This window comes from Cytobacillus solani (assembly GCF_001420595.1).
Lineage (GTDB): Bacteria > Bacillota > Bacilli > Bacillales > Cytobacillaceae > Cytobacillus > Cytobacillus solani.
The window spans coordinates 419,704-477,374 of record NZ_LJIX01000006.1 but is presented as its reverse complement, the minus strand read 5'-3'; the positions used below and the strand labels follow the sequence as shown (position 1 = coordinate 477,374).

Sequence of the window (57,671 nt, the reverse complement as noted above, 5' to 3'; positions counted from 1 at the left end):
CGGCAAAGCATGCAAGAGCTTCTTTGTATATGGATGCTTTGGGTTTTCAAATATCTCTTCCGTAGTACTGGTTTCAACAATTTCTCCTCTCTTCATGACTGCTACCCGATCACACATGCCAGCTACGACACCGAGGTCATGCGTAATTAAGATGATAGAGGTGCCAAAGCGCTCCTGCATATCCTTCATCAAATTCAATATTTGTGCTTGAATGGTCACGTCAAGCGCTGTCGTCGGTTCATCCGCAATAAGGAGTGTAGGACGGCAGGCAAGTGCAATCGCAATCATCACCCGCTGCCTCATGCCACCGGAAAATTCATGCGGATATTGATTATAGCGCACCTCGCTATTACGTATTCCCACAAGCTTCAGAATGTCTATGGCTTGCTTTTTCGCTTCTTTCTTAGACAGCTTTTGATGCTTCATCAAGCTCTCAGCAATTTGCTTACCAATTCGGATTGTCGGATTAAGAGAGGTCATTGGATCCTGAAAAATCATTCCGATATCACGGCCGCGAATCCCCTCCATCTCTTTCTCCGTTTTATCTGCAAGATTGTCACCAAGAAAAGTAATTTCCCCTTCTTTTAAATAGGAAGGAGGAGATGGAAGAAGGCGCATAATTGAACGTGCGGTTACACTTTTCCCGCTGCCCGATTCCCCGACAATTCCTAAAGTCTCTCCCTTTTTCACTTCAAAGCTCACTCCTCGAACAGCCTCAAACTCATGATCTCGAGAAAGAAAGGATACACGTAAATCTTTCACCTGTAAAATAGTTTCCACAACTCACACCTGCCAATTATTTAAATTAATACAAATAAACGAATTTCATCATGCATATATTTTCTAAAAAACGCTTGGTTAAATATATTATGAAAAATTTTCAATTAAAACTACTTATTGACTTTTATATCATCCTAGAAATAAAATATACTATACAGGTCGGAATAATGCAATTTAAAATGAAAGGAGGAAATTAGTAGCTTATGGATGCAGTGAATACAAGCCATTCACAAAAGAGGTTCAATCTATCAGCAATCATTTGCCAGTCATATAGTAAAATACAGCAGCATCCATCCTATAAATATTTGATTTTACTATTGGGATTACCAGTTCTTCTGATTGTCTTGTTAGTCTATCTTTCTAAGAAAAAGAATGATTCTTACACTTCTTTACTTATGGAAATGAAGAAAGCCTTGCTAATATCTGGATATAAAGAAGAATTGATGCTGGAATATAAAGAGCAAATCCTGCGAAAGCAGGCTTTTTTTGGAGAGAAAGCAGGTGAAAAGGATTCAGACAAAATAGCAAAGCAATGGGCAGAAGAGCAGTTCCAGAAAACACTAGTTGAAAAGACGAATTCGCAGCTTGAACAGCTAGGCGAGAAAAGAATCACTTTTGAAGATACCTTTCAAACTCTCGTACGAAACCCGCTTTTCTTAGTTATTACTTTTATCCCGGGCTTGCCTATGTATCTATTTATTCTTTTGTATAGCAACGCTTACCTTAAATACATTTTCGATCGATTAATTATGAGTCTGTTTGTCATTATCGGGGTTGTATTTCTTGTATTTACCATCTTGCACTTATCACCATTTGATCCTGCAGCAAACATTCTTGGTGAAACAGCAACAAAAGAACAAATAGCTGCCTTTAATCATTTGTATGGTCTTGATCAGTCTTATTTTTCTCAATTATGGAATGCCTTGAAAGGAATTGCGACATTTGATCTTGGAACATCCTTTACAGGAAACGAAGATGTTGCTTCAAGTATTGCAAGGAAATTCCCGATCACACTAACCCTAGCCCTGATCTCACTCGCTATGGCTATCCTTATTGCCATTCCAGTTGGAATTATTTCTGCAACAAAGCCAAATTCGTTTTTAGATTACACATTTATGTTTATTGCGCTTATTGGATTATCGATACCAAACTTTTGGCAAGGACTTATTTTCATATTAAACTTCTCCATTAAACTAAAATGGCTTCCGGCAACATTTAGTCCTGAAAATTGGTTATCTATTATTATGCCAGCTGTTGTATTAGGAACGGGATTAACAGCATCGATCGCTCGAATGATGCGCTCATCTACACTTGAAGTAATTAACGAGGATTACATTATTACGGCTAAATCGAAAGGACTAGCTCAGCGACAAGTACTTTGGAAGCATGCAGTTGGAAATGCGATGATTCCAGTTATCACCGTCATTGGTCTCCTGTTTGGAGGGATGCTCGGTGGTGCAGCTGTGACCGAGAAGGTCTTTAATATTAGTGGGATTGGAAGCTACATCGTAGATAAGCAATTTGTACCCGATATTCCTAGTATTTTGGGCGGAGTTGTGTATATTGCCATTACGATTTCTTTAGTCAACTTATTCGTTGATATCTTGTATGCGTTCTTCGATCCTCGCATCCGTTCGAAAATGAAACAATATTAAAGCAGGTGGAATGATGTCCAAGATAAAGGAATTACCTAATTATCAAAAAAAACATGCACGAAAGTTGTCATCAGAATATATGCAAGCAAGCTTTACTTCCATTGTTTCGCTTGTACTCACAGTGATTCTATTACTATCAAGCTATGATTTTTCAATACAAACGGTGAAACCTTTTGTGTTCGGCGCTTTCGCAGCATATGCACTATTTACCTGCATACAGATCGTCATCACCTTTTTGATAAAAAAAGATCTTCAACAATTTGGCTATCTGCAATCTAGAACAAGAAAATGGGGGTATATCCAGCTGCTAAGTATAGCAACCGGGAACCTCTTCATTGTAACTGCTGCCTCTCAATTGGTTAAGGAGAAAAAGACAACCGAATACACGATTGCCGTATATATGCTGATCACGCAATTCTTTATTATTGGCGTATCCGCCCTTAATCTGTTTAAGCCCTATGTAGCGGATACGTTTCTTTTAGGCATGTTTGGTCTTATTGGAATGGCCATTTTTCAACTGATCACTCTTATTCTAGTGACCAAATATATTACGGAAGGGAATCTTATTCCCAGAAGGATGGTATATATCACTATCCCGCTTATGCTGACTGCTATAACAGGAAATCTCTTTGCACTTTTGCTTGGCTGGAACCTGATTAGCAAAATCAAGAATAGCAACAAAGAAAGCACAGGGCAATGGATTATTATTTGGGAGAAAATCTCAAGGAATACAACATCCATGTTAAGTCTCTTTTTTATTGTTTTTGTATTTTCTATCTCTATATGCAGCTATTTAACTTTTGACTATTCAATGGCGGTGGAGAATAATTACAGCGCAACACTTCAATCTCCAAGCCTTGCCTACCCGCTCGGAACCGATAATTTCGGAAGAGATTTATTTTCAAGAATCGTCTTCGGGGCTCGAATCTCCCTCATTGTAGGGGTAATTTCTACAGCAATTCCTTTCGTAATCGGCGGAATCCTTGGAGCCATTTCCGGTTACTATGGCCAACGCACAGATAATATCATTATGCGATTGCTTGATGTTTTGTACGCTATTCCAGGAATTTTATTGGCAATCGTTATTATCGCTGCTTTTGGATCAAATACAGTAACGTTGATTCTTGCACTCAGTGTTGGTTCCATTCCAACTTATGCGAGAACCATGCGTGCAAATGTCTTAATGGTATCAAATTATGAATATGTTGATTCTGCTCGTGCACTTGGTACGAGTACGGGATCCATCATTTTCAAGCATGTTGTGCCAAATTCAATGGCACCAATGATTGTAAAATCCACTTTGACGATTGGAAGTGCAGTCATCGCCACGAGCAGCTTAAGCTACCTCGGTCTTGGAATTGAGCCTCATATTCCGGAGTGGGGAAACATTTTAAAACTTGGAAGCACATATCTTGAGTCTCATTCCTATCTAGCAATCTATCCGGGTCTTGCCATTATTGCACTCGTTCTCTCCTTTAATTTTCTAGGAGATGGATTACGAGATGCACTTGATCCAAAAATAGACTAAGTAAGAGCAAAGCTATATTAGCTTCTAAATATTAATAGAACCATATAGGAGGAACCTATTGTGAAAAAAACATTTATCCCCCTTCTTCTTGCTTTCGTTCTAATGTTAGCGGGCTGTGTAAACACAAAGTCAGATGTTGAAGAAGGAAAAAAGTCTAAAAATGACGGTGTCACTAATGATGATAAAGTTAAGATTGAAATCCTTGGGATGAGCAGCGGAGAAGATGACATTAACATTGTCCGTGACCAGCTTGTGAAAAATGGCTTTGATGTAAAACTGAACCTTCAGCCGGATTACGGCAGCTTTAAAGCTCAGCAGGATGCAGGAAATTATGATGTTGCATTATCTAGCTGGACAACGGTAACTGGAAACCCTGATTATGCAGTCCGCTCTCTTTTCAAATCTGGCGGTGATTACAGTATCATGGCTGATGAAGAAGTCGATAAACTCATTGATTTAGCAAGCACACAAACACCTGAGGAATATGTAGATACTTACAAGCAATTAGAACAGCGTCTTGTTTTTGATAAAGCTTATATTGCTCCTCTATATATCTCATATAAGGCACAAGGAATAAATAAAGATGTTTTAAATATAGATACAGTCAGACTTTCAAAGTCACGCGCACTTGCTTGGGAAACAATCGATTTTAATGATACAGCGAAGCGCGAAACAGATCCGCTTATTTTACAGCAATCGATTTCCACCCTAACATCACTTGATCCGATTAAAGGAAACGATGGTTCAATCAATACAATTAATACAAACATGTATGTACGTCTAATTAACTTAACAGATGACGATAAAATTACTTCCGAAGGATCATTATCACATAACCATAGCATTGCAGAAGGAAACTCAGAGTACTACTTCTTGTTAAGAGATGATATTCATTTTGCAAAAATCACAGATAAAAAAGCTGTTGATACAGGAGAACGTGTCGGTGCAGATGATGTCATCTTCTCATTAAATCGTGCAAAAGATAAAAACTCTGTTCCAGATCACCGCACATACAGTCTGCACGAGCATATTAAAGATGCAGAAGTCGTTACAGATCTTAATGCACTTGATGTGAAGCAATCTGGCAGCGACAAAACTGTAAGAGAAACACTTGAAGATGGACTTGGTGTAAAAATTTCCGAGCTTGTAGCTGATAAAACACAAGCAAATAATAAAGAAGGAAAATACCAAGTTGTTAAAATGACAACAACAGAGCCTTTCCCTCAAGTATTAAACTATTTAGCACACCAATCTGCTGGAATTGTATCTAAGAAACAGGTTGAAAGCATCAATACGTATGATGTCGATTCATTTGATGTAAACAAAGACATTCCATATGGTGACCAAAATACGGTTACTGAAGGGGATAAATACAACAATTCACTATATGCAAGCGGTCCATACATCTTATCTTATAAAAACGATTATGAAGCTGTATTTTACAAGAATCCTGCATATATGATAGGAACAGAAAACGAGCCTAAAATTTCAAACATTACCGTTCGTTTCATCCAAGATACAGATAGTGCTCTGTCCGCACTTCGCAACGGAGAAATTTATATGTACTATGGGGTTCCTGAAACAAAATACGACGTTGTCGAGAATGACAGCAAGCTGCACCTGCAACGAATTGAAAGCAACGGGGTCAGCTACTTACTTTTCAACACAGCAAATCGTGAAGTCGCAATAAGTGATGATTTAAGAAAAGCAGTTCTATATTCCATCAACCAAGATGAAATTTTAAGCTATTACCAAAACAATAAAATTAAAGCTGTTTCTACTGTAAGCCCAATCGTAAATACAGGAAATGAGCTTAAGGCTGATCCTGCGAAAGCACAGGAGTTTTTAAATAAATATAAGGCCAGCAAATAATATGATTAAAGGGTAGCCGCTTCGGCTACCCTTTCTTGTTACAAGACAATTAATAAACCTTATCTCCATTAAAGATAGAATTCTTCACAACCACATAATCCACATTGCGAATCGCTTCCAGCTTGTTACCTCCAGCATAAGAGATTGAAGATTGAAGATCCTGCTCCATTTCAATTAATGTATCTTCCAACAAACCTTTATGCTCAACAAACATTTTTTTGCCTTCTACATTCTTCTTTTCACCTTTTTGGAATTCAGAAGCTGAACCAAAATATTCTTTAAAAAGCTTCCCATCTTTTTCAATGGTTTCACCTGGAGATTCTTCATGCCCAGCAAATAATGATCCGATCATAACCATCGTTGCACCAAATCTTACAGACTTCGCGATATCTCCATGTGTACGAATGCCGCCGTCTGCAATAATTGGTTTACTTGCTGCTTTTGCACACCAGCGAAGCGCCGCTAATTGCCATCCGCCAGTCCCGAATCCAGTTTTAATTTTTGTGATGCACACCTTCCCTGGTCCAATGCCAACCTTTGTTGCATCTGCACCAGCATGCTCTAATTCTCTTACTGCTTCAGGTGTTCCCACATTTCCAGCAATAACAAAGCTTTCTGGCAAATGCTTCTTAATATGTTTAATCATCTCAATCACTGCATTTGAATGACCATGAGCGATATCGATTGTAATATAATCTGGTATTAGCTGTTCCTCAGCTAATTGTTGGATAAAGCGATATTCTTCCTCTTTTACACCAACACTTATAGATGCAATAAGTCCACGTGATTTCATATCTTGAATAAATAATATTCTTTTTTCCGGTTCAAAACGATGCATGACATAAAAATAACCATTTTCAGCCAAATATACTGAAATTTTTTCGTCAATAATTGTTTGCATATTAGCTGGAACGACTGGCAGCTTAAATGTATGCTTGCCTAACTTAACAGTTGTATCACATTCAGAACGGCTATTCACAATACATTTCGCCGGAATTAATTGAATATCTTCGTAATCAAACACATTTTCCATCTATTACACCCCTAAACACGAATATTATATTTCATTCGAATAAAAACGTTCGTACAATAGGTAATTTACATGATTATTATTCGTATGTCAAAGCTTTTTTATGTTTGCTAAGAGGATAATGTTTCCTAGCGATTGAAAAATGGTAAAAATCATTATCCTTCTCTTAATCAATGAGTCTGTATAGCTAAAGATATGGGTTAATTCAGAATATTCTTTTTAGTCATTCTAACAAATGGTAACTAAATGAGCATATTTTTATAGGGGGAGTTAAAAATGAAGGCTATTTCCAGTGAAGTTGGCATCACAAATACTATTATTATTCATGTACCATTAAGTTTAGTTTGGCATGCTTGGACCATTTCCGAACGTGTTTCCCAATGGTTTGCACCGGAGACAGTAATTGAAGCTAAGGAAGGCGGCGCATTTGAGCTATACTTTGTTCCAGGGAATCGAACAGGAATGAATACTAGAGGGTGTAAAATTATTAAGATGGTTGATCAAGAAGAGCTACAGTTCAGCTGGAAAGGACCAGACCAATTCGAAGAAATAATGAAGAATTAAAGTCTGTAAAAGTAAATCTTGTAGCGATGGATGAGGGGGCAACAAAAGTCATTATCGAACATACTGGATTTAAGAATGAAGATCGTTGGTCAGAAGCAATCAAGTGGCATCAAATGGCATGGTCAGGGGTTTTAAACAGTTTAAAATCAGCACTCGAAAAGGGCGAAGGAGAATTATGCTGCCAGCCTAACTAGAATAAATGATTTATATTAGAATCCCAGCATAGCTGGGATTTCGTTGCATAATCACTTCTTCTCTTTATCTACATTAAATAAGAAATAGGAGATTCCTCCAGATAATATGGCAGCACCTGCAGAGATAATTATTCTAATTTGCAGATCAATCTCGGAATAATCCTTTGCAAGCATCCACATAGCTAATACAGCTACAAGAACCATAATAGGGATAACAAATGTGAACTTATTCAAAATATATCTTCCCTTCACTATTCATTCTACAATAAGCATACTCCACTGTTAAATTATAATAAAATTATCCGTTTACCACTTATTTTACTATAATTTAAAAATGCGATCTTCTTTACTTACTGAAGAATCGCATTTTCATCTATTTACATACTTTTCATTAATCTCTTTGTTATCCGCAGGGACTTTGAAGAACCAATTGTGAAAGACACGTGAAATATAATAAGTAACCCATATCGATGAAAAACTCCAGTACCAACCCCATTTATTGTATGTAATCAATTTTGTATACTTCTCAATAAAAAATTCAAGGACTGTAAGTAAGGATGTATTTGCAAAATAGTAGAGAAATTTAATCCCTCTATTCCTATTCTCAGGATAGTATAAATTAAACAACGCACATAAAGATGGATAAACAAAATACTCAAAAGTAAAGCTCGATTTAGTCGCATTTTTAAAGAAAAGTCGGAATGGATATTTTATTTTACCTGTTTCGACGACCATGAGCCCAAAGAACCAAGTCATAAATTGTTTAAATAAAAATAATGGAACTGCCTCACGAAGCCTTTTTCTTGGCAAAAATAGAAGCAATAATATTGATGTGATTACCCACGTTGAAATTTCAATTCTCTTTTCGATTTTGTACCCCATAACAGTCCCTCCCCGCTATGGTTAATTTCCCCAATAAAGCTCCGAATCATGTATAAAAAAATGAACTTACAAAAAATTGGTCAGCCAAATAGGTAGACTCTTTGAGACTGCCACTGGATGTAAGTTCATTTCGTGAATCTCTATTACTCCACCCGCTTTACGTAGATTGCCAGTGAAGAGCTAGCTTTGATACAGCCAACTAAATCTGACTCTTTTAGTAATCCTAAATTTAATGCGGCCTTTATTTTCTCCTCATCCGGTTTCTTTTGGATTAAATCAAGGAAATTTAATTTTTCTAGGCGATTAACAGTGTCCTCTTGTTCATATTTTTCTGTCACTCTTACTTGCCTTTGTAATTTATAATCACCAATGGCTATGTCTCCTCTTGTGTCCTTTCCTACAGCCATGTCAAAATATTGATTAAATGCCTTCTTTAGCTCATTCAATTCTGTTTCAATCTCTTTTTTCTTAAGATTTAACTCATGATAATTAGCCAGCATTTCTTTCGTAATTAAAGAACCCACATTATTTTTCAGCATGATCCCCTCATTCCATTAATGATAGTTCATCATATTGTGTAATAAGAAAAAATATTCCCTTAAATTGGTCCCAGGTCCCTCTATGAAACAAAGTAGCAGGTAACGTTCGTTATACAGAAACACTTAACCATAAAAAAACTACCTCTTCTCGATAAGGTAGTTTCTCTTCGTAACAATTTAAGAGCTCATGCACTTAATGTATTCGCTTTTGATCCTTCTTTATTTTTCACAAAGGATAATATGATAATTGTACTTATAATACATAATGTCCCTAGCCACTCTTCGTGCCCAAAAGATACATGAAGCCAAACAACTGATAAAAATGCAGCTGATAACGGCTCAACACTGGCTAAGATACTTGTTTCTGAAGCGCTAATATATTTTAGGCTTTCTAAATAGCAATAAAAAGCAATAAGTGTTCCAAAAATGATGATAAATAGTACGGCTAAAAAGGCGTTTAACGACCATTGCCCAACAAATTTCCAAGGTGGATGAATAAGGCTAAATGATAATCCCCCTATCAACATCCCCCAGCCAATGACAAGGGCTGATCCCCATTTTGCAAGAAGCCTTAGAGGCTGCAATGTGTAGTAAGCTAAGGCCACTGCAGAAGCCAGTCCCCAAAATAAGGCAATACCTGAAATAGATAAACTGCTCATGCTTCCCTTTGTCACTAAAAGGAAGGTTCCCAAAAGTGCTAAAACAACTGCAATCAATTCTTTTATAGTCGGAAGCCTCTTTGCTCTTAGAGCTATGAAGCATGAAATCATCGCTGGAGCTAAATACTGTAAGACAGTAGCTGTAGCTGCATTAGAATGTTCAATGGCTGCAAAAAAGGTATACTGAACGGCGAGCATTCCAAAAATACTAAATAGTACTAGGCTTGACACATCCTTTTTATCTTTCCAGATGTCCCATATTCTCTGATTGCCCTTTAAACTTGCCAAGCATAAGAGAATGGTCCCAGAAACGAGCAACCGAACAACAACCAGCCATTCTGGGCTAAATCTACTGTATTGAAATAAATATTGGGCAACTGTACCAGATACCCCCCATAAAACGGCCCCTATCAAAACCATCATGATTCCCTTTGTTCTCGCAGAAGAGACCATCAATTTTTGTCCATACATAAGCTTCCCTCTAAAAAATGACTTTTAACTTTTCAGTTTGATTAATATGTAGTATATCACATCTTTTCATTTCATCTACCACAATTTTCAAGTAGCTAGATTGCACCCACAATGAAAAAAGCACCATATTTGTTTGCTCTAAACAGGCTCTTTTAAAATGAAAAAGCCAGAAGAACTTTCCTTCTGGCAATAGTTGAATTACTTATTAATTAAATGATTCATTAATTTTCTAATTTTCTCCACTAAGTTCAGCTTTATCGAATCTTCTATTTCCATTTCATTTATTGTTTCTTCCATTGTGCGCATCCAGATTCCAGCTCGCTCTGGTGTTGTTTGGAACGGGTGTCTTTCATTTACTTGTTTAACATTCTTTTCATCGTCCGCCGGTGAATCATCCGTAACCAAGCGGCTTATAAATGAACGCTGCCTGCTCTTAAGCAGTTCAATATCCACCCCTCTCTCAGCGAACATTGCACTGTAATAAGAATCCTTTATTAACTTACTATAAAAACGGTCAACTAATTCACCAATTTTTTCTTGTTCTAATGTGTTCGACATATATAATACTCCCCTATTCTTATTCGCATTTTCAATGTTATTATAGTGAATACACAAATAATATACTGTGAGATAAAACACACATTGAGCTTTAACATAGCCTAAATAAAAAGACCCTTTGTTTTTCAGCAAAGAGTCTAAATAGAAATCAAGGGGAACTTTTCCCACCTATTTTCTTAAGTTCTAGTTTACATTTTCGACAATTAATTAAATGAATGTCTCTAAAAAGAATAGATCTATATAGAACTTTCCGATTAGTTAGCGCTTCATCACGATATTGCGCTCCACAAATGCAGGCAGATTCATTCCTAACACCATGAACTTTTCCCCTTTTACATATAACAGTCGGATATATCATTATTATCCCTTCTTTATTCCAATCTACTAGCTACAGTATTAGACGTGGATTAAGAGTAAAAGGTTTCCCTCCGAAAAAAGTAAGTATTAATATTATTATAACCTTAAACTATCTCAATATTATTAATAAAAACTAGCAATTAGTATCGCAGCAGGGTAAATCAAAATTTGGCCAATTAATGTTCCAAGAAGCTTTGTTCCGATTAACATAACTACAAGTGCTTTAACATCCCCATATGGCCGTTTTTTTCTTAAAGCTTGGTCTGTAATAATTGCAGACTGCGGGTCTACCAACAACGTTAATAATATGGTGGCAACACCGTTAATCATTCCAGAAGAGCCCGCAGCGGCTAATAGAAATTCTTCGTCTACAAAGTAAGCTGCATAATAGGCAGAAATCACCCCTATTGTATAAATAGCTGTAATTACTGTGTTTAGAATTAAAAGCCGTTTTGGAATTTCTCTATAACGCAAGCTATAAAACATCTTTTTACGCGGTTTCGTTGTCTTTTTTAACATACGCTTAATGTTCGAAACGCTTAATGCCTCTACTACAATGGAAGGAACTGAACCCTTTGTTTCAAGTCTATTTACAGCGATCGCAAATAGTTTAAGAAAAGTAGGTATGAATAGGATCCCTATAAGCGTACCAATTGTTGCCGAGAAAATGACCAGTCGAATATCTTTTAAAGGATCTATCTCTTTCGCAATGCTAATTCCTATAAGTGTACCGATCAATGGTGCTTGAAACATATTGGCGGTCCTAGATACAAGAACAAAAATATTAAATAAAGACATGGAAAGTGCAAATTTTCCGCTCTTCACGGAATTTAACCGCACGGAGTAAGACAGTGTATCAACTAAATGAATTAATACTGTTAGCACCATTAACCCTAGGAGCATTTCCATTCACCCCAATTGTAAATTTCGACTCGGATTTAATAGATTCTCTTTTGATATTGAGCTATTTTTACCCTTTGCTAGTCGAGGTTTTGTATGTACGTTTTCTGCTGCGACTTTCTTGATACCTCTGGAAGAACCAAATCACCATACCAAGCCAGCACCCACTTGCAAAATAGCCAGCAATTATATCACTTGGATAATGCACCCCTAAATAAATACGACTTATTCCAATGGAAAAAATCATTAATGCACTGATAATGATTAATGTTGTTCGACCAGCTCTTGAAGGGATATGCCGCCATAGCAGAAAAGATATGACAGTATATACTGTAAATGCGTTCATCGCATGCCCGCTCGGAAAACTGTAGCTCTCGATCTCAATTAGCCGATGTAGTTCAGGGCGAGCCCGTTGAAAAGAGTACTTTAATAGTTGATTCAGCATAGCTGATCCTATTATTGCTACAATAAATAAAATCAATTCTATTCGATGTTTAAGAACTACGTATAAGAAAATAATTACAAGTATCGATAGAACAATAACTGCTTTTGTATCTCCAATAAATGTAAAAACTTTCATAACAACGGTTAAGGCTGAATTTTCCAATCCTTGTACAAATGAAATAACCGTACTGTCAAATTGAACGATTTTATTAACGCGAACAATAAATGCCATGAAGCTGAACGCTAAAAGAGAGAGTATACTTATAATAATAGGGATTGAAAGCTGAGATTTATCATTCATCCTAACAAAGTCACCTCAAATATTTATTTCATATCTATAGGGTGACAATTATCGGGTCTTTTATTTATGGCACACCTAAATTCTATTAAAAAAGTGTGCTAGTCCTTATTGTTTAACACACAATTTCATTTTCTAACATAACCCGATCATTGAACAACAGGCAATATCACTTCTACCTGTGTTCCCCTATTCAGTTCACTTTCAATCTTTATTTCTCCTTGATGGTCTTCGATTATTTTTTTCGTAACGATAAGCCCAAGACCAGTTCCATCACCTTTTGTTGTATAAAATGGAGTAAACAGCTTATTCAGCTCAGATTGATTTATGCCACAGCCTTGATCGATAAAGCTAATCGAGATTTCATTCTTTAATTCATGCTTTAAAAGAATCTTGAACATTCCACCGTTATCCATTGAATCTAGGCCATTTTTTATAAGGTTAATACACACCTGCTTAATCTGATTTTCTACACATTCAATCAATGGAATCGACTCATCCATTTCTACTGATAACGAAATATTTTTTTCATTAGCCTGTTGTTTCGTTATCGATATCACATAGAAAATAATCTCTTTCAAACAACTCTTTTGGAATTGAGTGTTTTTTGGCTTTCCAAGCAGCAAGAGATCATTTACGATTAAATCTATCCGCTCAATTTCTTGCTCCATAATTGAAAAATACTTCTGATCCTGAACATATTTTTCTTTTTGCAGCTGTGTAAACCCTTTTAATGAAGCAAGAGGATTTCGGATTTCATGTCCAATCGAAGTTGCCATTTGACCGATAAATGTCAGCTTTTCCTTATGCCTTAATTCCTCATTTGCAGAGGTTAATGCATAAATATAAGAATTGAATCGATTTAATAAAATGTAGGTAATCACAGAAAAAATAATGATTAAAGCAATCGGGATAACCACTACCATTGAATGAATAAGTAAACCTACAATAAAATATCTGGAAATAGAAACAATCGTAACAACCCAATAGAAACATTTATTAATAAAAAGGGGCGAAAATAATATTAGGATTAATTCTGCCGCATTCCCGCTTGCATATTCGCCAGATTCACTCGAAAATAGAATGATGTCACTTAGTGCCGTAAGTATCATATAAACAAGAATGTAAATATATTTTATTGCGTGCTGTTTTTCCTTTCTAACTAATAATAAGCAACTGGAATTAATCCAAAGATGATCACATAATTCCAATAGCCTAACGGGCTATTTATCCCTGTTTCTGAATGCAGAATATACTTTGGATACAAGTAGTAGTAAAAAAAATCATATAAAACTAAGGTTATATAAAAGGTGATTAAATACATTTAAGTGCCCGCTTCTCTTCATGAAGCAGCCAAGTATGGATATTCTGTTTTTTCATACATTTCCTCACAAAAATAGATTATATTTATTATAACCCTTAAGTGAGGAAAATCGACAAATCCCTACTTTTATCCCACATTTTTTTCTATTTCGAAAATTCTTTTTTCGTCTTGACAATTCCAATTATTAGATGTAGGGTAGGTATAAATAAATTAAATATGCAATTTTTCTTATCCAGAGAGGTGGAGGGACTGGCCCATTGATACCTCAGCAACAGACGATAATGTACTGTGCTAATTCCAGAAGCGTCATGCTTGAAGATAAGAAGAGCCGAAAGCGTGAATGCCAAACCTCTTCTTGTTTAAAGAAGGGGTTTTTTATTTTTAATAAAAGCCCCATCATCTAATTCTAATGAGGTGATCTGTATGTCAAATGAGTTAACGAAAGTATCAAACGAATTACTCCAAGCCATTCAACTATTAAAGGAAAAAGAATGGGTTGATTTAACCCATACATTCGGTCCTGGTTCACCGCATTTCTCAGCATTTGATTCAGCAGAATTCCAGACTTTATTTAATCATGATGATGGATTTTTCGCACAAAGCTTTAAATTTGCTGGACAGTACGGCACACATATTGATGCACCGATCCATTTCGTCCGGAATACGAGGTATCTAGATGAAGTAGGATTAAAAGAATTAGTTTTGCCGCTAGTTGTCATCGATCGATCAAAGGAAGCCGCTTTAAATAACGACTTTACTTTAACTGTCGATGATATTTATGGTTTTGAAGAGGTGTATGGGAAGATTGAAGAAGGGTCATTTGTTGCCCTGCGTACGGATTGGAGCAAACGCTGGCCGGATAGAGAAGCATTTGAAAACAAAGACGATGATGGTCAAAACCATGCCCCTGGCTGGTCAGTCGATGCATTGAGGTTTTTAATAGAGGAAAGAAAAATTAAAGCCATTGGCCATGAAACGTTTGACACTGATTCAAGCATAGACTATCAAAAAAACGGAAAACTCTTAGCTGAATATTACATTCTTGAACAGGATACGTATCAAATTGAATTATTAACAAACTTAGACAAAATACCTGCTAAAGGAGCAGTCATCTTCAATATTGTCCCAAAACCAGAAAAAGCCTCTGGATTTCCTGTCAGGTCTTTCGCCATCTTGCCTTAAGAGAGAATAGTAAAAGGGCAATGCTAAGGACAGCATGGCCCTTCAGGTTTTCCTATTATTCATTCGTATCATAATCGTAAATACTGCAACAATTAACATAACAAAGGTCAATACGATAATGACATTCTCCAGCCAATGCTTAGGTGCTTCATGAACATAATCAGCTTTATACCATTTACTTTCTTCTACCTCAACTGCAATCGCTATTTTCGGGGAAATGCCTTTGATTTCATAATACTTCGTGCCTTTTGGATACATATTTGATGCGTCACCAAAATATTCTCCAGTCATTTCATCCGTGCCTCTTTTTACTTTACCTATGACGTCTCCGATATCAGATACCTCTTCATCGGTTACTTCATATACATTTCCTTTCCATACAACGAAAGGATACGCCCAGCTAAGTGCTTGAACAGATAACTGACTTGTAAAAATGAAACACAATAGAAATAAGATGAGCTTTCTCAAATACACCCCCCCTCCCTTGCCTATTCCACCTCTAAAGCAAAAGCATAGAAAGCGTCCCCGTTGGATACATTTTCTTGCTTTTCATCCATCCACCATACTCCGTAGGAAAAATAATAGATTCCCTTTTGTGCAGGTGCCGTAAACTCATGATCCTTAACTAATATCTCCACTTCTTCCTTTTCCTCATTTATTTGTAAGAGATGTATACTATTTGGCTTTGGCTCATAATCCATTACAAGATTAATCTTCTCACCAGGTTTTACTTTTACTGGCGCTTTCCCTTCTAACATTTCCACTGGTCCCGCAGTATCGATGCACGAATTCCCCCAGCAGTATGTACCTAATTTTGTATCATATTTCTCATTGGCAATTTCAATGAAAACTTCTGGTGGTTTTGATGAAAGTAAATTACCGTTCGCGCAGCCTGCAAGGATAAAGAATACGGAAGTAATTGAAAAATATAACCATTTTTTCATATCGATTCCTCCTATTTTATAAATAGACGTTCTTTTCTAAATAAAGTTGCTTATTCACAATAAAAACAACCCATGCTAAATTTTTATTATCAGAATATAACAAATAATTATTGTTGATTCCATGCTAATAATCAGTTTCATTTCAAAATTTTCACTATCGAAAAAGAGGGAAAGCAGATGAATGGAAAATTTCAAAGTAAACACTTTAAACTTGAAGAAGTGAGCAATAGTATTTATGCAGTATTAGCAAAAGAAGGTGGAGGGGCTGCGGCAAATGCAGGTTTTGTAGATTTAGGAGGAAAAGTAATCGTTTTTGATACATTTAACACACAACAAGCATCTCAAGATTTAAAGCATATTGCGGAATCAATCACAAATCACCCTGTTACATAGGTGATTAATAGTCATTGGCATGGTGACCATATTAGGGGGAACCAAATATTTAAGGATCGGATTATTATTTCAAGCCAGTACACATACTCAAAAATGAAAGACATTCACCCCTCAAGGATTGCAGCCCAGAAAAATGATATAAGTGATTTAACAAGTTATATCCAATCCTTAAAAGACCAGCTTGTTCAAAAAACCGATACTCCATTACAATATCAGGTTTTCCGCAGAATCTAAAAATAGTAGAAGATTTATAAAACAAGTGATGAAGGGAACTCCTATCTTGCGAAGTTCCCTTTTTGCAATCTAAATGAACAACATTAGCTTAATGTTGAACCATAGAATCATCTTACCTGTTTATCCCTTCATTCCGTTAATAAAATCCGCTAATCTGTCTAATGATTTAATATTTTGATTGCATTTTTGACTATCTTGGCAAATATAATTACCTCTCTTTATATATGTTCCTTGTTCTGATCCTCTCATTTCCATGATAAACATGCCTAATTCTTCATGGCCATGACAAATTGTGCAAATTCCTTTTTTGCTAACATTTTTAAAAGAACCATGAAGCCCAACTAATTTATCATTTTGCTCAGCAACAATATATTTTTTATTTGAGCCTGTATCATTCCATCCTAAATAAGATATTTCATATCGATCTATCTGATCTAGTGAGGGGACTTTTAACTTCTTTGCCTTTGGGAATAATTTTTTTATTGAATGTTCGGTTATATCTTTAAAAGGAATCACATACTGCTTTAATTGTGATAAAAATACCTCTGCTTGATCTCTCTCTCTAATTTCAACGATCGGATTGAATATTTGTCTTTGCTCTCCACTTAGATCATCGAACAAATGTATTATCTTTTCATCCGTAAGGGTTTTCAATGCATTAAGAACCCCTTTATCATTGACGGTTGTATATCCATTGATGAGTATTTGTATTTGATTTTTAATATAGTTATATTGATCACTTCTAATGAAAGGCTCCATTCTTTTTTCACTCCTGTAATAAACATATTTCCATTTAACATTATAAGGTACGCAATATGGATTCAATGGAAAAATTGGTTAGGAATTAAAAAAGCCATATAAAATAACATTGATACAACTGTTTATTTAAAGTGAAAGTGTGTCTCTTAATAACATTTTTTTTAATTCATAACAATTACTAATTGGTAAATAATATTCCAAGAGGTGATATTGTGGATGGGAATAAACTAAAACTCACATCCTCCGAAATAGGAACGTTATGGGGAGAGTATGTGAACGGCACAATGATAGATGTGGTAAATAGATATATGTATTCTATTATTGAAGACGAGCAAATAAAATCCATTTTCGACAGTGCTATTAACACATTTGGAAAACAAAAAAAAGAAATTGTAACCTTTTTTGAGGAAGAAGGGTTTCCAGTTCCAATTGGCTTTACCGAATCTGATCTCTTTAAAGGTAAACAAAGATTGTTCACAGATATATTTTGCTTGAATTATTTACATATCATGACCTTACATGGTTTGCTCGGACATACCACTTCATTAGCGGTTTCTGTTAGAAAAGACTTGAGGGAATTTTACGATTCATGCGATAATGATGCGAAAAAAATGTATCATCAAACCATTGAGCTTTTACTTGAAAAAGGAAGTTTTCAAAGAGACCCTTTATTTTATCCAGCCAAAAACCCTGAGTTTATTTCCAGCCAAGATTTCACAGATGGATTTTTCGGAAAGGGCAGAAAGTTAGCTGCTACAGAGATCATTAGTATTTCTTTCAACCTCAAAAAAAGTATTATGGCTAAAACCCTTTCTATTGCATTCAGTCAAGTTGCTCAAACAAAAGAAGTAAGAAAGTTTCTTACGGATTCCGAAAAAACGGCTGATGGGCAAATAAAATCATTTTCAAAAATAATGCAGGCGGATAATTTGCCTGTTCCGAAATCCTGGGAAACAGAAGTGACAACTTCAACAGACTCCCCTTTTTCTGAAAAGTTAATGTTGTATCATATAGGTTTCTTATTTCAAGCCGCACAAAATTATCATGGGGCAGGTCTTGCATCCGCCATGCGAACAGACCTAGTAGCAGCTTATGAAGGGACCATTCTGAAAAATCTTTTAGTAACAAAGAAATGGTTTAATATAATGGTACAAAATAAATGGTTAGAACAACCGCCACTTGCTCCTAATAGAAATGAAATTGCAAAAGAAGTGTAGAGTGTGTTTACTAAATAATGTAAAAAACAGTGGGAAGCAATCATTTCCCACTGTTTTGGACTCAATCATTTAGAATATACGATTTTTTTAATCGTTTCGGATGAGAGATAATATTCTTCAGCTAATTGATCAATGGTTATTCCACCTTTAAACGCAGTTCTTATAGCAGAATTTCTTTCATCAATCGCCTTTCTCGTACCAGACCGCGTTCCCCATTTACGATGGGATGCTTTCTTTTTCGGGATATAAATCGTCTCACCTTGAATATATTTTTGAATTTCTATAATTAAACTTTCAGGTAAAATTGCGTTTGCTTTTACATTTTTCATTTCTGGTTAGCCCCTCATTTATTTTTTTAAAATAAGGTGCAAAGCCAAATGAATTAGAAAAGCGTACTTGGGCGATTTTTAAATTCAAAGTCTACCCCATGCAAAGTATCGCCTTTCCAAAACTAGGCTTTGCATGAGATGCTACAGAATCTGGCCTTCTTATCGCCAATTCGATCACCTCCTATACTTACTTTTAATCCCATTATAATAAAAGAACGCTCTTTATGGCTAATGGAACATTTTGATCAAAGCATTTCTGCCTATTTTTCCTTAATCAGTTCAATTACTTTTTCTAACTGAATATCTTTATTTGAAATAATTGATTCTCTTGTTTTTTGAACTAAATAGTCTGGATAAATCGCGTCTTTGTAGGTCTTGGAAAGGATATATTCTTTTGTTGATAAAGACAAATTTATCTGACTATTCGAAAGTACTCCACTGATCACCTCTCCGAATGCAAAAGGGGAATTTCCGGTAGGTTCACCAATAAGTATACCGATATTATTTTCTTGTATGACGCTCGCAAACATATTAGCTGAACTAAAAGTATTATTACTTATAAGCACAAAAGTGTTTCTTGTAAAATTCGAGTAATTATTAATGTTTGAAGGTTGTATACGATTTATAAAAGCATCAATAACTGCAGAATTCCCCCCTGCATTTTGCCGTAAATCAATAACAATATTCCCTATACCATCCCTTTTGACTTCCTTAAAAAAGTTACTTACACTTTTCCGGTACTCCCTTGTATCAATACATGCATGTAAATAATAGTATCCAATATTATTTTCGTGGTCTAAGGACCAGCCAAATGTATTTGAATCGTTGTATCGTTTATACCAACTATACCAGCTATCCTCTGCATTAGTCATTTGCGAATCAGCTACATCTTTCTTTACAAGGGGAATTCTTACCTTCCTTCTTTTCCCCTGTATGTTTTCTACAGTTACTACTACATGGTTATGTTTAATCAACGAGAGCTTCTTCAAATAATATTCATCTCTAATTAGAAAATTTGCTCGAAACTTTTTCCAGTAGGGGTTCTCCGCCGAAATGAATCCTCCTAAATCCTTAACAATTTCTTCAACTTCCATTCCACCTAGACTGACAATAAGATCCCCTTTTTCAACACCATATCCACTCTCTAAAACTGTCCACCCCTCTTCCGTCCAATCAAGAAGTAATGGCAGCCTTTTTCGATCATCTAGCATCACTAGACCCGTATGAGCATCCTCCATTTCCGCGATAAATTCTTGAAGAATAAAATAAAAGTCCGCTGCACTTTTTTCTGAATCTAATTCATTCTTTATTTCATCTATACGCTTATCCCAAACTTCCTTTGTCATATTCCTTGCAGGATCGGGATGTCTAGCTAGGATCCTATCTATTAAAAATTGAAAGTCCTCCTGCATTTCATCTGGCTTTAGCATTACAGCTGGATTTACTTCCTTTTGCCCCCATATATACCAGCTCAAAATAATAAGAAAGAATAATATACCTATTCCTGCAGAAATTCGGCTCTTATTTAGGATGCTTTCTATTTTCACCGCATCCACCCCTTAAATACACATATTCCTAATTATACCAGGGGATATCACGCAATTTTCTAACTTATATGACAAAAAATCGACTGTTCAAAATCAACAGTCGATTAATAAACATTATTATTTACTTTGTTCAGGCAAAGGAATTATTTCTCTTCTAATAAAGTTTGCAGAAACTGGCTTCTTTCCGATTTCTCTTGCCCAGACTGAAATTTGACCAATATGATGAATTTCATGAGCAATTACATGACGCATCACTTCACCCCAGGTAAAGATATCCGTTCGCCCATCTGGCAAAGAATCATGAAGGAGATTGCTTTCCATGCTCAAATCCCAATTTCTCACAAATTCTTCTACTTCCACGCGGAATTTTGCATCAAGCTCTCTTACCTTTTGCAGACTTTTATACTCTTCAAAGCTTTCCTGAAAGTCAGGTTTGCCTTGAAGAAGACGAATCCAGCTCCATTCAACATCAATGATGTGAAAAAGTGTATGCAAAATTCCTCCTACCCCACCCGTTCGGACTAAAAGAAGCTCCTCCTCTTCAACGTCTTCACACCATTGATACCAATCTTCCCTTATCAACCAATTATACTGAAACAATGCTTTCATGAAATCCCTCCATTATGTCTAAAAATTCTAAATATACGAGATACATTTTATCATAAGAGGGATTTCTCCGGCACTTATATTAATTCTTCTTTCTTTTTAACTGGTCCAATATATTTCGATTGCGGCCGAAAGATGACATTGTTTTCTGCTTGCTCTAAAATATGTGCGCTCCAGCCGACTATTCGGCTTGCCGTGAAGGTTGGTGTGAATAATTCCTTTTCCATCTGGACTGCTTTCATAATCGCTGCTGCATAAAACTCTACATTCGTATATAGTGATCTGCCAGGCTTTACCTCCCCAAGAATTTGCACGCCCAGCTTTTCTACTTTCATTGAGAGATCAAGCCACTCATCTTCACCTGAAAATGTTAGGAGCTTCGATTTCAAAGCAGCTGATCTAGGATCCACTGTTTTATAAATCCGATGTCCAAAGCCCATCAGTTTTTCTCCACGATTTAATTTATTTCTAATAACCATTTCTGCATCGCCCTGTTCATGTACTTCATTTAACAGAGTGATTACTTCAGAAGGTGCACCTCCATGAAGAGGTCCCTTCATCGTTCCAATTGCAGAGGTAATCGCTGAAACTAAATCAGACTCAGTAGATGCCGTTACTCTTGCAGAGAATGTAGAGGCATTCATCCCATGTTCCATCGTTAGGATCATATATGTTTCCAGTGCATTAACATGGGCTTTCAGAGGAACTTCTCCATTTAGCATGTAAAGATAGTTCTCTACATGATTTAGTTCAGGCTTCGGCGGGATAAATGTTTTTCCTTCTAGATGTCTTTTTCGATAGGCAATAATCGCTGGAGCCATAGAGGTTATTCTGATTGCCTGATCAACGGTCGGCTTCCAGCCATAATTCCTTCTTCCTTCAGAAGAAATGACCGTTCTCAAAACACTCATCATATCCATTTCATCGGGTAAACTGCAAATTAGGTCAATCATATAGCTAGGAAGTTCTCGATTATTTATTAATGAAGCTTTTAATTCAATTAGCTGCCTATCTGTTGGAAACTCCCCATTCCACAGAAGATAGGCTGTTTCCTCAAATGAATTTGTTTTCGTGATTTCCCCAATTTCATATCCCCTATAGATAAGCTGCCCCTTTTCACCGTCCACATGGCTAATCTTTGTTTCAGCTGCAATCACACCTTTTAAACCGTAATGGATCATTTTTCATTTCCCCTTTCCTTATTTAGGTAAATTATATAAAATATATATAATTAAAAAAATTAAATGTTTTTAAATATTTTGATTTATTTTTTTAATCATATGGAGGGATAAATGTTGGAGTTTAGCTGGATCAATACCTTTTTAGTCGCTGCTAAAAATGGGAATTTTAGAAGAACAGCAGATTTATTATATATTTCACAGCCTTCCGTAACCGTTCATATTCAAAATCTCGAGAAGGAATTAGGTGTTCAATTATTTGAAAGAGAGGGCAGAAAAATGAAATTAACAGAGGAGGGCAGGAGATACATTCCGCATGCGGAAAATTTAATGGAGATTTACCAAAAGGGAATAGAGGATTTGAAATCCTTTAGTCAAGGGTATACTTCAAAGCTATCACTCGCTATATCTCCATTGATCGCTGATACCATCCTTCCGTTTGTTCTGAAAAAATATATGACTATCCACCCTCATGTAGAGATTTCGGTTAAGGTTCTTGAATCCCTGGATATTGAAAAAGCTGTACTAAATGATGAAATTGATATTGGGCTTTCCTGTCTCCATAGCAGGAATCCAGAATTATACTGCGAGGTTTTGTATAAGGATGAAGTGAAATTAATTGCACAGCATGATGGATTGGATGCGGAATCAGCTCCGCCATTGGATGAAGAAGAAGTGCTGATGAAAAATTATCTTCTAACAGATAATCATCCCGTCTATTGGGAAACGCTAAGCCGTGAAGTAAAATACAAGTTTCCATCTGTGAAAATGATGAAGGTCTCTCAAATTCATATTACTAAAAGATTTATCGTAGAAGGATTGGGTGTTTCTTTCTTGCCTGTTTCAACAGTCAGACGAGAATTAATCGAAGGGTGGCTGTTAGAAGTTCCTTGCAGTTCTATCACACTACCCGAAGCTTATACCTACGCCATCATGAAGTACAATCATTCCAAGCAAAAGGAATTTATGAGGTTTTTAATGAATTATCGGATATAAGTCAGTCAAAATATGAACCTATATTTTTCTTTTTCTATTTATTCAATTGCTTTTACAACTATTCCGGTCAAATTTTGATTTATTCGGTCACTTTCTTTAATATTCCGGTCAGATTTTCATTTTTCCGGTCAAACTCACGAATTTTCCGGTCAATCCCAAAAATGGACTGCTCCTCATTGAAGAACAGTCCCTCTTTCCTTTAGTTTTCGAACTGAAGCTTGTACATATCATAATAAAATCCGTACAGGTCTAATAATTCCTCATGATTGCCTTTCTCTACAATCTCCCCATCACGGATAACAAGAATCATATCTGCATTCTCTATCGTTTTCAACCGGTGGGCGATGATAAAGCTGGTTTTTCCTTTTGTAAGAGTGCTAATGCCTTTTTGAATTTCAATTTCTGTCCTTGTATCAATACTCGATGTCGCTTCATCCAATATTAGAATATCTGAATCTGCTAAAATCGCTCTCGTAATGGCGATAAGCTGCTTTTGACCCTGACTTAAATTTGTTCCGCCAGATTCAATTTTTGTTTCATACCGAGCAGGCAGATGCTTAATAAACCCATGAGCGGACGCCAATTTTGCCGCGTGAATAACTTCTTCGTCCACAGCTTCAAGCCTACCATACCGAATATTTTCCATAATCGTCCCTGAGAATAAATACGTATCCTGCAGGACAATTCCTATTTTCGAACGCAAGGACTGAATCTTGTAATCTTTAATATTTCTGCCATCAATGCGGATTTCACCAGATTCCACATCATAAAAACGAGACAAAAGATTAATGATCGTTGTTTTCCCTGAGCCCGTCGGACCGACTAGGGCAACCGTTTGGCCAGCCTTGACCTCAAGACTAATATTCTTTAGTATACTTTTTTGACCTCCATAACCAAAGGAAACACCTGCAAATGATACATCTCCTTTAAATGAGCTAACTTCAATCGTCTGTTCACTATCCTTAAGGTCAGGAATTTCATCCATGATTTCAAATACTCGTTCTGCACCTGCAATGGCGGATTGAAATGTATTTATTAGGTTAGACATTTGATTGATCGGTCTGTAAAATTGCCGAGAATACGTAACAAATGATGCAAGAATTCCAATCGTTGTCATCCCGCTTATAGCCATTAGGGCACCTGCGGCAATCACGATTCCCAGCCCAAGATTGTTTATAAAGTTATTGACAGGTCCTAGAAATCCCGAAGAAATATCAGCCATCATAGCTGAATTTCGCAATCTCTCATTTGCGTCTGAAAATTTATTGTAGACTTCCTTTTCTTTCCCGAATAAAGTAATTACTTCAATACCGGAGATGGATTCCTCTACCGTTCCATTCATATCTCCTAGATCTCTCTGCCTTTTTATAAAATTACTGCTGCTGTATGTAATAATTTTATTCGTTGCAAAAAACATCAGCGGAATGACAAGCAGCGTCACAAGTGCAAGCATCCAATTAAGCGTCAGCATCGCAATCATCACACCGGCAACGGTCAGTACGGAGGAAAAAATCTGTATGACACTTTGGCTCAAAGCACTATTCAAATTCTCGATATCATTGGTCACCCGGCTCATTAATTCCCCGTAAGTCCGCTTATCAAAAAACTTCAATGAAAGTGCCTGAAAGTGATTAAATAAATCCTGCCTTAGCATTTGAATCGTTTTTAAAGAAACATTGACCATTATATACGTTTGGAGCCATGTAAACAGAGATGCAGCTAAATAAACAACTGCAAGCAGTCCCGCCATACGGATCGTTCCGCTAATATCTTTCGGGATTATATATTGATCAATAATAAACCCGATTAGCAGCGGTCCCAGCAGCCCGAGCACAGTTGAAATGAGAACCATCATTATCGCGAGAATCATTGCTGCTTTTTGCTTCTTCATATATTGCCAAATTCTTTTAATTGTTCCTATTCTGTCCTTTGGCTTTACGATTGGTCCGCTCATTCTGCCAGGACCATTGCCAAACCGTATCGATTTCTCTGTCTGAGCAGTGCTACCTTTTTGCATACTCACCAAGCACCCCTCCTTGCGTAACAAAAATTTCCCGATAAACCTTATTTGATGCAAGAAGCTCCTGATGAGTACCCATTCCTGCAATCTCACCATCATCTAAAACGATGATTTGATCTGCTTCTTTTATTGAAGAGATTTTCGATGAGATAATGATCTTCGTTGACTTCGCATATTCTTGTTTTAACGCCCTTTGAATAGCAGACTCTGAGACTGCATCAACTGCCGAAGTGGAGTCATCCAGAATCAAAATAGATGGCTTCCTAATAAATGCCCTTGCAAGGGAGAGTCTTTGTTTTTGCCCGCCAGAAAGATTCATTGCGCCTTGTGTTAATGGATGATTATACCCATCATCAAATTTTTTTATAAACTCACTCGCACAGGCATTCTCCGATGCTTGATTTAATTCTTCTGGTGTTGCATGCTCCTTTCCATAAAGTAAATTCTCTTCAATACTTCCGGAAAATAAAATCGCTTTTTGCGAAACAACACCGATTGCCTCACGAAGAGTCTTCAGCTTATATGTTTTAATATCCTTTCCATCAATCAGAACATCGCCTTTGTCCACATCATAAAGCCTTGGAATAAGCTTTGTCAGTGTGGATTTTCCGCTTCCAGTTGATCCGATAATGCCCAATGTTTGTCCATTCCTCACCTGGAAGGAAATGTTCTTTAATACGTATTCTCCATTTTTGCTATAGCTGTAACTCACATGACGGAACTCGACATCTCCGGCAATTTTTTCAGGAGCATACGGATCACTTGGCTCTTCAATGTCTAATTCCATGCCAAGCACATCTTGTACCCTTTCTGCAGAAGGAAAGGCTCTCGTAATTTGCATGAGCACATTACTGCTTGACATTAAGCCATTCAAAATAATATTTAAATAGTTTATAAATGCGAGAATGACACCCACCTGGATAGAACCATTATCCACTTTAATTACACCCATCCAAAGGGCTGCAATAATTCCTATATTGACTAAAAAGAGCAAAATCGGCATTAACAAAGCAATTAACTGCTCCGCAGAAATATTCACCCTTGTCAGCTCATTATTCGCATTGGCAAACTTCTGCTTCTCGAAAGCCTGCCTGCCAAATGCTTTTACCACTCTCATGCCGGCTAGGTTCTCTTGTAATCTCGTATTCACTTTATCAATGGCTTCCTGAACCTTTTTAAATAAAGCACCTGACTTCTTCGTAAAAAGAATAATAACGAGGATGAGTATCGGGACAATAGCTGCTAGAATCGGAAATAGCTCCCGGGCTGTGAAAAAAACAATAATAATACTTCCGATAAAAAGAAGTGGACCCCTAACAAAAATTTTCAGCGTCATCATAACCGCTCTTTGCAGAGAGGAAATATCATTTGTGACAATGGTGATTAGCTTTCCTGTTCCAAAGGCATCAATATTTCTGCTTGAAAATCGCTCAATCCTTTGAAATACATCCTTTCTCATATCAGTTGCAAAATGAACGGCAGCCCGCGTGCTATATACTGAGCACCCCAATCCGCCTGCAAGCCCAATGATTGCTGCACCTACCATAAAAAGGCCCATTTTCACTGTATAACCAGTGTTATTATTGGCAATTCCATCATCAATAATATGCTGCATCAATGTCGGCTGAATTAAATCCATTGCCACTTCCACAAACATAAAAAATGGCCCTAATATAGCAAACAGCCAATAGGGCTTCATATAAGACAATAATGCTTTTAGTGCCTGCATGTATTTCCCCTGCCTATCTATCTCCTTAACGAAAAAAACCGAAAAAGGTATTTTTATATAAGTTGATTATACCATTTTCCGGTTTTTCCTAGGCTGTGAATATCAGAGGCAACATTGTAAAACTGGTTCATTCTTCAACTGATGTTTCTTTTTTCTTCTTTGATAAGAACCAGCCGCCAATCGCGATCAAGATTAATACTGCATAGAAGGTAATTTTCCATTCTGGCGACTTAGCGAAGCCTTCCGGCAGCACAGATAATGCAGGATGTGAAAGTGTATAAACCGATAATTTCACCCCTACCCATCCGACGATAAGGAAAGCAGCAATTTCCAAGCCTGGTCTTGCATGAAGTAATTTAACAAAAAAGTTAGCAGCGTAGCGCATAATAATTAACCCGATGAAACCTCCGGCGAAGATGACTAGAAACTTTCCGCCATCTAGTCCGCCTATATTCGGCAGCCCTGAATCTGGAAGAGCAATAGCTAATGCGACCGCAGCTAGTATGGAGTCAACTGCAAAGGCAATATCCGCTAATTCCACCTTAAAAACAGTCATCCAAAAACCTGCTTTTTTCTTCCCCTTCACAATCTCCGCCTGTTCTTCTCCTTTTTTGATTATCAATTTTCTATAAATATGATTAATGGCAATAAACAACAAGTAAAGTGCCCCGATCGCTTGAACCTGCCAAACATCAACGAGGAATGAAATAGCAAATAGAGAACCAAATCGAAAAACAAAGGCTCCAGCAAGTCCATAGAATAATGCTTTCCTTCTTTCCGCTTCCGGCAGGTGTTTAACCATAATCGCTAAAACCAATGCATTATCTGCTGCCAAAAGCCCCTCCAGCGCAATTAATAATAACAAAACTCCACCGTATTCTAGTAAAATTGCTAGTTCCATGTAATCATCATCCTTCCAAATATTTATTGAATCAAATGAGTAAGTGGAAGAGGCTTCTTCAAAAAATAGAAAAAGCCTTTACCACAGTGGTAAAGGCTTCAAAAACAATAAAGACCTTTACCGAAATTGGTAAAGGTCTTGCTAACAACGAATATGTTGCCACCAAAGCCGAGAGCTTAACACTCTGAAATGACGACTTTGCTGTAAAAGCTACTCCCCTTTAGGAGTTACTATTTGATTTATTACCTTAATTGTAATCAAACCACCGTTCTATTGTCAATAAAATTATTTTTCATTAGAGCAAATTTGAAGCAGATAAACAAGCAGTAGGACCACACTGATGAAAGTTTCACTTTATATTGAATGGATTTAGGAAATTCCTATATCGCTTTAGCTTCCTTTTTTCTTTCCAGATATTTGTCATCAATCCGTTTTTCAATTTTCTCAAGCTGTTCACGGTCTCTTAAAAGCTCTTCTTTATTATTTCTAATCAGATTGGATAACGTCATTCTTTTTCTAGTCATTTCTACATCTCCTCCCTCATGCTGCATTCGTTAGGAAAATTCATTTAATTACTAAACGCTTTTCCTATAAAAAAGGACAGAAAAGGTGTAGTAATTTCTACCCTTCTCTGTCCTTTATACCTGAGAGTTTCATCCCAATAATGGGTCCCCTTTGGTGCCGTACGAATGTATACGAGCTCTCCAGAGATGCGTCCTAATTGTGGTTCTTCTACCTGAGAGATTTGTTCCAAGGGTCTTTTCGGAACTTGCCCCTTCGGTGGCCTATCATAATGCACTCTCCCACAATAGTCATCCGCTCATATTGAATTTTCATTATATTTAAAATAATACTTATTTACTGGAATGTCAAGCGAAAGGGCCATTTGTAGGACTATGGTAAAAATCCTACTAATTTAGTAAATTGACAAATAAGTTCCTCTGCTATAAAATTTAATCTTTGAGCAATGCTCACGTGGTTCGAGAACCTCCCACGGAAAAAAACTAAGGAGAGAATAGAATATGAATGTAAAAACACTTGTTGGTAATGGAATATTAGCAGCTTTATATATTGCTGTTTCTATGCTCATCCAGCCCTTTGGGTTTACTGCTATCCAATTTCGGGTATCCGAAATGTTCAATCATCTAGTTGTCTTCAATAAAAAATATATTTATGGAATGATTCTAGGTGTATTTTTAACCAATCTGTTATTTTCACCAATGAAAGCATATGATCTTATTTTCGGTGTCGGACATTCGTTGATTTCATTGCTAATCACAATTGTTTGCTGTCGTTATATTAAGAACATCTGGGTTCGAATGGCTGTAAACACAGTCGTCTTTACGTGTATGATGTGGATCATCGCTCTTGAACTTAACCTCGCATTCGGGTTGCCATTCGGATTTACATGGGTCACAACTGCCATTGGTGAGTTTGTTGTCATGGCCGTAGGAATTCCATTAATGTATGCATTAAACAAACGAGTGAAATTTGAGAAACTAATATAAGAACACATATATAGCATGTGAATTCACAAAGAATTTCACATGCTATTTTTTATTATGTATTAAGCATGATAGCTGTACACGCCTATCATTTAGAATTAGAAATCGAATAAACATTTTACAATATAATAATGATATTCTTAATTAAAATAGATGCGAAAGTGGTAATTTATACTAATCTATAAAAATTATTCTTTATTTACTGTGATGATCGACTGAGAACAGGCTTTCATTCAATTGATGAAGGACTTTTTACAAACTATCCCACCGAGAGCGGGCTTTCATATCCTTGATGAAAGACTTTTTACAAGTTAACCAGCCAATATCTTTCCTTCAATTGAACGAATCCTTAATTTTTTTATTACCAATCCATTATTCAGTACGCTATAGGGCAACTGGGTATGGAACAATCGGTTCAAATGAATATATCGGGTTTAAATCAACCAAAATTCTACACTTAATATATGTTGATAAAAAATTGAAAAACAGATGATATGTTACAAATATGAGGTGTATATCATGAAATACAAAATTCTAATCGTTGATGATGAAATTGATATTGTACTTATGCTGAGTGATTACTTCGAATTAAATGGTTATGATGTACTTACTGCAACGGGAGGAAAAGAAGCGATAAAGAAGGCAGAGACGCAGCCTGATATTATATTGCTTGATATAAATATGCCCGGCATAGACGGGATAAAGGTTTGCATTCAAATTCGGAATTACGTGACCTGCCCAATTTTATTTCTTACCGCCAGAATTGAGGAGAGCGACAAAATAAAAGGCTTCGGCATTGGTGGTGACGATTATATCGTAAAACCGTTCTCCATTGATGAGCTTGGGGCTAGAGTAGCTGCACATCTTCGGCGTGAGCGTCGGCAAAAAAGGTCGCCAAAAATTAAATTTGACAGTGACCTTGCGATTGATTATTCTGCCAGATGTTTATTTTTCAAAAATGAGCCGCAGTGCTTTGCGAAAAAAGAATTCGACATAATCGAATTACTCTCGCAACATTCAGGACAGGTTTTTGACAAGGAACGTATTTATGAGAGAGTGTGGGGCACGGACGGCAAGGGGGACAGTGCTGTCATAGCGGAACATATACGCCGTATACGAACAAAATTCAATTCTGCTGGAATGAAACCATATATTGAAACGGTTTGGGGAGTAGGATATAAATGGGTAAAATAAAGAATATGTTTAACAATATGTCTCTTAAAACTTCTTTTATAATTTATACATTCGTTTTCCTCATGATAGCATTTTTGTTCTCACTTACCTCATCAGGATTGTGTCAGTACTGGCAAAGCTCAATTATTAATAAATATAAAGAGCAATTTGAAGATGAAATTAGGGTTGAAGGGCAAATTGTTGTTCAAGGAAATCCGAAATTCAACGATAAGGTTTATTTTTATACTGACAATTTACACTCCTTTTTTTCTTCTCAAGATGAATTTATCTACAACCTTCTTAGTTTTTTTAATTTTTTTCTTGTTCCAATATGGTTTTTAATCTGTATCATTACAGCAGGAATATTGTTTTATAAACGCAAACTGAAAAAACCGCTTGGAATTCTTGATCTTGCTGCCGCTAAGATTGCAAATAATAATTTAGATTTCACAGTAGAATATAGTAAGAATGACGAAATGGGAAAGCTTTGCTCGACATTTGAAAAAATGCGTCTTGCTTTAAAAGAAAATAATTTGGAAATGTGGAGGCAGATGGACGAGCGCAAACGGCTTAATGCGGCATTTTCCCACGATTTACGGACTCCACTAACCGTATTAAAGGGGCAAAGTGATATGTTGCTCAAATATGTACCAGACGGAGAAATGACTACAAAGAAAATAGTCTTTATCCTTCATACCATGAAAACACATATTACACGACTCGAGACTTTTGTGGATACAATGAGCAATCTGCAAAAGTTAGAAGATATCGATATACAAAAAACAGCAATTACTGCTAACGATCTGATAAGTCGTCTGAAAGAAAGCGGTGAAATTTTGCGTGCGGATAAATGTTTGAAATTCAATGATCAATCTTTAACTACAGCTGCTTTGAAAGTAGATATATCTGTCGTTATGCAAGTTTATGAAAATATACTTTCTAACGCCGTTCGATACGCTAAAAACAAAATCAGCATTGAACTTTCCAGTAATGAGGCATTTTCAATAACTGTGTCCGATGATGGAAACGGATTTAGCAAGAAGGATTTGAATAACGCAACTAAACCTTTTTACCAATCTGAAACTAATGCAAATACCTCGCATTTTGGTATGGGGCTTAATATTTGCAAAATTTTATGTGAAAAGCACGGTGGTTATATGAAGCTATCAAATAACTCAAATGGAGCAACAGTGAAGGCCGTCTTTTAACTGAATAAAATGAATTCAAGAAACTTCTGTCGCATTTTGAAGACAGGAGTTTTTTTCTTTAATAGATAAAAAGTTGAAATTTATACTTTACGATAGCTTTTGTAAGAATGGAATTTAACTTTGAAAGGAGTTTTTCATATGAGTAAAAACACAATTATCATCCAAAATTTAAACAAGTTTTATGGTAATAAACAAGCGCTATTCGATATAAATTTAAAGATTGAAAAAGGAATGTTTGGCTTACTTGGAAGAAATGGTGCAGGAAAAACAACTTTGATGAAGACGCTTGCCACCTTAATTCATAAGAAAGACGGTGAAATTACAGTCTGCGGTGTAGCAATTGAAAATGCAAAGGAAATACGTAAGATTATTGGCTATTTGCCGCAGGAGTTTTCGATTTATCCGAGTATGAGCGTTAGGGAGGCAATGGATTATTTAGGTGTACTCTCAGGAATGAATAGAAAGGAACGAAAAAAGCGTACGGAAATTTTACTTAATCAGGTAAATCTAACCGAACATGTAAACAAAAAGGTAAAAGCTCTTTCTGGTGGAATGAAACGCAGACTCGGTATTGCACAGGCACTGTTGCATGATCCAAAAGTATTGATTGTTGATGAGCCTACCGCAGGGCTCGATCCTGAAGAACGGATACACTTCCGGAATCTACTCAGTGAGGTTGCAGAAGATAGAATCGTCATTCTTTCCACACACATCGTAGGTGATATTGAAGCAACCTGTGAGAATATTGCAATTTTAAATAATGGCAGACTGCTTTATCACGGAACGGTTGACGCACTTTTAACAACAGCAACAGGTAAAGTATTTACAAAAATAGCTAATAAATCGGAACTGCCAAAGTTGAAAAAGGAATACAGCATAACAAGTATGCTTACGCTGGGAAATCAGACGCATATACGCTTTTTATCGGACTCCCCTGTTTCAGGTGCAGTGGAGTGCGAGCCGAATATGGAGGATGCATATATGCTTTACCTCTATCATAATGGAGCAACCTTTGAAAGTGTTGGGGGTGAGAGGTAATGTTCACTCTATTTCTTCGGGAGTCTAAGAAAGTCATTTTTTCCATTACCTTTCTTATATTAATTGCAGCAATGCTTTTAATGGCCCTTTCACAAGATGTACTTGATTTCAATGACAGAGAAATTGAAATGCCTTTTTCTGGACAGAGCTACGGAATGCAGACAAAGGAAATCCCCGAAATCATTATGCCCGCAGCGATTACATCATTATACAGTGAATACAAGGCCAACAGCTATACAGCCTATCCGATTGGCTTTTATAAAAATGTGAGGCTAAGCACTAAAGAGCAGCAGCAGGTGGCGGAAATTCTGTCTATGATTACAGAAATTTCTTTGGAGGAGCTTGTAAATTCAGTTAATACCACTACACATAATGGTGACAGACTAATTTTTGAAAACGGCAAAGAGCTTGCAAGTGATGACGGAGAAGTCATGATTACAATGCCTATTCCGAACAACGACAGTGATACGGTACTTTTAGTGAAGGATGAACTGACTTATGAAAAATTCAAATCATATATGAAGCAGGTGGACAAGCTTATTGGTGGTGGCTCGAACTATTCCAAAACTATGCTACTTAATTTTGGCAAAGTCCCGATTACTTATAAAGAAGCGATTGATAGTTATTTTATGATAAAAGACAAGGACCATTTTTCAGGAGCATATGCCCGTTTATTCAGTGATTATCTTGTTACCGTGCTTTCGATTCTTCCTGTTTTTCTCGCTATAACTATCAGCTTAAAGGATAAACGCAACGGTATCCATGAGCTAATTTATACACGAAAAACATCATCTGTAAAAATAATCCTAACACGATATATCTCCATTATTACGGCAATTATGATTTCAGTCATCATCATCTCGTATATTTCTAATATGTCCGCATGGTCATTTTATGACGGGATGAAGCTCGATTATCTTGCTCCTCTTAAATATGATTTGGGCTGGATTTTACCGTCAGTAATGATTTCTGCAGCAGTAGGAATGTTCTTTACAGAACTGACAAATACAGCAATTGGAGTTGCCGTTCAAGGCTTATGGTGGTTTATTGACATCAACACAGGAAAGGCTGAAATCATTAGCGGTTATTCCCTTTTCCGTCTATCTCCTCGCCACAATTCATTGCAATATACACAGGCTTTTAATGATCATTTTAACAGTCTTATCGTAAACCGACTATTTTTTATAGTGTTAGCTTTGATTTTAGTTGCAGCAACAATACTTATTTACGAGCAGAAAAGGAGAGGAAGATTAAATGGAAAATTTAAATCACTTATCAAAAAAACGTTTGCAAATATGGCAAATAGCAAAAGTAAATCTGCGGCATAATTTTCTTCCGCATTTTCTGTTATGTATCTTATTGCTGCTCCTAACTCCAGTGTTATTTGGAATATCGAGTTTAGATAATAGAGCAGCAGCCGTTCCTCTTGAGATTTTTATTTCATTGACTGGTATCCTGTTGCTTACGCCGATATTTCAGCCTGAACAAGATTCTTCTATTGACGAGATTACATCCTCAAAGTATATAAGTAATACTGTTGTTTATCTGATACGCATTGCCTATTCTATCTTAACGTTAATTACGCTAATTAGTATTTTTTCATTATTTATGAAGGTTAGTGCTTCTGATATGACTTTGCCTCTTTATTTGGGAGCAATAGTAACTGCGATGTTTTTAGGTTCAATTGGATTATTTACTGCTTCAATTTTTAGAAACATAGCAGTCTCATATATGGTGCCTATCGTTTATTATGCACTTAATTTTGGAGGGGATTTAGGTAATTTCTACTTATTCTCGATGATGGGTGGGGAATTTAAGCCAAAGATATGGCTTTTTGCTGGTAGTTTAATGTTCATAATTCTTTCAATCTATGCAAAATGGATATCGTCTGGACATTTTAAAGCTATTATTATGAAGAAATTTCATCGATAATTGATTTATTGAAAAAAATACAATACAAATAATCCTGAGCTTTTTGCTTAGGGATTATTTGTATTTTCAATTCCGGCGCTTAATGATTCCAGCATTTAGTCAGGGTTCTCTTTCTTGTTTGTTCAAATGAATCACATCAACAAACATGCACCAAACTTATACCGTCACAGCCGCAAAAAACTCCTCATAAAGTGCCCGGACCGCTCGTTTTTCATCAATTTCCTTTACTCCAAACATCATGCTGACCTCAGATGAACCCTGATTAATCATTTCGATATTAACGTTTGCATTTGCTAATGCTTTTGAAGCTCTTGCCGTTGTCCCGATATTGTGGCGCATCCCTTCACCAACAACCATGATTAAAGCAAGCCCACGCTCGATTACAACTTCGTCAGTACGAAGCTCTGTTTCAATCCGTTCTTTTATTTCCTTTTCCATCAATGGTTTGAATTGATTTTCCCTTAAAATAATGGAAATATCATCAATGCCTGAAGGGATATGCTCATACGATAATCCAAAGCTTTCTAATATAGCTAATAGCTTTCTTCCAAATCCAACCTCTCTATTCATTAAATATTTACTGACATAAATGCTGCAAAATCCCTGGTCACTTGCAATGCCAACGACAGGTCCATTGGTATTATCCCGTTCAGAAACAATCCTTGTCCCTGGCGCAGACGGATTATTTGTATTTTTAATTTGAACTGGAATGCCGGCCTTAAATGCTGGAACAAGCGCCTCATCATGAAGTACCGAAAATCCAGCATAGGAAAGCTCACGCATTTCTCGGTAGGTTAACTCCTTAACCTCTCTTGGTCGGCTAACGATGGATGGATTAACCGAATAAACAGCATCTACATCAGTAAAATTTTCATATAGGTCTGCTTTAAGTCCATTAGCAAGAATAGAACCTGTCACATCCGAACCGCTGCGAGAGAAAGTATACACATCCCCTTCTTTGCTATATCCGAAAAAACCAGGAAAAATTAAGATGCCTGAACGTTCGCGAAGAGAATAAAGCAATTCATAAGTTTCTGGAAGGACTTGGGCATTCCCTGGATCTGCACTGACAAATAGACCAGCATCCTTTGGATTTACATAATGAGCTTCCACCCCCTGCTTCAGAAAATAAGCCGCAACCAATTTGGCATGATTATCTTCCCCACTTGCTTTTACTAAATCTATGAACTGGTTTGGCTTGCTTCTGTCCTCTGCTAGCCTCCCCGCTAAATCATTTTCAATTTCTTTAACAATCTCATTTGAAAGCTGTAATTCCAATGCAATAGAAGAATATCTTTCTAGTACCCTTTCAACCCATTGCAACGGGTCATTATTTAATAAACATTGTTCTGCACATTCAATTAATAAATCTGTCACTTTACGATCAGCGGCAAACCTCTTCCCTGGTGCAGAAACAACAATAACCCTTCTTTCAAAATCAGATTGAACAATCTGGAATACCTTCTCAATTTGTTTTCCGGATGCTAAAGAGGAGCCACCAAACTTCACGACCTTCATCCATACATCTCCTAATCTCTAAAAATTTAATCTTAATTTTACTCCTATTCAGAAAATAATCAAGATTTTTCCTTTGTATAAATACATTTGTTTATTAGGAAAGGACAATAGCTTAGAGAAAAATAGGAGAAATTACCTATATCCATGAATAAAACGATATAAATATGACTTCTTCCATGCCAAACGGATTGTTTTTAAGCGTATCCCTAACGGGTCTATGTCATTTTAAAATATAATAATAGTATCTAAATCAACCGTATTTTTACATTTCATACAGGAAATTGAGAAAGGAAGCAGAACTCATGGGGATTTTAATAGTAGATGACAATCAATCAAACTTGTTTGTTATTGAAAATATTCTAAAACGTGCTGGATATGATAATTATCTTTCACTCACATCCGCAAAAGAATTGTTTGCTTACTTCCAACAAGAGTCGCCATTGCCGATAAAGGCAGACATTATATTAATGGATATTATGATGCCTGAAATGGACGGCATTGAAGCCTGTAGACGCCTTCAACAAATGCCGCATTTAAAAGATATACCTGTCATTTTTGTATCTGCACTTGAAGATTCTAACAAAGTAGTAGAAGCACTTGATGCCGGCGGAATTGATTATGTAATGAAACCAATTAATAAAACTGAGCTTCTAGCCAGAATTCGAGTGGCATTAAGATTGAAATATGAAAAGGATTGGCATATCGAACGGGATGAGAAAATTAGAAATGAGCTTAATCTTTCCATGCAAGTACAGACAAGCCTTTTAAGTGAGACTGTACATAAAGAGAATCTGTTATTAACAGCTTCCTATTTACCTGCATATAAGCTTGCAGGTGATATGTATTATTGGCAAAAGCTTGATGAGAACCGTTACGCTGCCATCCAGCTTGATATGATGGGGCATGGGATATCCGCCTCCCTCGTGTGCATGTTTATTTCATCCGTTCTAAGGGATGCGATCACATCAGGTTCAGATCCAGAATATGTCATGAAGGAGCTTAATCGGTGGATGAATTCGCTGAATCGCCGCAATCAGCAAATCCCTTACTATTTCACAGCCATCTATCTTGTTCTAGATACAAAGAAAAAGTGCATTGAATATGTAAATGCCGGCCATCCAACTGGATTTGCCTTAATAGACAACAAGGAGATAACAGAACTTGCAAGCAATACATGTGCTGTAGGATTTTTCGAGGATATCCAAATAAGTAAATCCGTTATTACCTATACTGACTCTGTTCAGCTTCTGCTTTGCACTGATGGTGTAGAAGAATCCATTGAAAAATACGAAGAGAATGGATATGAGTTTCTTAAGGAAAAAGCGGCAGCTTATTGGACCGAAGCCGAAAACAAGCAGCCTATAGATTATCTATTATCCAGAAAACAGCAAGCAAATGCAGAAGATGATATGTGTGTTGTATTAATTCAAGCAAAATAATAAAGAAGCAAATAATCTGTTGGATTATTTGCTTCTTTTTTCAGGAATATTGCTTCCTTATTTAAGAGTCAGTTCTTCTTATATATTCCTTCAAATCATCTTGAATACTTTCTTTTGCAAGTTCAACATGTGAACGGTAGGCTGCTCGATTTAACAAATGAGCGACAACCGGTGAAGTTAAGAACACAAAAAAAATACCAAGTATTAATCTGATACTCACATATCCCTCTGTTAGCAAAAAGTAAAGAAAAGTCCCAAATAATATACAAAGCACCCCTATACTCGTGCTCTTTGACGCCGCATGGGCACGAGTATATACATCAGGAAGACGGATTAAACCAATTGCACTTAGAAAACTAAATGCTGTTCCAATAAAAATTAAAATGGAGACAATGATTTCACTCAACATGTTTGCGCTCAATGACAACACCCCTTTCGATATATCTCGCAAAGGCGATAGTGCCAACAAAGGAAAGAATGCCTAATAAAAGAATGATATCTAAAAATGCATGTGTATGAAGAAGGATTGAAAGAATAGCCACCCCAGCTAGAAGGTTAATCCCAATATTATCTAATGCCATCACCCGATCAGGCTTAGAAGGGCCTTTTACGACACGATAGAGAGCAGCGATAATGGAAAGCGTGACAAAAAATAAACATCCCATTAAAAATAGTTTGAACATTATCGGGTTACCTCCTTTATGGCTTTCTCATATTTTATTTTCGATTGTATTACAGCATGTTCAGATTCTGGTAAGTTCAACCCATGAATATAAAAAATCCTATTGTTTTGAGAAACCTCCATCACAACCGAACCGGGAGTCAAAGTGAGAAGAAGAGCTAGAAGGGTTATTTCCATATCTCCTTCTAATTCCGTTTCTAACTTAAATATCCCTGGTGTTACATTAATTTTAGGTCCAATCACTTGACGAATCACATAGATACTTGACGAAACCGACTCACTAATAAACAAGAAAAACAAACTTAATATGGAAACAAAACGTTTCAAGTAAAAGGAAGCGGGGAAAAAACGTCTCATACTAAACAAAACAAGAATACCTACTAAATAACCGCCAATGAAGGACAAGATGCTCCATTCATCTTGAAAAAACATCCACAAAAATGCGATAAATAGGTTAATTAAAACTTGAATGGGCAATGGTACCCCCTCCTTTCCATGATCATCAGAAAACTATCAACTATTAACGAATGGGATCCTCGCCAATAACTGCCTCTATATACATAATCGGATTCAGCATGCTTTCCGTCGCTATTTGTACATATTCATGGATTCCCTCTGCTCCTAATCCAAGTGCAATTGTCAAGGCCGTGAGACAGCCGATCGGCAGCATGGTACTTACGTTCGTCGTTCCCTTCTCCATGTCCTTACTTATATACGTTTCTCCCCAAAAGCTATTCATAAAGATTTTCATAATCGAATAAAGAACCATTAAACTCGTAATTAGTCCAATTGCCCCAAGCCAGTAGGATCCTGTTTCAAATGTCCCTCGTGTAATGAACACCTTCCCTAAGAAACCGCTAAGCGGCGGAATGCCAGCAAGTGAAAGCGCAGCAACAAAGAACATCCAGCCCAAATAGGGATGATTGCGTATAAGCCCGCTAATTTCCTTTAGCTTACTTGTTCCAGTGAGATGAATAATCATCCCTCCTAATAGGAAAATAAGTGCTTTAATAAGCATGTCATGGATAAGATAATAAATAGCCCCCATCATTCCCATGGATGTGAAAGAAGCAAGACCAGCAATAATGAAACCAACCCCAACGATGACATTATAGGTTAATATTTTCTTTATATCCCAATAAGCAACAGCACCAATTGCTCCGAGCACCATCGTTATTGCCCCCAGAATGCCAATCACTAAATGTGTGATTTCCGGTTCATGATAAAACACGAGTGTAAACAGGCGGAAAATCGCATAAATCCCTACCTTTGTCAGTAAGGCAGCAAAAATAGCAGCGACTGCTATTGGCGGTACACTATAGGAACCAGGAAGCCAAAAGAATAAAAAAAGAGCCGCTTTCATGCTAAACACGATTAAAAACAAAAAGGCAACCGTTGTCATGAGACCGTCTTGTCCTGCCTCAGCTACACGCAAGGAAAGATGTGCTAAATTCAAGGTACCCGTTATTGCATATAAATAGGCAATAGCAAGTAGGAATAAAGAGGATGAAATGACATTGATTAAAATGTACTTGATTGACTCCCTAAGCTGGAGCTTCGTACCTCCTAAAGAGATAAGGACATACGATGAAATGAGCATGACTTCAAAACAGACAAATAAATTGAACAAGTCGCCTGTCAAAAATGACCCGCACACACCCGAAATCAGAAATAAAAACATGGGATAGAAATAATGTTCTTCCCTTTCCCTGCCAATGGATGAAAAGGCAAAGATCAAGCAGAAAAGCGCCACAATACTTGTCGTAAGGAGAAGGATAGCAGAAAACATATCAGCCACAATCGTTATGCCATATGGTGCTTCCCAGCCTCCTGCCTGAAGCGTCTGTATTCCTTCATTTCTTATTTGGTTCATTAATGATATAGACACACCACCAACTGCAAGAATGGCAAAAATACTTAACAGCCGCTGTAAACGAATATTTTTTCTAAAGATGACCATAATTAGCCCTGCTATGACAGGAATAATCATTGGCAGGATGACAGTATTATTCATCTTCCATTCCCCTTAATTTATCCATATTATCAGTCCCTAATGTTTTATACGTGCGGTAGCTAAGCACTAGGAAGAGTGCTGTAACTGCGAAATTTATCACGATTGCCGTTAAAATAAGTGCCTGTGGCAATGAATCTGTAAATGTAGTGTCATGCTGGCCTAACAATGGCGGACCGCCTGTCTTTAAACCGCCCATTGTAAGAATAAGCAAATTAACACCATGACTAATAATGGATGTTCCTAAAATGATTCGGAGCAAACTCTTCGTCAAAATTAAATAGGTCCCTATTGTAAAAAGGACTCCAATAAGAATAGACATCGATGTTTCCATTTTATCCATCCTCACTTATGCTTAAGATAATTGTTACTGCTGTTCCAATAACCGCTAGGGCAACGCCAACGTCAAATAGAACGGCAGTTGCAAGTTCTGTTTTCCCAAAGATAGGAAGATTAAAATAACCGAAAGCTTGATTCAAAAAGGGTTTATCAAACAATAAAGAGCTCGCTCCGGTAAAGATTGCAATTAATACACCAAAGGCTGCTACTTTTTTAAAATCAACGGGGATATTCCTTCTTACCGTTTCAATATCAAAGGTTAAATAGAGAAGAACTAACCCTGAGGCTACACTAAGCCCACCGATAAATCCCCCGCCAGGATTATGGTGGCCTCCGAAAAAAAGGTAAATGGAAAACGTCAATATAATAAAGACCGCTACCTTTGTTACTGAATGTAAAATGACATCGTTCGGTTTCATTTCTTCTCCTTCCCAGCTAATTGAAGCTTTATTAGTGTGTAAACGCCTAATCCTGCTATACAAAGCACCAGAATTTCTAGCATGGTATCTAAGCCACGGAAGTCAACAAGTATGGCATTAACGATATTTTTCGCACCGGCAAGTGTATAGGAATCTTCAAAATAACTTGAAATCGATTCAAAAAGCCGATGATTATTCGCTGATAATGCAATTAAAGTAACGACTGTTCCTACTCCCAGCGATACAAGCAAATTGGTTAATTTAAACGGAATACTGCTTCTTTCCTTGCGCAGCTCTGGTAAATGATAGAAGCATAATAGGAATAACGCTGCTGTCACTGTTTCAACAACTAACTGTGTTAATGCTAAATCTGGTGCACGGAAAATGACAAAGAATAGGGAGACAAGATATCCTAGTGCACCGACAGCGATAATCGCCGTAAATCTAGATTTAGAAAAAAGCACAGTGAGAGCAGCAATAAGCATCGCGAGAATTACCCCGCCTTCATATAAGTGAATGGGTGCATTATTTGATAGATCAAACGAGATATCGTTTGATAACCAAAGTGACCATCCAAGCAAAAAGATCATAAACGTAAAAATATAAACCAAATAATCTCGGACAAAGCCGGTCATATATTGTTTTGTCAATATCAGCGAGATTCTTTCCATACCTGCAAGTGAATGATTATATATTCCATTTAACGTTAGTGCTTGAGGGAAATAACCATAAAGCGGGGACCACTTTTTTAAAGAACGATACATAAGTACACCAAAACCAATAACACCCAATGTCATAAATAACTCGGTACTCCATCCATGCCAAGGGGTAATCTTCACCTCAATCCCGCCTGTTCCAGCAAATTGCGGGAGAACGGCAGTCAAAGCAGGCTGCAGTAAATGATCTGAAACGATATTAGGGAAAAAGAATATAACAATGACTAAACAGCTAAGAATGATTGGTGGGATCAGCATGCCAATTGGAGCTTCATGTGCTTCCTTATCCAGTCGTTCCGGACGGTGTTTTCCCATAAATGTTTTAAATACGAGAATCATGCAATAAATAAATGTAAAAACACTCGCTACCCATGCAATGATCGGAAATAACAAACTGAGGCTCTTCATCCCGAACACCGGTGATTCGAAAACAGTCAGGACACCTGTAAAAAACATTTCTTTGCTTAAAAAACCATTAAAAGGCGGAAGTCCTGCCATCGCAAAGCTTCCTATGATTGTTAATGTAAATGATATTGGCATCAAGCTCATCAACCCGCCTAATTTCCGAATATCACGCGTACCTGTTTCATGGTCGATAATGCCAACAATCATAAACAAGCTCCCTTTAAAGGTGGAGTGGTTAATTAAGTGAAATAGTGCAGCTAATACAGCAAAGGCATATACTGTTGACTCATCTCCATATCCAAAATATAAAGATGCCGAACCGATCCCAAGAAGGCTCATGATTAACCCTAATTGACTTATTGTCGAGTAAGCTAATAACCCTTTTAAATCCTTTTGATTAACAGCATTAACCGAGCCATACATTAATGTAATTAATCCAATGCATGATACAATCCAAAACCACTCAGATGTTCCCCCAAATACAGGAGTAAATCGGGCTACTAAGTAAATGCCTGCCTTGACCATCGTTGCAGAATGTAAATAGGCACTTATAGGGGTAGGTGCTTCCATCGCATCTGGCAGCCATATACTGAATGGGAATTGAGCAGATTTCGTAAATGCCCCTAAAAGAATAAGAATCATTGCAGGAAGAAATAAAGGATGCTCTGTTATTCGATTCACATGTCCGTACATTTCACGTATGCTATATGTGTCCGCCATCATTGAAAGCATAATCATTCCTGCTAGCATAGCAAGACCGCCAAAGATGGTAATTAACATCGACTTTTGGGCACCATTTCGAGAATTCTTCCGCTGGTACCAGTAGGCGATTAATAAGAATGATGAAATGCTGGTTAATTCCCAAAACACATATAAAACTAAAATATTATCTGAAATGACAAGTCCAAGCATTGCCCCCATGAATAACAGCATATAGACATAGAAGTTATGAAGCGCTTCTCTTTCCTTTGACATATAGTAAATCGAATACAAAACAACTAGCGCCCCTACACCAGTAATTAATAAACCAAAAATAAGGCTTAGACCATCGATATATGCGGTATAATTTATTCCTAATGATGGCATCCACTGAAGGTCTAAGCGGAGCGTTTCCCCCTTTGAAATAGAAGGAATATACTTTAATAAATATAGAAATACTGCAAGTGGAGCAGCGAGCACAAACCATCCAGTATGTACTTTTCCTGAAAACCATTTATAAACAAATGGGACAAAGATAGCAAAAATAAATGGGATGAATATCATAAGATGTAACCAGGACATCAAATTCCCCCTCCTGACGTTGAGTCTAAAAAGAAATGTATTTTGTTAAATTACCTGTGGTTGATATTGACTGAAACGAGCGCATAAGCTATAGTCATACATAGTCTAACCGTGCCACCTAAATTTCATCTAACTTTGAGGTGAGTATTAAATGAAGAAATTCAAAGGGCGTATGGACGAAAGCATCCTCGTCTGCGTCTATTATGGGCCAAATGGTGAACGTCTCATTCAGCGTGGTTGTAATATAGCACATATGCTAGATTGTCCACTATATATCCTAACCGTTGATCGTTTGCCTTTTGATGAGCTGGATGCAGAAAAATCAGATTATATCACGAGATGGAAACAGCTAGCTGAGCAACATAATGCAGAGGAATTTATCCTAAAAGATAATGAAAAACGGCCGATTTCAAAAGTGATTGCAGAAATCGCAAGAGAGAAGAAAATAACTCAAATTATTTTAGGCCAGACAGCTCAGAGCCGATGGGAGCAAATTGCTAAGGGGTCCATTATTAACTCATTATTACGTGAAATTCCTTTCGTAGATTTACATCTCATTTCCGTTTCTCGTGCACTAAGAGACCATGAGGGGCAATTCGAAAAAGGGGTCCGTGCGTATCTGACGAGAGAAGGAGAAGTCTATCGTTTAAGTTTCAACTATACGAAAGATGTTGAATTTGAAGGAATATTCTTTAAGGACCATGGCACAGATTTTAATAATGGTGTATTTAAATTTATGAGAGATAAAGAAACACTGCAAGTAAATGTAACAGAAGACATCGTGAAGGAACTAAAGCATGTTCGAATGATTGAACCGCTGGACATAGATGATGAAGATTAATCATATGTGCTCTTCCACTTACACATTCGTAAGAGGAAGAGCCTTTTTATTGTATTTATAAGTTCACATCTACTTTTATTAACTGCTTTTCGTTCTTCTCAATTCCTATATAACGTAATGTTTCTGCTGGAGTATGATGATTATAGATCGCCATTAATATTGAAATAGCAATGCCCTTACGGTAAGCGTGATAGCCAAAGGTTTTTCTCAGCGTGTGTGTACCTATTTTCCCGCTAATCCCCACTTCTTTTGCAGCTTGATTAATAATTCGATAAGCCTGCTGACGTGTGATAGGCAGGTTATTTTTTTTAGATTTAAAAAGGTAATCACAATCTTGTAACTTTGAGTTTGCTAAATACTTATCTAAAGCCATTTTTACTTGATTATTAATGTAAAAGCCCTTCTTTTCTTCACTTTTTCCATCACTTATATAAAGGAATTCTTTCGCGCAGGTCCCATCCCAAACATCACAAACTTTTAGGGATAGTAAGTCATGTACTCTAATCCCAGTATTAATTCCTAATACAAATAACAATAGATCCCTTGATGATTGGTTTCGTAAATTCTTTTTTATGGCAAGAATTTTATTTATGTCTCTTATAGGATCGACATATTCCACCGTTATTCCTCCTACAGGTTAATGTTACATAATATTATTTTATCAAAATCTAAGTAACATTACAATTACCATGAATGGAACAAAAAAAAAAAATAGAGCATAATGAAACGCTCTATTTTTCCTTATCTAATTGCAATATATTTTAGTTCTTTTTTTTGGAAGATCTTTTCTTTCATATTAAAGTCTTCAAAAAAATTCGCTTCTGTGCGAATCGATTCCTTACTTCCTAATCCGAGAAATCCATTCGCACTTAAACTTTCATTAAATAAATCAAGGACATGTGACTGCAGTTTAACATTAAAATAGATTAAGACATTCCGGCAGATGATAACATGAAATTCATTAAATGAGCGATCAGTCACTAAATTATGTTGGGCGAAAACAACCTTTTCCAGCAAATTAGGGTTTAAATAGGCATACTCACAATCAGCTGTATAGTATTCTGAAAAGGATTGCTTTCCCCCAGCTAGCATGTAGTTTTTGGTATATGTCTGCATTTTTTGAAGTGGAATGATTCCTTGTTCTGCTTTTGAAAGGACTTTTTCATTCATGTCCGTTGCATAAATTTTTGCTCGGTCTCTAAGCCCTTCCTCCTCCAATAAAATAGCCATGGAAAAGACTTCCTCCCCAGTAGAACAGCCCGCATGCCATATACGGATTTCTGGCAGCTCCTTTAAATAAGGAACGACCTCCTTGCGCAAGGCATTAAAGAAGGACGGATCCCTAAACATCTCAGTCACATTGATCGAGAAATCACCCAATATTTTATTCAAATATGCTTCATCATGAATGACCCTTTCTGTCAGACTAGCAATATTTGACAGTCTCTCTTGATTTAAACGGTTTTGAACTCTTCTCATAATAGAAGATTTCATATATTGTCTGAAATCATAGCCTGAAAGCCGAAATATGGCTAATAAAAGCAATTCAAGCTCTAATTCTTCCTTATTTATTCTTGGCATTCTTAAGCATCACTACTCCATAAAAATCGTTTCCTTTAATACAGTAACTATGACAGCCACACCCTCATCACAGATAATAGCTGTTCGAGGTTCAACGGCTTACTGATGTAATCAGAAGCACCTGATTCAATGCACTTGCGGCGATCACTTTTCATTGCTTTTGCGGTTAAAGCGATGATTGGTACCTCCTGATGTATCTCCATTCCACGAATGCGTTTCATAGTTTCATACCCATCCATGATTGGCATCATAATATCCATTAACACGATGTCAATTTTGTTTGCTTCTTCTATTATTTTTAAACATTCCATTCCATTTTCAGCCGTTTTGACATTCATCCCCTCCTTTTCGAGAGCATTTTTAGCCGCAAAAATATTACGATGGTCATCATCAACAACAAGGACTGTTTTTCCTTTTAAAACAGTTGAATTCTCATCAAAAGATTCCACTGATTCCACTGGCTGGTAATCCATCATTTGTTCAGTAAGCAGTTCATCTGCTATGGCAGAGGCAGCCTCCTCTTTCACTTTATTTTCCTCTATTGCTGACAGCCCTTCCGGCAAGCTAGGGATAAGTAAAGTGAAGCTGCTTCCTGCCCCTTCTTTGCTTTGTACTTTACATACCCCGCCTAGAAGCTGAGCAAACTCTTTTGTGATAGATAATCCAAGCCCTGTACCCCCATATTTTCTCATGGTGGCTCCATCCACTTGCTGGAAAGCTTCGAAAATTTCCTCATGTTTCTCTTCTGGAATACCAATTCCAGTATCAGAAACAACTACTTTTAGCCATGTATCTGCCTCTTTTCCAAGAGATAATTCAAGATATTCTTGCCTTTTTACTTCTTCTACTGAAACAGAAACAGAGCCTTTCTCAGTAAATTTAAAGGCATTTGAAAGCAGATTTTTAATAATTTGCTGTAAGCGCTGTTCATCTGTAAAAACAGAATGTGGTGCATTATCGATTACATTGACAGTAAAATCAAGATTTTTTTGCTTAGCGAATGGCATGAAGTGACGATTTATTCGTTCGGCAAATTCGTTAATGTTCACCTCTTCAAAATGAATATCAAGTTTCCCTACCTCAACCTTTGACAGATCCAATATATCATTAATTAAATTTAGCAGGTCCTGACCCGATGAATGGATGACCTTGGCAAATTCAATCTGCTCTTCGTTCAAGCCATGGTCTGGATCTTCTGTCATCATTTCAGAAAGTAATAAAATGCTATTTAATGGTGTCCGAAGCTCATGGGACATATTTGCTAGAAACTCAGATTTATATTTCGAACTTTGCAGAAGTTCACGTGCCTTTTCTTCTAAACTCTCCTTTGCTGCTTGAAGTTCTTCTGATTTAAGCTCAGCATCCTTCGTTCGCTCTTCTAATTGCTCATTGATCATGCGCAGTTCCTCTGCTTGTGTCTGCATTTCCTCTGATTGTGATTGTAATTCCTCTGATTGAGTTTGCAGCTCCTCCGATTGCATTTGCAATTCTTCTGTCTTTGCCTGTGACTCTTGAAGCAGACAGGCAATCTCCATTCTTCCAAGAATATTTGTTATTGCTATCCCAAGGGTTCCAAGCACTTCTTCCAATAGCTTTACCTGTGTAGATGTAAAGGCTTGTAAGCTAGCTAGTTCAATAACAGCTAACACCTCATCCTTTAGCAATATAGGTGCCATTAATATACTTTTTGGTTTGATTGTCCCCAGCCCTGTTGAAATCACCTGATAATCGTCAGGGACCTCATTTAAGAAAAATACTTTTCCATCAATTGCACACTGCCCAACAAGTCCTTCTCCTTCGAAAAAATAGTCTCTTCCTGCCTGGTTATTCACATCTGCTGCATAGGAAGCAATTTTACGGAAAATAGGCTTTTTCCCTTCTTCCTTCAAATAAAAACCACCAAGTTTCGCTTCAAGCACATCCGCTAATTTGTTTATTAATTCTTCTGCAAGCCCTTCAATTGTTACATGATGACTATAAAGATGAACAATGCTAGACGAATGAGTTGTTACCCAGTTTTGTTCAGTAATCTCCAATGTATACTGCATTTCCTTTGCACTATAAGTTTCCAACGAAGCTGCCATTGAATTAAATGCGGACGCAATTTCACCTATTTCATCTTTTGTATTTACATCTAACCTCGGGATCCTTGTTAAATTTGTAAAATCGATTTTCTTTATTCCTTTTGTTATCGAATGAATATTTCTGCTTGTGCTTCTAATTAACCAAAGAGTCACTATAATGATTAATATAAGTGCAACTGCAACAGCAGAGATGAGTACAATCACGAGCGTACTATATGTATTTGTGGCATTTTTCAATGATTCTTCCATTAACGATTCTTGATAATCTTTAAACTGGTCTAAATGAGACAATAGCTCATCCCGATTTTCTCGTTCATTATCATACAAAGACTTAAGATTATTAGTTTCCCCATTCTTTAACTCTATAAGGAATTGCTTCTCCATCTCATAATACGAACGATAGGCTGATTCAATTGTGTCTACATTCCTTTTTCCTTTTTTAGTATTTACTGATTCCTGAATATCCATGAGTCTCGATTGAATACTAGCGTGGTTAGTTTTCAAAGACTCGGAAAAAATAGGAGTATCAATTTCTTCATTATCTACAACAATTCTTAGAAGCTGACGATCGGCTTGATCAAATAATTGCCTAATTTCCGTTACCTGCTTCACTTTAAAATATCGGTCTTGGACAATTTCTATCATATTCGATCTCATCAAATTGGCCATGAATAGGATCACAAACATTAATAGAACCATACAAAAGACCGTTAAGCCCAATGCAAGAAATTGCTTCTTTTTAAAGCTCACTTATTTTCTCCTCCTCCCTGCTAAAAATAACATTCTTATTCAAATCCATTAGAATGCATTTTAGAAGGCTGTCATAAATCCCGGTGATATTTTTCAGATTTAAGGCGGAAGATAGATTACTTCCGCCGGCTCATATGGATTCAATAAAGTTTATGTCTGTTTCATAGAAATAACTTACTGATACTGATGAAGTGATTCGCCAGCTTTTGTCATCCATTCAAATTGTCGAAGTTTCAGCTGGAATAATGTTAGCGGATCTCGATAGGTTTCCGGATTCATTCTCATTTCCCTTAATGACTCTTTATTCCATTCTATTTCTTTACTTGCTTCATCTAAAGCATCATTTAATACGGAAAATGGATGATCAAAAAACATGTGTATATCTCGATCTAACGCCTTTTCGAATAGTTCAAACGGCTGAGTCAGCAGATTTGAAATCGTAACAGATACACTGCTATAATCCTCATTTTCGATATATTGCTTATACTTATTAAGAATTAAAGCCTTATTTTGAGGTATGGCGTTAAATAGTTTGCCTGCACTTTTTAATAAAAATTGGGATGGAGTAAAACGCAGAAGTATATTCATTTTTTCTAGCTGAACCGATCCTCTGGTCATCCTATCAGCATCCCGCCGCCAATCATCCAATAATTTAAAGTCACAGTCCAGCTTGATTTTCTCATCGCCATAAAGGTCATTGAAGCCTGCACACATTTCATTTAGAAAACTTTGACTCTGGTCAAACTCGGTCTTTGCTTCAGCAATCCAACTTTGAAATGCATAATGAATGTTTGGGAGTATATTTTCATCCATATAATTCTGAACTCTTTCATTCATTTCCTCATTTAGTTTGATATGAATTTTTCCAAAGTCACAGTCCTCTGTAATAAGCTCCGAGCATTCTCGCAGTAAGTTGGGAATTTCCTCTGTTACTTCTAATTTCATATCATCTACCATTTTTCGAAAAGCTCTTTTTATTGTTCGGATCTTCTCTTCTTCCAGATCACTTAATTGATTCGTTGCCCCTTTAAGCTTCGTTACCATCTCTTCATTCCATTTAATCGCATCAATAAAGCTATTTTCCATTTCAACGCGTCTTTCTAACAGATACTTAATTGTTTTACGGATATAATGATGTACTTTAGATGTACGTTCCTCTTCTAGATTTCGATTATTTTTTATTTCAGCTATAAAATTCGAGAGACCATTCAACTCAAAATCAGCAGTGGAGTTAGCAAGAATCCTTACTTTCGGGAAATACGTATGCACTTGTGCAGAAACTTGGTCAATTACCTCTTGATCGTTGTTATTGACTAAAAAATGGATAGGCAGATTTGGTGCCTTCTCTCGAATTTTCAACGCTGCCTCGAGCTCTTTCTCTGAAAAAAGTTCATCTGAATCAAGAATAAATAATAAGCTATCTGCAAGCTGCAAGTATTGAAATACTCCATTCCTGAACTTGTACTCTCCAGTCATCCTAGGTGTATTAATAATTGTAATTTCATTGTCACACAAAAAAGACATCGGCTGCTTATATTGGATAATTGCTTGCGGGTGAACGGAATGCTCTGAGAGATTAGCAAATTCTCTAAATTCTTCATCAGATATTTCCATTATTTCAGGTGTATCACTATTCTTGTAAATAGCTGGGATGGAAGATATCTCATGCATTGGATTACTGCCAATAGTTGATTGAATAAAATTCGATTTATTTCGATCATCTGTGCTAGCTAAAAGAATATGATGTGTATTCAAATCCAGCAGCTCTTTCACCATCCAGCCAAAACGTTTTCCTAATTCGATCCCATTCTTCTTTGCCCAATGTACAATAGATTCAAATAGAAGATACCCTTCTTCAAGACTATCTCCACTCCCTGCAGTTCTCTTTAATAAACTTTCTGCTTTATTGATGATTTCCGGTTCTATCCCTGAAGTGAAAATTTCACTCCATGCCAGTGTGGAAGCAGCTGCAAACAAAGTATGAGGTGAGTCAGCCAGTTTCAGCCAATTCGTTAGGTGATTCGGGATAAGGTGTGATAATTCTTTGATTAAATACTTGCCATCGATTAATTCAATATACGTATTTTGATAGAGTTCAGATAACTCACGCCATATATGTGCCTTGCTCCCGTCTTTATGCAGAAGAATATGATTAATCTCTTTAAGCCAAGAAAAATAAAACTCACCTTTCTTATAACACTTCCAAAATGACACGGTTAGTGCCTCAAACTTCATTAAATCAACTTTATATAGTGTATGAAGAACCTCATTGAAATCATTTGGCGGCATTTTCATCATTTTGCCTTGTTCAACATATGTGTGGAGAATATCGTACCACTGTAGATTCCCCGTGCGAACAGATTCATTTACCGCAAGCTCCACTGCATTATTCCAATCTTGGTACTCCTCGAAAAAGGATCGAGCAATCTCTGTTACTTCCGAGTAGTCAGGATTTAAGGTTACTGCATCTTTAATCACTTCAACAGCCCGTTCAAGCTTTCCCTGCTCTATGTATAAAGAAAACAGCTGTAGAAGTACTTCTGTTTTTAATACGTCTGAATCGGTATGAATGGATTGATAAATATCCTCCGCAGTTGAAAGCAGTTCAAGCTCAAAATAGGCATCAGCCATATTTTTCTTTGCCCATGGCTCTAGTTCATTACTTATATTCTCCCATTTAAAAATAGCCGCTTCATAATCCCGGTGATGGAAATAAACTTCTCCTTGCGAGAAGCGAATATAGGATAAATCAGATAACTCCTTCTTCTGTTCCTCCATATAAAGATCTCCGAGATGTTTCATTGAATGCAAATCCTCATTTTCGGCGATCAACGTATGGTAAAATACTTTATTATTTAGCTTCTCATCTATTGTCATCATGTTTCCCCCACGAACATTATTTTGAAATATAAACAATTTCAACAGAAAAAGCTGAAGGGTCAAGACCACGATTCAACAAATTTCTTCAACTCTTTCTTGTATTCTAACAAATTATCTATAATATTTTGATTACATTATTGTATTCCATTGTAACAATTTTAATAATAGGAAAAAATTCATGTGCTTTTCTATCTAATTATCCGCTTTTAAATAATTTGAAACAGGCTTTTAGAAAGAATTTCGTCAGCATGCAGAGTTTTTTGTCACATTCTTCCGGTGCCCGTCATTGTCCCTGATTGATTTACCTATAAGAAATCAGTAAAATAAAGAAAAAGTATATATTATAGAAAGGCTGATACAGGTTTGGAAAATAATTCATCCAATTTTATTAAAAATATTATGATTGAAGATTTGGAGACTGGAAAGCATAAAGAAATTATTACCCGCTTTCCTCCTGAGCCGAATGGATACCTTCATATCGGTCATGCCAAATCGATTATTATTAACTTCGGTCTTGCAGATGATTTTGAAGGAAAAACAAATTTACGCTTCGATGATACGAATCCATTAAAGGAAGACCAAGAATATGTAGATTCTATTAAAGAAGACGTTAAATGGCTTGGTTATGAATGGGATGAGCTGCGCTTTGCATCTGATTATTTTGAAGAAATGTATAACCGCGCGGTCCTTTTAATCAAAAAAGGAAAAGCATATGTTGATGAATTATCTCAAGAAGAGATCCGTGAATATCGCGGCACACTCACAGAACCTGGAAAAGACAGCCCTTATCGCAATCGTACAATTGAAGAAAATCTTGATTTATTTGAGCGTATGCGCAATGGTGAATTTGAAAACGGCAGTAAAGTTTTGCGGGCAAAGATTGATATGGCCTCACCAAATTTAAACATGCGTGATCCAGTTATTTACCGCGTAGCACATGCTATCCATCACAATACAGGTGATAAGTGGTGCATTTATCCAATGTATGCTTTTGCCCATCCGCTTGAAGATGCAATTGAAAATGTAACACATTCGATTTGTACCACTGAATTTGAAGATCAGCGCCCGTTATACAACTGGGTCGTTGAGGAATGTGAAATGGAAAGCAAGCCACAGCAAATTGAATTTGGACGCCTGAACATTACAAATACTGTAATGAGCAAACGTAAACTGAAAAAGCTTGTAGACGAAGGCTTTGTCGATGGCTGGGATGATCCACGCATGCCAACGATTTCTGGTTTAAGAAGAAAAGGCTTCACACCAGGAGCCATTCGGGAGTTTGTTAAAGCAACAGGCGTTTCAAAAGGCTATGGAGCAGTCGATGAGGCAATGCTTGAGCATTTTGTCAGAGAAGACTTAAAGCTTGAAGTACCGCGTACAATGGGTGTGCTTAATCCATTAAAAGTAGTCATTACAAATTATCCGGAAGATAAAGTTGAAATGCTTGATGCTGAAATCAACCCTGAAAATCTTGAAATGGGTTCTCGCCAAATCCCATTCTCAAGAGAGATTTATATTGAACAGGATGACTTCATGGAAGATCCGCCTAAAAAATACTTCCGACTCTTCCCAGGGAACGAAGTGCGGCTAAAGCATGCGTACTTCATTAAATGCAATGACGTCATTAAAGATGAAAACGGAAAAGTCGTTGAGATTCACTGCACATATGACCCTGAAACAAAGAGCGGGTCAGGCTTTACAGGCCGAAAAGTAAAAGGAACGATCCATTGGGTAGATGCAAAAAATGCCGTTCCCGCAGAGTTTCGCCTGTATGAACCGTTAATCCTTGATGCAGAAATGAACGAAGAAATTCCTGAGGAAAAAACATTCCTTGACTACGTCAATGCTAACTCACTTGAAATTGTTCAAGGGTTTGTAGAGCCTAATATGAAGGATGTTAAGCCGCAGGACAAATTCCAATTTTTCCGTCATGGTTATTTTAACGTTGATCCGAAGCATTCTACTTCTAAGAAAACGGTATTCAACCGGATTGTTTCATTAAAAAGCTCATTTAAATTATAATAACATCTATGCAATGGGAAGAAAAAAGGAGGAATTCAGGTGACAAATCAACATAATAATCAAGAGCTGCCGCCAAAAACATGTACAATCGATAAATTAGTAACGGTTCCTGAAGATATTGAAAAAGTGCTTACAGGCAAAAAAACGGCTACACGCCGAAATGGACGCTATGCGGACATCGGTGAAATTATGACTCTTAAAGGAAAAGGCTTTATCGTTGAAAATGTTTATTCTCAAGCACTTGGTGAGTTAACGGATGAACATGCTAAGCAAGAAGGCTACGAAAATGTAGAGGAGTATAAAGAATCAATTCTTTCTTTCCACCCTGGTATGCCATGGCTGCCGCAAATGAGGGTATGGGTGCATGAATTCCGTCCAGTTTCGGAGTAATGGATACACTTTACCGATTTATTGTTTTCCTTCATGTTGGTAGTGCGGTTTTCTCAATTGGACCTTTCATTATATTAATTCCAATTGTAAAAAAACTGCGTGCTGCCGATGTAAATGTTCAACAAGCCTATATCGATATCATTCGATTTTCTGTCAGACTCGTTAAACATGCTGGACATGTCTTAGTTGGTAGCGGTGTGTTACTGATTGCAATGGGCCCATGGACATGGAAAACACCATGGATTATTGCAACCTTAATCGTGATGTTCGGTTCTATATTTTTCTTGGCTCGTGCGTATACACCTACACTTCGTGTTTTTTTAGAGCCTAAACAAAACCAGCACGCATTAGTCAAAAAACTTTCATGGTCAAGCTGGCTCTATCTCATCCTTCTCATGATCATGCTTTGGTTCATGGTTGCAAAGCCAGCTCTTTGGTAAAAAATGATTATAATGGTCAGTCTCATGATGAGACTGACCATTTTTGTAAGGGATATTATTTTCTTTTTAGTAGACTAGTGAACTATAATAAACATATGAAATGACGAATTAGTTGAAACTTTTTACACATATAAACGTTAAATAACTAACTGCATTATTTTAAGGAGTGAATGTTGTGGGGGTTACTTTACGCAAAGGGCAAAAGGTAGATTTAACGAAGACCAATCCAGGTTTGGAAATGGTTGTTGTCGGATTAGGATGGGATGTTAGCGGAAGCCATTCAAATTATGACTTAGATGCTTCTGCATTTTTAGTAGGTCCTTCCGGAAAGGTTCAAAGTGATCTGGATTTCGTCTTCTATAATAATCCATCTGGCGGAAACGGATCAATTATTTACAGCGGCGATAACAGAACAGGTGCTGGTGCAAGCGATGATGAGCAAATCAAAATTGAACTGAATAAAGTTCCACCTTCCATTCACCGCATCGCCTTCACGATTACGATCCACGATGCCCAGGCAAAAGGGCAAAGCTTCGGACATGTTTCGAATGCCTATGTAAGAATATTTAACGCTTTTACTAATGAAGAATTAATTCGCTTTGATCTTGGTCGTGAATTTACGGTAGAGACGGCCATAGTTGCAGCTGAGCTTTACCGCCATAATGGCGAATGGAAATTTAATGCCATTGCAAGTGGATTCCAAGGGGGTTTAGCAGCACTATGCCGTAATTTCGGTGTAACGGTTGACGATGAGCCATCCGTACAGCCTGCCTTTCAATCAGAATACCAGCAGCAAAACAGTCCATCCTTTGGCAGCACACAAGCTTTTAATACTCAGCAAAACTCAACATACAATCAACCAAGCTATGGGCAGTCGACTCAGCAGCAAAGTACATTCAATCAACCTGTTTTTGGACAAAATGGACAATACAATTCTCCTTATAATCAGCCTGGGTTTGGTCAAGCTGGACAATCTAATTCGTCCTATAATCAGCCTTCTTATGGACAATCCGGCTACACATCAACGACTAACCAGTCTACATATGGACAGACTAACTCCTCCTCTCATGCTTATGGAGGTGACAATATCAATTGTATACGCTGTGGGTCTTCCAATGTTAGAACTGGAGAAAAGGGCTTCGGACTTGGAAAAGCAGCGATTGGCGGACTTATTCTAGGTCCAGTGGGACTATTAGGCGGATTTATTGGGAAAAACCAATTAAAGTTCACTTGTAACAACTGTAACCATACCTGGTCACCCAACCAAACCGATTATGCTCAATGGGCGAATCAGCAAAAAAGAAGGGCTCAAGAGCTATTTACCCGCTATAAGAGTCAAGACGTTATGGATGCAGTAGTAGCTGCCTGTGCACTTGTAGCACTTGCTGATGGCAGACTTGATCAAACTGAGCGTCAAAAAATGATTGAATTTGTCAACCAGAGCGAGGAATTAAGAGTATTTGATACAAACAAAGTTATACAACAATTTAATTTATTTGTGCAAAAAATTGAAAGAGATTCTATTATTGGTCGAGCCGAAGCATTCAAAGCATTAGGACGTATTCGATCAAAGCCGGAAATTGCTAGATTGGTTGCACGCTATTGTATTGCTATCGGTTATGCAGACGGCCATTTTGACCCAAGCGAGAAACAAATCGTTACTGAAATTTGTATGGAACTTGGCTTAAATCCGCATGAATTTTTGTCATAACTCGGAAAACGTAAGCGGCTTGCGCTAGACAGTTCTCAAATTCGAAAAACCTTATATTAATTCTGTGAAAAGAGGTCGATCCTTACTGGATCCTCCTCTTTTTGCAATAATATATTATATATGGAGGGATTGGGATGCAAAATAGAAAGCTAGTGATTACTCAAAACCTTGATCAAAGTCTCATAGAAAAAATAAAAGTCATCATCCCTGACTGGGATCTTGTTATTGGAAAAGAAAAAAGCATCTGGTCCGAGCACTTGAATGAGGCGGAAGTTATTGTTAGCTGGAAGAAGGAAATGGAAGGAATGTTATCCGGGCACCAGTCTAAACTATGCTGGCTGCAAGCTTGGTCAGCTGGAGTGAATAGCTTGCCATTGCAAGAATTAGAAGCTAAAAATATTCTTACAACCTCAGCAAATGGTGTACATGCTTATCCAATCTCAGAAACCATCTTCGCCCTTATGCTTGCTTTAACTCGTAAAATCCATACATATGTAAAAAATCAACAAACAAAAAAATGGGATCATGCTGGCTTAAATCTTGAATTACACGGGAAAACCATTGCGATTTTAGGAATTGGCGCCATCGGCAAAGAAACAGCGAAGATAGCCAAGGCATTTGGGATGAAAGTCATTGGCTTTCGACATTCGGGAAAACCTGAAGAATATGTAGATATCATGTATACACTCCAGCATTTAAATGAAGTGCTGTCACAATGTGACTATGTCGTGGTCACACTTCCTTATACAAAGGAAACCCATCATCTATTTGGAACAGAGCAATTTAACATGATGAAGCCTTCTTCTTTCTTCATTAATATAGGCAGAGGAAGCATCGTGGTAGAACCTGATCTTATTAAGGCCTTACAAGATGGGGAAATCTCAGGAGCAGGTCTTGATGTATTTGAAAAGGAGCCTTTGGACGAAGGAAGCCCATTATGGGAGCTTGAAAATGTCATTATTACTCCACACACATCCGGGTCAACAGAACATTATACGAAACGTGTAATAGAAGATATATTCATTCCGAATTTGAAAAGCTATATACAAAGGGAAACTCCTGCGATTAATTTAGTTGATTATAAAAAAGGATATTAATGTACCTAAGCCTTGCCGAATTTAGCAAGGCTTTCTATTATTATCTGCCGAAAAAATAAGACCCATTTCTTCCCTTGCGGCGTCTAATATAGCTGCTGTCACATAGGAGTTCCGATGGG

Annotated in this window: 56 protein-coding genes and 3 riboswitches (2 of these 59 only partly in view); of the genes, 22 read left to right on the top strand and 34 right to left on the bottom strand. The window is 36.9% G+C overall.

Annotation, left to right across the window (positions count from 1 at the left end; all coding sequences use genetic code 11):
• On the bottom strand, positions 1–780 hold the 5' portion of the coding sequence (locus tag AN957_RS28745; protein ID WP_056682490.1) for an ABC transporter ATP-binding protein. 957 nt of this gene lie to the left of the window's left edge; the window shows 780 of its 1,737 coding nt (coding positions 1–780); its start codon is at positions 778–780; the stop codon falls past the left edge of the window.
• Between the two features lie 203 nt (positions 781–983).
• On the opposite strand from AN957_RS28745, the gene AN957_RS04185 reads away from it, so the two are divergent.
• The 3 genes from AN957_RS04185 to AN957_RS04175 all read left to right on the top strand — a co-directional run bounded on the left by AN957_RS04185 (position 984) and on the right by AN957_RS04175 (position 5,835).
• A complete protein-coding gene (locus AN957_RS04185) occupies positions 984–2,435 on the top strand; it encodes an ABC transporter permease (protein ID WP_056682487.1) in 1,452 nt (483 codons plus the stop codon).
• Positions 2,436–2,448: 13 nt separating this feature from the next.
• Complete coding sequence (locus tag AN957_RS04180; RefSeq protein ID WP_056682483.1) at positions 2,449–3,963, top strand: ABC transporter permease; 1,515 nt, start codon at positions 2,449–2,451, stop codon at positions 3,961–3,963.
• A 102-nt stretch (positions 3,964–4,065) separates the two neighbouring features.
• Positions 4,066–5,835: an ABC transporter substrate-binding protein gene (locus AN957_RS04175; RefSeq protein WP_379998559.1), complete on the top strand. Its 1,770-nt coding sequence runs from the start codon at positions 4,066–4,068 to the stop codon at positions 5,833–5,835.
• A gap of 49 nt (positions 5,836–5,884) precedes the next feature.
• Here the strand turns inward: AN957_RS04175 and guaC are convergent, their stop codons facing one another.
• Entirely contained in the window at positions 5,885–6,868 is a 984-nt protein-coding gene (guaC, locus tag AN957_RS04170; protein WP_053479157.1) for a GMP reductase, read from the bottom strand.
• A gap of 273 nt (positions 6,869–7,141) precedes the next feature.
• Here guaC and AN957_RS28370 point away from each other — a divergent pair, with 273 nt between their 5' ends.
• Both AN957_RS28370 and AN957_RS28365 read left to right on the top strand, forming a co-directional pair.
• Positions 7,142–7,429, top strand: a complete 288-nt coding sequence (locus AN957_RS28370) for an SRPBCC family protein (protein ID WP_245637758.1) — start codon at positions 7,142–7,144, stop codon at positions 7,427–7,429.
• 26 nt (positions 7,430–7,455) lie between these two features.
• Positions 7,456–7,623 (top strand): SRPBCC family protein, encoded by a 168-nt coding sequence (locus AN957_RS28365; protein WP_245637757.1) that lies wholly within the window; start codon positions 7,456–7,458, stop codon positions 7,621–7,623.
• A gap of 51 nt (positions 7,624–7,674) precedes the next feature.
• Here the strand turns inward: AN957_RS28365 and AN957_RS04160 are convergent, their stop codons facing one another.
• From AN957_RS04160 to AN957_RS04120, 8 genes are all read right to left on the bottom strand, one after another.
• On the bottom strand, positions 7,675–7,857 hold the full coding sequence (locus tag AN957_RS04160) for a histidine kinase (protein WP_231690196.1): 183 nt from the start codon (positions 7,855–7,857) through the stop codon (positions 7,675–7,677).
• A gap of 135 nt (positions 7,858–7,992) precedes the next feature.
• Positions 7,993–8,505 (bottom strand): CBO0543 family protein, encoded by a 513-nt coding sequence (locus AN957_RS04155; protein WP_053479159.1) that lies wholly within the window; start codon positions 8,503–8,505, stop codon positions 7,993–7,995.
• Positions 8,506–8,648: 143 nt separating this feature from the next.
• Positions 8,649–9,044 carry a hypothetical protein gene (locus tag AN957_RS04150; RefSeq protein ID WP_056682477.1) on the bottom strand — a complete coding sequence of 132 codons (396 nt, stop codon included), beginning with the start codon at positions 9,042–9,044 and terminating at the stop codon, positions 8,649–8,651.
• Positions 9,045–9,229: 185 nt separating this feature from the next.
• Complete coding sequence (locus tag AN957_RS04145) at positions 9,230–10,174, bottom strand: EamA family transporter (protein WP_142108142.1); 945 nt, start codon at positions 10,172–10,174, stop codon at positions 9,230–9,232.
• Between the two features lie 198 nt (positions 10,175–10,372).
• Entirely contained in the window at positions 10,373–10,732 is a 360-nt protein-coding gene (locus tag AN957_RS04140) for a protoglobin domain-containing protein (RefSeq protein WP_053479161.1), read from the bottom strand.
• Between the two features lie 480 nt (positions 10,733–11,212).
• Positions 11,213–11,992 (bottom strand): lipid II flippase Amj family protein, encoded by a 780-nt coding sequence (locus AN957_RS04130; protein WP_212139249.1) that lies wholly within the window; start codon positions 11,990–11,992, stop codon positions 11,213–11,215.
• A gap of 67 nt (positions 11,993–12,059) precedes the next feature.
• A complete protein-coding gene (locus AN957_RS04125) occupies positions 12,060–12,734 on the bottom strand; it encodes a phosphatase PAP2 family protein (RefSeq protein WP_056682473.1) in 675 nt (224 codons plus the stop codon).
• A 146-nt stretch (positions 12,735–12,880) separates the two neighbouring features.
• Positions 12,881–13,942, bottom strand: coding sequence for an ATP-binding protein (locus AN957_RS04120; RefSeq protein ID WP_056682470.1), 1,062 nt, complete (start codon positions 13,940–13,942; stop codon positions 12,881–12,883).
• Between the two features lie 338 nt (positions 13,943–14,280).
• A riboswitch (SAM riboswitch) is annotated at positions 14,281–14,380 on the top strand.
• A gap of 98 nt (positions 14,381–14,478) precedes the next feature.
• Here AN957_RS04120 and AN957_RS04115 point away from each other — a divergent pair.
• On the top strand, positions 14,479–15,237 hold the full coding sequence (locus AN957_RS04115; RefSeq protein ID WP_056682467.1) for a cyclase family protein: 759 nt from the start codon (positions 14,479–14,481) through the stop codon (positions 15,235–15,237).
• Positions 15,238–15,279: 42 nt separating this feature from the next.
• On the opposite strand, the gene AN957_RS04110 is transcribed toward AN957_RS04115, so the two are convergent.
• A complete protein-coding gene (locus AN957_RS04110; RefSeq protein WP_053479166.1) occupies positions 15,280–15,705 on the bottom strand; it encodes a hypothetical protein in 426 nt (141 codons plus the stop codon).
• A 20-nt stretch (positions 15,706–15,725) separates the two neighbouring features.
• Positions 15,726–16,181 carry a hypothetical protein gene (locus tag AN957_RS04105; protein ID WP_056682464.1) on the bottom strand — a complete coding sequence of 152 codons (456 nt, stop codon included), beginning with the start codon at positions 16,179–16,181 and terminating at the stop codon, positions 15,726–15,728.
• 177 nt (positions 16,182–16,358) lie between these two features.
• Between AN957_RS04105 and AN957_RS04100 the strand changes: the two genes are divergently transcribed.
• Positions 16,359–16,574, top strand: a complete 216-nt coding sequence (locus tag AN957_RS04100) for a hypothetical protein (RefSeq protein WP_053479167.1) — start codon at positions 16,359–16,361, stop codon at positions 16,572–16,574.
• Between the two features lie 354 nt (positions 16,575–16,928).
• Here the strand turns inward: AN957_RS04100 and AN957_RS04095 are convergent, their stop codons facing one another.
• Positions 16,929–17,567, bottom strand: a complete 639-nt coding sequence (locus AN957_RS04095) for a FusB/FusC family EF-G-binding protein (protein ID WP_053479168.1) — start codon at positions 17,565–17,567, stop codon at positions 16,929–16,931.
• A gap of 212 nt (positions 17,568–17,779) precedes the next feature.
• On the opposite strand from AN957_RS04095, the gene AN957_RS04090 reads away from it, so the two are divergent.
• Entirely contained in the window at positions 17,780–18,784 is a 1,005-nt protein-coding gene (locus tag AN957_RS04090; RefSeq protein WP_172797687.1) for a DUF3231 family protein, read from the top strand.
• Between the two features lie 65 nt (positions 18,785–18,849).
• Here the strand turns inward: AN957_RS04090 and AN957_RS04085 are convergent, their stop codons facing one another.
• The 4 genes from AN957_RS04085 to AN957_RS04070 all read right to left on the bottom strand — a co-directional run bounded on the left by AN957_RS04085 (position 18,850) and on the right by AN957_RS04070 (position 22,447).
• Positions 18,850–19,113: a CD3324 family protein gene (locus tag AN957_RS04085; protein ID WP_053479169.1), complete on the bottom strand. Its 264-nt coding sequence runs from the start codon at positions 19,111–19,113 to the stop codon at positions 18,850–18,852.
• Between the two features lie 260 nt (positions 19,114–19,373).
• Positions 19,374–20,660, bottom strand: coding sequence for a S41 family peptidase (locus tag AN957_RS04080; protein WP_053479170.1), 1,287 nt, complete (start codon positions 20,658–20,660; stop codon positions 19,374–19,376).
• A 117-nt stretch (positions 20,661–20,777) separates the two neighbouring features.
• Complete coding sequence (locus tag AN957_RS04075) at positions 20,778–21,269, bottom strand: DinB family protein (protein ID WP_053479171.1); 492 nt, start codon at positions 21,267–21,269, stop codon at positions 20,778–20,780.
• A gap of 74 nt (positions 21,270–21,343) precedes the next feature.
• Positions 21,344–22,447, bottom strand: a complete 1,104-nt coding sequence (locus AN957_RS04070; RefSeq protein WP_056682461.1) for a citrate synthase/methylcitrate synthase — start codon at positions 22,445–22,447, stop codon at positions 21,344–21,346.
• A gap of 114 nt (positions 22,448–22,561) precedes the next feature.
• Here AN957_RS04070 and AN957_RS04065 point away from each other — a divergent pair, with 114 nt between their 5' ends.
• Positions 22,562–23,440: a LysR family transcriptional regulator gene (locus tag AN957_RS04065; protein WP_053479320.1), complete on the top strand. Its 879-nt coding sequence runs from the start codon at positions 22,562–22,564 to the stop codon at positions 23,438–23,440.
• A 199-nt stretch (positions 23,441–23,639) separates the two neighbouring features.
• Here the strand turns inward: AN957_RS04065 and AN957_RS04060 are convergent, their stop codons facing one another.
• From AN957_RS04060 to AN957_RS26615, 4 genes are all read right to left on the bottom strand, one after another.
• Positions 23,640–25,457, bottom strand: coding sequence for an ABC transporter ATP-binding protein (locus AN957_RS04060; RefSeq protein ID WP_056687045.1), 1,818 nt, complete (start codon positions 25,455–25,457; stop codon positions 23,640–23,642).
• Positions 25,444–27,189: an ABC transporter ATP-binding protein gene (locus AN957_RS04055; protein ID WP_053479173.1), complete on the bottom strand. Its 1,746-nt coding sequence runs from the start codon at positions 27,187–27,189 to the stop codon at positions 25,444–25,446. Before AN957_RS04055 ends, AN957_RS04060 begins: the two co-directional genes overlap by 14 nt.
• 127 nt (positions 27,190–27,316) lie before the next feature.
• On the bottom strand, positions 27,317–28,090 hold the full coding sequence (locus AN957_RS04050) for a TerC family protein (protein WP_053479174.1): 774 nt from the start codon (positions 28,088–28,090) through the stop codon (positions 27,317–27,319).
• 380 nt (positions 28,091–28,470) lie between these two features.
• Positions 28,471–28,614, bottom strand: coding sequence for an FbpB family small basic protein (locus tag AN957_RS26615; protein WP_075209078.1), 144 nt, complete (start codon positions 28,612–28,614; stop codon positions 28,471–28,473).
• A 190-nt stretch (positions 28,615–28,804) separates the two neighbouring features.
• Positions 28,805–28,906, bottom strand: a riboswitch (glycine riboswitch).
• A gap of 153 nt (positions 28,907–29,059) precedes the next feature.
• Positions 29,060–29,104, top strand: a riboswitch (PreQ1 riboswitch).
• Positions 29,105–29,112: 8 nt separating this feature from the next.
• Between AN957_RS26615 and AN957_RS04040 the strand changes: the two genes are divergently transcribed.
• The 6 genes from AN957_RS04040 (at position 29,113) to AN957_RS04015 (ending at position 34,946) form a co-directional block, all read left to right on the top strand.
• On the top strand, positions 29,113–29,598 hold the full coding sequence (locus AN957_RS04040) for a QueT transporter family protein (protein ID WP_053479176.1): 486 nt from the start codon (positions 29,113–29,115) through the stop codon (positions 29,596–29,598).
• Between the two features lie 516 nt (positions 29,599–30,114).
• A complete protein-coding gene (locus tag AN957_RS04035) occupies positions 30,115–30,789 on the top strand; it encodes a response regulator transcription factor (protein WP_056682459.1) in 675 nt (224 codons plus the stop codon).
• On the top strand, positions 30,777–31,976 hold the full coding sequence (locus AN957_RS04030) for a HAMP domain-containing sensor histidine kinase (RefSeq protein WP_056682456.1): 1,200 nt from the start codon (positions 30,777–30,779) through the stop codon (positions 31,974–31,976). The genes AN957_RS04035 and AN957_RS04030 overlap by 13 nt, the downstream gene beginning before the upstream one ends.
• Positions 31,977–32,114: 138 nt before the next feature.
• Positions 32,115–33,014 (top strand): ABC transporter ATP-binding protein, encoded by a 900-nt coding sequence (locus tag AN957_RS04025; protein ID WP_053479179.1) that lies wholly within the window; start codon positions 32,115–32,117, stop codon positions 33,012–33,014.
• On the top strand, positions 33,014–34,342 hold the full coding sequence (locus AN957_RS04020) for an ABC transporter permease (protein ID WP_056682454.1): 1,329 nt from the start codon (positions 33,014–33,016) through the stop codon (positions 34,340–34,342). Before AN957_RS04025 ends, AN957_RS04020 begins: the two co-directional genes overlap by 1 nt.
• Entirely contained in the window at positions 34,269–34,946 is a 678-nt protein-coding gene (locus tag AN957_RS04015; RefSeq protein WP_056682451.1) for a hypothetical protein, read from the top strand. The genes AN957_RS04020 and AN957_RS04015 overlap by 74 nt, the downstream gene beginning before the upstream one ends.
• 156 nt (positions 34,947–35,102) lie before the next feature.
• On the opposite strand, the gene AN957_RS04010 is transcribed toward AN957_RS04015, so the two are convergent.
• Positions 35,103–36,464, bottom strand: coding sequence for an aspartate kinase (locus tag AN957_RS04010; RefSeq protein ID WP_056682448.1), 1,362 nt, complete (start codon positions 36,462–36,464; stop codon positions 35,103–35,105).
• A gap of 302 nt (positions 36,465–36,766) precedes the next feature.
• On the opposite strand from AN957_RS04010, the gene AN957_RS04005 reads away from it, so the two are divergent.
• Positions 36,767–37,903 carry a SpoIIE family protein phosphatase gene (locus tag AN957_RS04005; protein ID WP_056682445.1) on the top strand — a complete coding sequence of 379 codons (1,137 nt, stop codon included), beginning with the start codon at positions 36,767–36,769 and terminating at the stop codon, positions 37,901–37,903.
• 61 nt (positions 37,904–37,964) lie between these two features.
• Here AN957_RS04005 and mnhG read toward each other — a convergent pair whose 3' ends face one another.
• From mnhG to AN957_RS03970, 7 genes are read right to left on the bottom strand one after another with little or no spacing between them, the layout of a single operon-like run.
• The gene (gene mnhG / locus AN957_RS04000) at positions 37,965–38,312 is read right to left on the bottom strand and encodes a monovalent cation/H(+) antiporter subunit G (protein ID WP_172797686.1); all 348 of its coding nucleotides are present in this window, start codon (positions 38,310–38,312) and stop codon (positions 37,965–37,967) included.
• Complete coding sequence (locus AN957_RS03995; RefSeq protein ID WP_053479185.1) at positions 38,302–38,586, bottom strand: Na(+)/H(+) antiporter subunit F1; 285 nt, start codon at positions 38,584–38,586, stop codon at positions 38,302–38,304. Before AN957_RS03995 ends, mnhG begins: the two co-directional genes overlap by 11 nt.
• Positions 38,586–39,062 (bottom strand): Na+/H+ antiporter subunit E, encoded by a 477-nt coding sequence (locus tag AN957_RS03990; protein ID WP_053479186.1) that lies wholly within the window; start codon positions 39,060–39,062, stop codon positions 38,586–38,588. The genes AN957_RS03995 and AN957_RS03990 overlap by 1 nt, the downstream gene beginning before the upstream one ends.
• 43 nt (positions 39,063–39,105) lie before the next feature.
• Positions 39,106–40,599 (bottom strand): Na+/H+ antiporter subunit D, encoded by a 1,494-nt coding sequence (locus AN957_RS03985; protein WP_056682440.1) that lies wholly within the window; start codon positions 40,597–40,599, stop codon positions 39,106–39,108.
• Complete coding sequence (locus tag AN957_RS03980; RefSeq protein WP_053479188.1) at positions 40,592–40,930, bottom strand: Na(+)/H(+) antiporter subunit C; 339 nt, start codon at positions 40,928–40,930, stop codon at positions 40,592–40,594. Before AN957_RS03980 ends, AN957_RS03985 begins: the two co-directional genes overlap by 8 nt.
• A gap of 1 nt (position 40,931) precedes the next feature.
• Complete coding sequence (locus tag AN957_RS03975) at positions 40,932–41,354, bottom strand: Na(+)/H(+) antiporter subunit B (protein ID WP_053479189.1); 423 nt, start codon at positions 41,352–41,354, stop codon at positions 40,932–40,934.
• A complete protein-coding gene (locus tag AN957_RS03970; RefSeq protein ID WP_056682437.1) occupies positions 41,351–43,756 on the bottom strand; it encodes a Na+/H+ antiporter subunit A in 2,406 nt (801 codons plus the stop codon). The genes AN957_RS03975 and AN957_RS03970 overlap by 4 nt, the downstream gene beginning before the upstream one ends.
• A gap of 151 nt (positions 43,757–43,907) precedes the next feature.
• Between AN957_RS03970 and AN957_RS03965 the strand changes: the two genes are divergently transcribed.
• Entirely contained in the window at positions 43,908–44,597 is a 690-nt protein-coding gene (locus AN957_RS03965) for a universal stress protein (protein ID WP_053479191.1), read from the top strand.
• Positions 44,598–44,652: 55 nt separating this feature from the next.
• Here AN957_RS03965 and AN957_RS03960 read toward each other — a convergent pair whose 3' ends face one another.
• The 4 genes from AN957_RS03960 to AN957_RS03945 all read right to left on the bottom strand — a co-directional run bounded on the left by AN957_RS03960 (position 44,653) and on the right by AN957_RS03945 (position 51,889).
• Positions 44,653–45,216: a tyrosine-type recombinase/integrase gene (locus tag AN957_RS03960; RefSeq protein WP_056682434.1), complete on the bottom strand. Its 564-nt coding sequence runs from the start codon at positions 45,214–45,216 to the stop codon at positions 44,653–44,655.
• Positions 45,217–45,338: 122 nt separating this feature from the next.
• Entirely contained in the window at positions 45,339–46,178 is an 840-nt protein-coding gene (locus AN957_RS03955; protein WP_056682431.1) for a CheR family methyltransferase, read from the bottom strand.
• A 47-nt stretch (positions 46,179–46,225) separates the two neighbouring features.
• Complete coding sequence (locus AN957_RS03950) at positions 46,226–49,012, bottom strand: response regulator (RefSeq protein WP_056682428.1); 2,787 nt, start codon at positions 49,010–49,012, stop codon at positions 46,226–46,228.
• 174 nt (positions 49,013–49,186) lie between these two features.
• Positions 49,187–51,889 (bottom strand): hypothetical protein, encoded by a 2,703-nt coding sequence (locus AN957_RS03945; protein WP_056682425.1) that lies wholly within the window; start codon positions 51,887–51,889, stop codon positions 49,187–49,189.
• 366 nt (positions 51,890–52,255) lie between these two features.
• Here AN957_RS03945 and AN957_RS03940 point away from each other — a divergent pair, with 366 nt between their 5' ends.
• From AN957_RS03940 to AN957_RS03920, 5 genes are all read left to right on the top strand, one after another.
• Positions 52,256–53,914 carry a glutamine--tRNA ligase/YqeY domain fusion protein gene (locus AN957_RS03940; protein WP_056682422.1) on the top strand — a complete coding sequence of 553 codons (1,659 nt, stop codon included), beginning with the start codon at positions 52,256–52,258 and terminating at the stop codon, positions 53,912–53,914.
• A gap of 39 nt (positions 53,915–53,953) precedes the next feature.
• A complete protein-coding gene (locus AN957_RS03935; RefSeq protein ID WP_053479197.1) occupies positions 53,954–54,304 on the top strand; it encodes an ASCH domain-containing protein in 351 nt (116 codons plus the stop codon).
• Positions 54,304–54,744, top strand: coding sequence for a hypothetical protein (locus tag AN957_RS03930; RefSeq protein WP_056682419.1), 441 nt, complete (start codon positions 54,304–54,306; stop codon positions 54,742–54,744). Before AN957_RS03935 ends, AN957_RS03930 begins: the two co-directional genes overlap by 1 nt.
• A gap of 175 nt (positions 54,745–54,919) precedes the next feature.
• On the top strand, positions 54,920–56,455 hold the full coding sequence (locus AN957_RS03925; protein WP_056682414.1) for a TerD family protein: 1,536 nt from the start codon (positions 54,920–54,922) through the stop codon (positions 56,453–56,455).
• A gap of 134 nt (positions 56,456–56,589) precedes the next feature.
• The gene (locus AN957_RS03920; RefSeq protein ID WP_056682412.1) at positions 56,590–57,552 is read left to right on the top strand and encodes a D-2-hydroxyacid dehydrogenase; all 963 of its coding nucleotides are present in this window, start codon (positions 56,590–56,592) and stop codon (positions 57,550–57,552) included.
• Between the two features lie 21 nt (positions 57,553–57,573).
• Here AN957_RS03920 and AN957_RS03915 read toward each other — a convergent pair whose 3' ends face one another.
• On the bottom strand, positions 57,574–57,671 hold the end of the coding sequence (locus AN957_RS03915; RefSeq protein ID WP_056682409.1) for a Gfo/Idh/MocA family protein. 901 nt of this gene lie beyond the right edge of the window; 98 of the gene's 999 nt are visible here — the last part of the coding sequence; its start codon lies beyond the right edge, outside the window; it ends in the stop codon at positions 57,574–57,576.

What these genes read in the sequence shown, in the direction of transcription:
- AN957_RS04185 (WP_056682487.1), top strand. Translation starts at nt 984, where the DNA reads ATGGATGCAGTGAATACAAGCCATTCACAAAAGAGGTTCAATCTATCA.
- AN957_RS04180 (WP_056682483.1), top strand. Translation starts at nt 2,449, where the DNA reads ATGTCCAAGATAAAGGAATTACCTAATTATCAAAAAAAACATGCACGA.
- AN957_RS04175 (WP_379998559.1), top strand. Translation starts at nt 4,066, where the DNA reads ATGTTAGCGGGCTGTGTAAACACAAAGTCAGATGTTGAAGAAGGAAAA.
- guaC (WP_053479157.1), bottom strand. Translation starts at nt 6,868, where the DNA reads ATGGAAAATGTGTTTGATTACGAAGATATTCAATTAATTCCGGCGAAA.
- AN957_RS28370 (WP_245637758.1), top strand. Translation starts at nt 7,142, where the DNA reads ATGAAGGCTATTTCCAGTGAAGTTGGCATCACAAATACTATTATTATT.
- AN957_RS28365 (WP_245637757.1), top strand. Translation starts at nt 7,456, where the DNA reads ATGGATGAGGGGGCAACAAAAGTCATTATCGAACATACTGGATTTAAG.
- AN957_RS04155 (WP_053479159.1), bottom strand. Translation starts at nt 8,505, where the DNA reads ATGGGGTACAAAATCGAAAAGAGAATTGAAATTTCAACGTGGGTAATC.
- AN957_RS04150 (WP_056682477.1), bottom strand. Translation starts at nt 9,044, where the DNA reads ATGCTGAAAAATAATGTGGGTTCTTTAATTACGAAAGAAATGCTGGCT.
- AN957_RS04145 (WP_142108142.1), bottom strand. Translation starts at nt 10,174, where the DNA reads ATGTATGGACAAAAATTGATGGTCTCTTCTGCGAGAACAAAGGGAATC.
- AN957_RS04140 (WP_053479161.1), bottom strand. Translation starts at nt 10,732, where the DNA reads ATGTCGAACACATTAGAACAAGAAAAAATTGGTGAATTAGTTGACCGT.
- AN957_RS04130 (WP_212139249.1), bottom strand. Translation starts at nt 11,992, where the DNA reads ATGCTCCTAGGGTTAATGGTGCTAACAGTATTAATTCATTTAGTTGAT.
- AN957_RS04125 (WP_056682473.1), bottom strand. Translation starts at nt 12,734, where the DNA reads ATGAATGATAAATCTCAGCTTTCAATCCCTATTATTATAAGTATACTC.
- AN957_RS04115 (WP_056682467.1), top strand. Translation starts at nt 14,479, where the DNA reads ATGTCAAATGAGTTAACGAAAGTATCAAACGAATTACTCCAAGCCATT.
- AN957_RS04105 (WP_056682464.1), bottom strand. Translation starts at nt 16,181, where the DNA reads ATGAAAAAATGGTTATATTTTTCAATTACTTCCGTATTCTTTATCCTT.
- AN957_RS04100 (WP_053479167.1), top strand. Translation starts at nt 16,359, where the DNA reads ATGAATGGAAAATTTCAAAGTAAACACTTTAAACTTGAAGAAGTGAGC.
- AN957_RS04095 (WP_053479168.1), bottom strand. Translation starts at nt 17,567, where the DNA reads ATGGAGCCTTTCATTAGAAGTGATCAATATAACTATATTAAAAATCAA.
- AN957_RS04085 (WP_053479169.1), bottom strand. Translation starts at nt 19,113, where the DNA reads ATGAAAAATGTAAAAGCAAACGCAATTTTACCTGAAAGTTTAATTATA.
- AN957_RS04075 (WP_053479171.1), bottom strand. Translation starts at nt 21,269, where the DNA reads ATGAAAGCATTGTTTCAGTATAATTGGTTGATAAGGGAAGATTGGTAT.
- AN957_RS04070 (WP_056682461.1), bottom strand. Translation starts at nt 22,447, where the DNA reads ATGATCCATTACGGTTTAAAAGGTGTGATTGCAGCTGAAACAAAGATT.
- AN957_RS04060 (WP_056687045.1), bottom strand. Translation starts at nt 25,457, where the DNA reads ATGCAAAAAGGTAGCACTGCTCAGACAGAGAAATCGATACGGTTTGGC.
- AN957_RS04055 (WP_053479173.1), bottom strand. Translation starts at nt 27,189, where the DNA reads ATGCAGGCACTAAAAGCATTATTGTCTTATATGAAGCCCTATTGGCTG.
- AN957_RS04050 (WP_053479174.1), bottom strand. Translation starts at nt 28,090, where the DNA reads ATGGAACTAGCAATTTTACTAGAATACGGTGGAGTTTTGTTATTATTA.
- AN957_RS26615 (WP_075209078.1), bottom strand. Translation starts at nt 28,614, where the DNA reads ATGACTAGAAAAAGAATGACGTTATCCAATCTGATTAGAAATAATAAA.
- AN957_RS04040 (WP_053479176.1), top strand. Translation starts at nt 29,113, where the DNA reads ATGAATGTAAAAACACTTGTTGGTAATGGAATATTAGCAGCTTTATAT.
- AN957_RS04035 (WP_056682459.1), top strand. Translation starts at nt 30,115, where the DNA reads ATGAAATACAAAATTCTAATCGTTGATGATGAAATTGATATTGTACTT.
- AN957_RS04030 (WP_056682456.1), top strand. Translation starts at nt 30,777, where the DNA reads ATGGGTAAAATAAAGAATATGTTTAACAATATGTCTCTTAAAACTTCT.
- AN957_RS04025 (WP_053479179.1), top strand. Translation starts at nt 32,115, where the DNA reads ATGAGTAAAAACACAATTATCATCCAAAATTTAAACAAGTTTTATGGT.
- AN957_RS04020 (WP_056682454.1), top strand. Translation starts at nt 33,014, where the DNA reads ATGTTCACTCTATTTCTTCGGGAGTCTAAGAAAGTCATTTTTTCCATT.
- AN957_RS04015 (WP_056682451.1), top strand. Translation starts at nt 34,269, where the DNA reads ATGGAAAATTTAAATCACTTATCAAAAAAACGTTTGCAAATATGGCAA.
- AN957_RS04010 (WP_056682448.1), bottom strand. Translation starts at nt 36,464, where the DNA reads ATGAAGGTCGTGAAGTTTGGTGGCTCCTCTTTAGCATCCGGAAAACAA.
- AN957_RS04005 (WP_056682445.1), top strand. Translation starts at nt 36,767, where the DNA reads ATGGGGATTTTAATAGTAGATGACAATCAATCAAACTTGTTTGTTATT.
- mnhG (WP_172797686.1), bottom strand. Translation starts at nt 38,312, where the DNA reads ATGTTGAGTGAAATCATTGTCTCCATTTTAATTTTTATTGGAACAGCA.
- AN957_RS03995 (WP_053479185.1), bottom strand. Translation starts at nt 38,586, where the DNA reads ATGTTCAAACTATTTTTAATGGGATGTTTATTTTTTGTCACGCTTTCC.
- AN957_RS03985 (WP_056682440.1), bottom strand. Translation starts at nt 40,599, where the DNA reads ATGAATAATACTGTCATCCTGCCAATGATTATTCCTGTCATAGCAGGG.
- AN957_RS03980 (WP_053479188.1), bottom strand. Translation starts at nt 40,930, where the DNA reads ATGGAAACATCGATGTCTATTCTTATTGGAGTCCTTTTTACAATAGGG.
- AN957_RS03975 (WP_053479189.1), bottom strand. Translation starts at nt 41,354, where the DNA reads ATGAAACCGAACGATGTCATTTTACATTCAGTAACAAAGGTAGCGGTC.
- AN957_RS03970 (WP_056682437.1), bottom strand. Translation starts at nt 43,756, where the DNA reads ATGTCCTGGTTACATCTTATGATATTCATCCCATTTATTTTTGCTATC.
- AN957_RS03965 (WP_053479191.1), top strand. Translation starts at nt 43,908, where the DNA reads ATGAAGAAATTCAAAGGGCGTATGGACGAAAGCATCCTCGTCTGCGTC.
- AN957_RS03955 (WP_056682431.1), bottom strand. Translation starts at nt 46,178, where the DNA reads ATGCCAAGAATAAATAAGGAAGAATTAGAGCTTGAATTGCTTTTATTA.
- AN957_RS03945 (WP_056682425.1), bottom strand. Translation starts at nt 51,889, where the DNA reads ATGACAATAGATGAGAAGCTAAATAATAAAGTATTTTACCATACGTTG.
- AN957_RS03930 (WP_056682419.1), top strand. Translation starts at nt 54,304, where the DNA reads ATGGATACACTTTACCGATTTATTGTTTTCCTTCATGTTGGTAGTGCG.
- AN957_RS03920 (WP_056682412.1), top strand. Translation starts at nt 56,590, where the DNA reads ATGCAAAATAGAAAGCTAGTGATTACTCAAAACCTTGATCAAAGTCTC.